Genomic DNA, 57,671 nt, shown 5'->3' with positions numbered 1-57,671 from the left:
GGTATAACCAAACCATAAATCTGCACTGGTATCAAATAAATCTTGAGCCACTTTCGTCTTCAAAGACAACTGAAACTTCAGCTCGGTCTCGCGTATGTCATTCGAAGAGAAAGACTCTGTTTCTTGAGACGGCGTACCTGGGTTTAAGTTGGGATCAAAGGTATAAAATAGCGGCAACACGTAGGTTGGTCGGTACGGTCTGACCGTCCAAGTACCACGTTCGCTGTTTTTATCAAGGTCATAGGCTAAGCTTAGCGGCGTATATTTTTCAATATCGCTTTGCGTGACACCAATGTTTTCTAAGACTTTTGCTTCTTTTTGCGTCAAGCCAACCGTATCTAAACTCTCAGTAGAATCGGATTGATTGGTCAGTAGACCAGTATCTGTCTTGTTGGTCTGTACAATGCTGGTGGTATTCTCTTCAGCAAAGACAACTTGTGGATTGCCTGAAAGGGTTGATTTAAAGGTTTTCGCCAAATCCAGGGATTGTTTGGTGCTGGTGTAGCTTGGCGTTTCACCATCTTCAGCGACCTTATCGAAGCAGGCTAGACGGGCAGCACTGGTCTGTACTTGGGTACATTCAAAAAACAATTCCGCCTGCTTGGCGACGAATTCACTATTTGACAACTTACTGCGATCGAGCGATTTATTAGGCGTTTTTAGACGCTCAGAAACCACTTGCTGAGCATTGTCGTTTTCATAATTGTCACTTTCATACTCAACCGCGGCGTCTGCTACAGGTATCTCATTATAAACTTGACCGTTATTCGCCGCTTGTACTTGCAGAGCCGTACAACTTAAAGCAATGCCCATAGCGATGCTGAGCTGAGTCTTTGACCCTATAACCATGGTGCGCCGAGTATGATGCTGGGGTGTAAGATAGGCAAACATATATGTCCTTTGTCATGGTTGGCATTGATGCCAGCAGATTATCTAATGCAGATGGCATCAATAACAGGTAAGCTAAAGTTGGTAGAAAAAGATATTGATATATTATTGGAAATAATTAGGACGTGTGGCTCACAACCCTTCTTAGTAAAAATTGGTCACAGCGTTATTGCTTCAATATTGTTGCGTTATTGTAATAAAATTATCTTCATTATACTAGCGTTATCAGAACTTAATCTAGTACATGTTCAATTAATAACACCTTAATAACTATAATTATATTTTTGCTGCTACCAAATAATTCACACCATCATTGCTCAGATTATTATTCACCTTGTCCCTATCGGCTCAGGAATACAGCAACGCGCTCTTTGTTCGTGCAAGTGTGCTTTGCTATCCGTTATTTATTCAAGAGAAACACCAATTATTAGTCATAAGAAACCGGATTATAAGCGATAAAAAAGCCAGCCTCCTTCTCAACCGGTTAGGCCGAGAGAGATGCTGGCTTTTCGCTTGTTTTTAGTTATATAGTCAGTGAAAAATAATATCGAACCATCACGCACAACTGATATCCATTTTTTTGCTTGCTGTGCCTGCGCAGACAGAGGCGACAAAAAATGGATATCAGCAGCCGCGTCGCGTTTTTAGGATATTTTGACTAGGGCGTTAGAGTGAGTTGGTATTATTCAACTCCGTTAATGTTTGCTCAAACTCTTGGCGACCGATTTCACCGACTTGCTTATTTACCAATTGACCGTTTTGATAATACAACAGCGTCGGCGGACCAAACAATTGATAACGCGCCAAGATAGCTTTTGAATCATCCGTAGTTTCTGTGATATCTAAGCGCACCAATTGCCAATCTTGCATTTGCATAGGACGATTGTGGAATAGGTTTTTATCCATAATGCGGCACTCAATACACCATTCAGCGGTCACATCGACAATGACTTTGGGATTAGCCGCAGTAATTACATCTAGCTCTGCAAGGGTAGTAATGCGTACATCATTAGCATTACGACTGGCGTTATTCACTCCTGTCGTCTGACTTGTCGTTTGCCCCATCATAGGTGAGCTTAATGAAGCCAAAGGGTGTAGGCTGTCATCATTTCCCAATGCTGCCCCGATAACCAGCGTCGTCGCCCAAATACCCGCAATCAAAGCCAATGCTTGGGTCAGCATACGACCCTTACCCATCCAGCTCCACGCCCATGTCGCCACGACCATAAACCATAACGCCCAAACCAGTAGCATCACTGGTGAGATGAAGACGCGCTCAATCAATAATAGCGCCACAGCGAATAATAATAAGGCAAAACCTAGCTTAACCCAATTCATCCACTCACCAGCTTTTGGCATGATTTTGCCCTGCGTCGCGCCAATTAAGATAAGCGGTGCCGACAGACCAAAGCCCAGCATAAATAACGCAGCGAACCCTAACAGTGGGCTACCGATGGTCGAGACCGCTAGTAACGCCCCAAATAACGGTGCAGACACGCAAGGCGATACCACCAAGGCTGATAAGAAACCAGCCACCAAGCTGCCGCCCGTACTGCCCAACTTACTATCACCGGCTTGGCTCAAGCCTTGCATCTTACTGGTAATGGTGCGCGGTAAACGAATCGTAAAAACGCCGAGCATATATAGCGCCAGCAGGACAAATACAATCGCGAAGCTGATTAAGATAATAGGGTTTTGTAGCCAGCCGATGATACCTAGTGACTCGCCAAAGACGGCAATCACTGCGCCCAAAATACCGTAAGCAATAGACACGCCTATCGCATAACTGGTGGTTAAGATTACACCTTTTTTGACCGTTGGGTTTTTCTGACGAGCGACGATGTTAGCAACAATGGGCAGCATCGGTAATACGCAAGGCGTCAATGCCAAGCCCAACCCTGCTAAAAATAACAAGCCTAATGCCAACCAAGGATGGGTCGACAAACCAAAGGGATCGCTTTCTTCTAAGCCATTGGCAACCACGTTTTTGCTGTCAATATTAGTGACATTGTTATTGTTATTATCGAGCGCTCCATTATTGCTGGCTGCACCTCCTACGGCACTGGTATCCGCGCCAGAGAGGGTGTTACTAGCTGTGATTTCGCTGTCTAAAGTACCTTCATCCATCAAGGCATAGTCAATAACCTCGTCATCTACCAGCGACCGCTCGACTTCAGAGGGTACAGCATTCGCCTTATTTGCCTGAGTTGTTACGGGCAATGTGCTTGCAATGGCATCCTTGCTATTATTTTGGCTGGCTTGATTGTTAGCGTTCTTAGCAGTACCGGCAGCGGACTGTTGTAAGGCCACAATATTAACGGTCGTTTTAATCTTTTCAGGCGGATAACATAGACCGGCTTTAGCACAGCCCTGCCAGCCAATCGTCACAGCGGCGTCACTGATACTCTGACCATTACTGCTGGTTAATATCGTCGTCGCGACCATATTGGCTTGGTCAAAGACAGCTACTTTGCCATAGGTAGGATCGTCAATTGCAACCGGTGATTGGCTAAATTGAAATGGTGCGGCACTCACGCCAGCTGGTAAAGTTAGCTTGATTTGATCTTTATAAACATAATGCTCAGGCGTAATATCAAAGTTAATCGCTAAGCGCGTGCCTGATGTTGTGCCTTTACTGCTGCTAGTGACTTGAAAGGCTTGATCAACCGGCAAAAACTTCGACTGGGCAGCACTTTTATCGCTACTAAAAAGGTCGCTAAGCCCAGCCGCTTGTACCGTCATCGAGGTCGCTGTCATACTAGCAAGCAGCGAGCCACTAGCGATAGCAAATGCCAATAGATGGTTTTTGGCAGCAGACGTTTTGGCGGCAGACGTTGATGATGATTCTGTTATTGACGTCTTTTTAGACATTAAGAACTACCTTTTTATAGCGAATGTTGGGGCAGACTGGCTTTTTGAGTAAGCGGCTTAACTACTCAACTAAGGCGCATCATCAATGAACACATAGACTAATTGACGACACGCCCTAGCGTTAAATGCTATTTACGTGGCGTAGCGATATTAACCGTGGTTTTAATTTTTTCTGGTGGATAGCACAAGCCAGCTTTAGCGCAGCCTTGCCAACCAATAATCACTGGTACATTCTTGGCACCTTTACCGTTATTAGTGGTCAACGTAGTAGTCGCCACTACGTTTTTTTGGGTAAATACAGGTACCTTACCAAAAGTAGGATCATCAATTGAGACGGGCGATTGACTAAAGGTAAATGGTGTCGCGCTCACGCCCTTAGGAAAATTCAAGGTAAGCTTGTCTTTATAGACATAATGACCGGGCGTAATCTCAAAAGCGATCGATAGGCGCGTACCGTTGCTGGTTGCTTTGCCGCTACTGACGACTTGAAAGGCCTGATCGACTGGCAGAAACTTCGACTTCGCAGCACTGTTTTGATTGCCAAATAAATCACTCAAACTAGCCGCTTGCGCCGTCACTGAAGTCGCCATTAGGCCCGTGAATAGCGTACTAGCCGCTAAAACAAAAGACAATAAGTAAGACTTTTTTGCACTGGCTTTGCTTGCTACTACTGTAGTGGCTGGCTTAAAAATGATCATGAGTGGCTACCTTTGATTACAACTGTCGATGTTTGGGGTCTGTTGAACATTCAAATATTAGGACTGCCAGTGCCACATTTGAATGTTCAACAAACCCTAATAGTGTGCTCATTATATGCCAAACACCTAACGCTACGATTAATGCTCTTAAAGCTAAATGTAGAGACGCACCTATATCGAGTGAAAAGTAATATCAATACATCACCCACTACTGACGTCAATATTGCTTGCTGTGCCTGCGCAGACAAAGCCTACAAAAAAATTGATATCAGCAATACCGTCGCGTTTTTAGGATATTTTGACTGTAGAACAAAGCATCTGCTCTATGAATAAAAAATATCAACCAATAACACCTTATTGATTGATATGCAGCACTCATTAATAGCGTCAAATGATTCTATAGCTTGGCATAAATATCCGCATCTTGACCTTCGCCGCCCTGCTGACCGTCTGCCCCTAACGAAAACAAGTCATAAGGGCGACCTTCGTTACCGGGTGCGACATATTGCATCTCGTTTTCCCAACCATCAGTCGGATAGCCACCTTTAATATAGCCACCGTCAGGATAGTTTTTGGCATCTGCAGGCGGGGTGGTAAGGGCATCTAGACCTTGCGCGGTGGTCGGATAGCGCGAGTTATCCACCTTATACATATCCAAAGCATTTGAGACGGTCGCTAATGCGGTCTCAGTGGTTTTAACGCGGGCTTTATCACTTTGCCCGACCACTTTTGGCACCACCAAACCAGCCAAAATCGCCAAGATTACAATGACGACCATGATTTCAATAAGGGTGAACCCTGACTGCTGATACGCCTTTGACGGACGGCGCTGCTCCGACAATGGCGTCTTATCATTAATTGTATCTGAATAATTATTGGCTTGGCTTTTCGCAGGTTGTGGCATTGTCTTTACTTGAATATTGTCAATCATAGTCATCGCTTTTATCATCGCTTTTAGTATCAAGATAGTATAAACCGTAAAATGGTGGTCAAGTCGTATTGATTAATTTTAAGACGATTATCACTATAGACCATGATTTTATTTTTATCCAGCTCTGCAAGTAGATTATCAATATAGACGTTGCTAATTTACCGTAAGAGACAGTGACAAGTTTTAAGCAGTATTAAAAAACAGCGACAAATTTAAGACAAAGTTTAGTCAGCATTAAAAGACATGATATCTGCTTAGATGTGACTTATTAAATATGATTGTTAAATGTCACTTACTATAGTCTAATGTCTAATGTCTAATGTCTAATGTTACAAAAGCAGAGACGGCAGCGCTTCAACAATAGGCAACAGTAAGTAAATCTTAAGAAAGCTGGCGTAAGTTTTAGAAAGATATTAGGGCGTGTCCTCATTTTAAAAATGGTGATAAAAATGAGGTAAATTGCAGTCAAACAAGGAAAATAGTGCAGACAATATCGAGATATTACCTAGCTATTTGACGATGTTTGGCAAGATTTAACAATTTTTAGCCCATTTAGATTACTATCGGTTGAATTGAGGACACGCCCTAGGGTCTGTTGAACATTCAAATGTGGTACTGGCAGTGGCTATTTTTTAGACAATATGCAGTGAAATTTTTGACGCCTAGTCGTTCTAGGTTAGACAATTTCGCCATGTATTGGCAAAAAATAGCCCTGCCCCTGCTTGTATATACTTGGGGCTGATACTAAAATCACCTCAAACGTTGTTGTAAACCTAGCTAAGGTCTCGACATTATCGTCGGTTTACGCCTGATTTGATAAAAGGTTTGGGACGATTTTAGCAATCAGCAGTCCTAATATTTGAATGTTCAATAGACCCTAGCTAGCCCGCCAAATCATTCATATTCACAATCGGTAGCATGACTGCCATCACAATAATCATCACTATCACGCCCATGAAAACTAACATCAAAGGCTCAAGTAATGATAGCAAGGTACTGATAAAGTTGGTGGCTTCCGCTTCTTGCATGTTGGCTGCACGGCTGAGCATATTTTCAAGCTCGCCTGAGTTCTCGCCACTTTTGATCATCTGTACCATCATCGGCGGAAAGTATGAGGATTTTTCTAATTGACTGGATAAGCTTGAGCCTTCCGTCACCCTATCGGCAGCAGTGATAATGGTTTTTTGAATATGTAAGTTGGTGGCAACAGCTGCGCCAATATGTAGCGCCTCAATCAGTGGTACGCCTGAGCGCACCAATATCGCAAGGGTACTGGCAAAGCGCGCGGCATTAAGCCCCTTCGATAGCCGCGCCAATATCGGCAATTTAAGTACAATACTATCTATCGTCAGCTTACCTGCTTGCGTCTGGGCAAAGCGATAAAATAAGAAAGCCGTTCCTGATAATACTAGCAGCATGAGCCACCACCACTGGGTAATGAGGTTCGATAGGCTAAGTACAATTTGGGTAATCAGCGGTAGCGCCTGCTCTGACTGCTCAAATACTTTGACAATTTTAGGCACGACGAAGCTCATCAAGCCCATGATGACCCCGACCGCCATGACCATCAGTACAATCGGATAGACCATCGCCCCTTGGATTTTCTTTTGTAGCGCAAAGCGGTTTTCGGTGTAATCAGCCAACTGATTCAGGATCAAATCTAAGTGACCTGACTTCTCCCCCGCTGCAATGGTAGCAATATATAGCGGTGGAAAACTGGCCGCTTGTTGCAAGGCACGCGCGAGGCTTAGACCCTCTAACACGTGTGAGCGCACGGCGAGCATCAAGGATTTGATATGGGTTTTTGGGGATTGTTTAGCAACAGCAGCCAGCGTTTCCTCTAAAGGAATACCAGCCGCGAGTAATACTGATAGTTGACGGGTCAGCAATGCCAACTCATAAGCCGACGGTTTTTTATAACGGCTTTTATGTTGGCTTTGTCTGTCATTGACCGCACTGACCTCAACGGGTGTCCACTGCTTATCACGCAGCTGCTGACGTACTTGCCGTGCAGAATCGCCTTCGAGTAAGCCTTTTTGGACACCGCCGTGGTCGTCGAGCGCTTTATAATGATAAGCGGGCATAGCAGCGGATATCCTAAGGTAGTCAAAAAAAGGGTTGAATCAGTGCTTAAACAATAAATTTCTTAGATAATGGCTTGCTTCGATAACGGATTACTTAGATAACGGACTACTTAGATGAAAAGTAACTTAAAAGAGTGGCGTCGAGTCATTACTATCAGGCATCAGCCCTTGCAATAATAAAACATCGAGATGCTGTTGCTGCAATTTTTTATCAAAATCATTCACTTCAGCGATCAACATTCTCTCGATACGTTTGTCACTGGCAAAAACACTGAGCCGCGCGCAAATAACTGCCAATTGATAAATGCGCTTTTTACAATAACCGTCTAAGCCTTGTAGCAGACGCACCATATGCGGGGTCTCAAGACTGGCATAATCATAATCGGCAACGACCTCTTGCCCGAGCGCTGTCACGCTATAGCTAATAGACAGATGCGCGCAAAAATAACAACTGAATAAATAGCCGACCACATGGCCAATATAGTAACTGCGATCATAGGTAAAACTACTGACCCCAAAGTGACCAAGAACGTAACTATTGAGACTGGCTTGATCTAAGATAGGCTTGTCATGTTTAAGCTTACCAACCGTCGCGAGACGTAGCGGATTATGACCATCCTGAGTGGTCAGTTGCCAACCCGCTGGCTGCTGAGCCGGCATATGACGCACGATATCCGCGATAATATCGTCGACCACATGCAGCTGCTGCCAAAGGCGCTCAATGGCATCAGTATCCATTAGACCGCGCTTATCAAGCTGCTGGGCAAGCAGATATTGTTGATATTCGGCGAATTGTGCTTTTAGCGTTTGTACTAGATAAGTGGGACGCGTGGCGGTAGAAGCCATATATAGTAGTCGTGTGCGCTCGTGCTGGGCGCGATAGAGTGCCACACGCTGCGCAGCAGTATTGGTTTCGCTAGCAGCCTTTTTTTCGGTCTCTGCGCTTTCTGTCCTTGTGCTTTCAGTCTCTGGATTTTCAATTGCTATATTGTCGTTCCTAACCTCTTCTGAAGCGGGTAAGGTAAATAACGCGAGCAGCGCCGCTTTATCAGGCAAAGTCTCTTCACTATTTTTTGGCTTATCTTCTGACAGAGGCTGATTGTTTTCGACATCGTCTTTATTAATACTGCTATTATTTTCGATAGACGTAGAGATGCCTTGTTGGCTATTGGATTTTGTCGTTGGTTTTGCGGTCGGTTCAGTCATAACACACCATCAGCTTCAAAAATAAACATCGCTTGGCGCGCCACATATCAATGCCAAACAGTAAAATATAACGCGCTAAAAACAAGTGGTCGCACTTAGGCAACTCATGACTCCATAGTACCTGAACCTAAACACATTGTCAGCTGTACCGCAGCAAAATAGCCTCAATCAAATAACGCCATTTAAGTTTGCTTGTTGAACAACAATACTGAATAACCAAGTAGGCATAAGACAAAAAAAACGTTAAGGTCGAATCGTTAACCTTAACGCTTTGTCTTAACAATCAACACATTGCAAGATACTAAGCCAATAGCTGTCTTTGGTACTGCTGACGATAGGCTTTTGGAGATACCCCATAGACGCGCTTAAAAGCTTGGCTAAAGGTCGAGTCCGACGCATAACCGACCAGCTCACTAATACGGCTGATACTGTTTTGCTGCAAGCGCAAATAACGGGCTGCTAGGCGCAAGCGATAATCGATTAGATAGGTCAATGGTGGCATACCAATGGTGTCTTTAAAACGCTGCGCAAAGCTGGAACGCGACATTCCAGCGACTTCCGCAAGCGTCAAAATCGTCCAGTTTTTGCTCGGTTCATCGTGCATCGCTGCTAGCGCTTTGGTCAAAAACGGATCTTTCATTGCCTTTAGCCAATTGTCTGTGACCTCGGGGATGCTTTCGATATAAACGCGCAAACACTCAATCATCATAATACTCGCCCAATGGTTGATCACCGCCGTTTTGCCCATACGCTCATGCTTAGACTCTAAGGTTAACAGCTTAATCTCTACATCAATAACCTCAAATCGCCCATCGGTGTCATTATTAATCTCAGGCAATATCGGTGGCAATACCGATAATAAAGGACGAACCATCTCTTTGTCGTATTTGCACTCAATCAGTATCAAAGACGACTTCGCATCGCCATTGCTGGTGAGATCAAGCGTATTATCTTTGCAGTTAGTGAGCAGCTCATCCAATGGCTTGGCATCATCACCATGATGATTCAGCGCATAACTGACGTGTTGATAGGCATTGGGAACCATGATGATGTCGCCAGCATGTGCCTCTCGTAAGCCGTTGCCCACATCGATACAAAAGCTGCCTGACATCACCAAATAAAACAGAATAGTGTCTTTTCTGGTAAGCGAATACGACCAGTTACCAGCACCATTTAAACGATAGTATTTTGTCTCAAACAAATGCACATTTTGTAGCAATACACTCAGTGCGTCCATCAATAACTTCCTCAATAATCTATGGCAGTTGAACCTAACCCTGCAAAATAAACCACCTAAGAGATATTACACAAGAAAAATCACTTATTGTGGACTGCGATTAAAGTTATACGTACGCTAAACACATATCGAACGCTAATTTTTAACAATACGATTTTTTATAGCCTCTGTAAAGAACGCTAATATTGGCAATATTGACAGCGCTTAATGACTATAAATAACTCTAAATGAGCCAAATCCTCGTAATGACCCCCACATTATCATGCGAAACTCTTAATTAACGATTTATATTTACTTAATAATTGGTACTTTACCCTAAAAGCAGTAGGGAGTTATAACTAAATAAAAGTTAAGCTCTAATCAAAACTAACTGTACTCATAAAATATCCTAAAAACGCGACGCTATTGCTGATATCAACTTTTTGTAATCTTTGTCTGCGCAGGCACAGCAAGCAAGCAAGCAAGCAAAATAGATATCAGCAGTGCGTAATGGTTTGATATTATTTTTCACTCACTGTAGCGCTCATAAAACACTGGTAAGAAATTTAGCGCCTAACAAGTCCGTTGGCAACTAAAGAAGCCAACAGTGCGTGCGTAAAAAACAAGGAACAAAATAAGATTGTCTAACCGGCAAAAAACAGTCAGAGCAGTGGAAAAAATTGAAGAGATAGAAGGAATAAAATGCAAAGGTAGAAAGTACAGAGATAGGAAGTTCAGATATAAAAAGCACAAATATAAAAAACGCAGACGAAAAAAAAATGCCAACGAGGGCAATTAGTGGGTATAAAAGTTATGTAGAAAATTATACTAAATAAAATGGGGCGACTGATGGGACTCGAACCCACGACAACCGAGATCACAACCCGGGGCTCTACCAACTGAGCTACAACCGCCATAACTATTGCCAAGGAAGGCAAGATTTGCAGGCTAAATGGTGCGCCTGGCAGGATTCGAACCTGCGGCCACCTCCTTAGAAGGGAGATGCTCTATCCAGCTGAGCTACAGGCGCTCTTAGAGGACTTTTATACATCTTGATCTGTTTATAATAGCAAAAACTTATAGCATCAAAACAATATCATTATACATAAAAAAAAGCCTGTAAGGCTCTTAAAATAGATGGTCGGAGTGATAGGATTCGAACCTACGACCCTCTGGTCCCAAACCAGATGCGCTACCAAACTGCGCCACACTCCGAAATTTTCTATTATCACGATAGTTAAGTTGATTAATTGGTTATTGGCAATGCCGCTAACTGCTTAATGTTCCTCGCTATCGAGGTGCACATATTAAGGGGAAAAGACGAGTGTGTCAACACCTATTTTCGAATATTTTATAAATTAGCCAAATTATATTAAAATTATCTTGGAGAGCCATTTTTCGGTGGGAATGTTTGCTTATGAACCGAAGTAATTACAGCGTCTATAACTCTTGTGGTAGTTCACCATTCAGCGTGCCACTCAGCACATCAAAAGGCATAAGCCACAGCTTTGCAGAAGCTGAGTTATGACTATCGGCGTCACCACTTCCATGAATCTGTTGTCTGAGCGCGACAGGTTGTCTGACGTTGCCTTGCACAGGATAGACCAACCACACCTGCCCTGCTTGGTACGCTTGCGCATAACTGGTCAACTGATAGGCATCACTGGCACTGAGCGCACCTGAATGGCTCAGATACTTCCACTTTATATCGATTACATGGCTGTAGTTACGTGTCTCTTTTGCGCTAGCCGTGCTTTGATTATTGTCGTAGGGATGTTTTCTAGCATTTTTCTCCTCACGAATATCATCATTTGGGGTCTGATAAATAAGTAAATCCGGACGGATAGACAGGCACGCCTGTCCTTCTGCATCATTTAGCCACACGCTTTGTGCTTGATGCAGTGCCTGATAATTTTTATTTAGTTGCTCAAACATCGAGGCGATACGTAGGCTTGCCCATTGCTCAAAAGCTTGATTCATATCAATCAAGAGACACAAGCGTGGTCGCGATAGAGGTTGAGAGGATAGGCTGGCAGCGATACCGTTGCCGGTTTGTATATCTGAGCGCTGCAATAGCCAGTAAGCCAACTCTAACAATTGCTGCGCGGCCTGTGCTTGTAGCTGACTCAACGGTTGTAGTGCTAGCTGGCGCTTTGCTTGCTGATATACCGACTCTAGGCGCTGCCGCTCATGGTAATTAAGCGCCCGCACTTGTTGCCAGAGCTGTATGGACTTGGGTGGCATGGCTGTTTGCAGGAGCGGTGCCAGCCATACCAGCGCGCTTTTAATCAAACGATTGCTCAGCATGTCTTGACTGAGCACGCTGCGCTCACAGACAAACTTATGCGGTTGTACACTATTGCGGCGCAGTTGCTCTTTGATAAGTAGCCGACCTTGTAGCGTTGCTTGATTGTCAATCTGAGCTTGGTAATGCTGGGTCGGTTGATAATGCGCCAAGCGCTGTAAAAACTGGCGAGCGAGCCAATCTGATAGCGATGGTGCAGCTAACGGCAGCGGTGTTACCTGCGAGTTAAATTGACCCAAGCTTTTTGTATTGGCTGATTTACCGTTACGTTGATTACTGCTATTGATCAAATCAGACAGCATGTTTTGTACCCATTGACGGATTTGTCCAATATCGCTATCGCTGTTTTGATGGGGCTCAAAGGACTGCTGCTGCGGGCGACTGGTAGATGCTGAGGCAATTAATTTGGGTAATATCTCAAGCGTCATACCGCTCGGTAACAATACGATACCGATATAATGCCCGACCTTGAGTTGCCATTGCCCCTGTTTGCGTTTAATAGTAAATACAGCAAACTCTTGCGCCATCAACCAATGAAAGTCAGACGCTTGCAAGAAATCGTGCGCCATTAAGCGTTGATGCTCAAATACCGTCATAATATTAGCATCGAGCGCTTTTATTCTGGCGCTATTAGCAATATCGATACTGTTAGCGTTGCTACCTATCGCTTTACTCTCAGACTGTATTACTCTACTCGTCACTCGCTAGCAACCTTATCAATATAAACGCTGGTAGACGGATAGAGTGGCGAACTCGCCTGTTCTTTCGATAAGATCAGCATTAATCCGATAGCTACCAGTGTTAATCGATTGTCCTAAAAAGGCATTATGACCGTTAAATAATGGATTGGGTCGCACGTCATTCGTTTGATGATTTATCTCGTCATCCACATGATCACTAATCTGCGCTTGGCTATCTTGAATAAACTGCGCCTTCATCGGCTGCGGCTCATCTCTAAACACATACTGCAAGATAGCGACTTGCCCGCCAGCCGCTTGTGCCAATTGCGGAATAATTTGCTCCGCCAATACAGTTTGTAGCTGCGCCAAATGCTGTACGTTGAACAAAAACGCATGACCCAATTGCGCCTCTGCTCCCAACGCCTGAGTAATTCGCTTGTTTAAACCCGTTAGCAACTTAGCCAAATCTATGGTTTCTGATGTTTGCCTATCTTCTAGGCTTTGCTTAGCGTTGCCAACAGCGGTGATAATGGGTAACAATTCGGGCTTTGGCGGACAAGCAATGAAGCGAAAGCGCCGACGCAAGGCCATGTCTAGTGGCGCTAAAGAATGGTCTTGGGTATTCATCGTCGCGTAGATATCGACATTGGCTGGTACGCTAAGGGCACGTCCAGAATAGGCCAAATTCACGCTCATAGCGTTTGCCATACCAGCGCGCTTATCAGCTTCAATCAGGCTAAGCAGCTCACCAAATACCCGTGAGACGTTGGCTCGGTTAATCTCATCAATCAGCATGGCATAGCGCCGCTTAGGGTCACGCGCAGCACGCTGACAAAGTTTAAGGAACGCCCCATCTTGAATGGCGTAACTCATCTGTGCTTGGCTATTGCCCGTCTCATGGTTCTTACTTAAATGGTGACCGTTATGACCAGAGGCTGCCATGACAGGTCGAATACCTTCGACAAACTCTTCATAACCGTAGGCTTGGTGAAAACTGACCATACTAAAACGCTGCTCGCTAAAAGCTTGATGCTGGCTTGCGGTATTGTCACGCTGCGCTTGCTGAAACTCTGCCAATTGCTGCGCTAAGTTGCTTAATAAATCCATACTTTCGGGTAGCAAGTACCAAGCGCCGCTATGGTCTTTATCAAAGTAAGCTTGGCTAGCACGGTTTTTATACGTCACGGTTTTTGAGCTGCTAGGACTGTGCATTTGCAGCACCGACCATGCCGTATTACTTAAGTTCTTCTCACGCGCATTTTGGGCAGCTTTGGCAACAAAGAATTCATGACTGACAATTTCGGGTACTTTTATAAGGTCTTGTTTTTCAGAGTGAAAATCTAAAAATATCAAACATACCACATCACGCCAGCTTAACGTTTGTAATAGCTGTGCCAGCAAATCAGCATCGTTCGCTCTCGGCAAGTAGTCGGTATATTGCTGAGCAATTTGGAGCAATTGGTAGGTTTTACCAGTACCAGCGACGCCGGTATAAATGATATTGGTTGGCTCATGAATAGACATCTCAGGCATAACTTCTTCCGGCAATCACAATGGAAATAAAAAATGATAAATAACGCGTGCTAAAATACCACTATCAAGTCATGGTTATTTTGCACTCAACATCGCTAGCCACTTAATCTAGCAAATAACTTCGTCTAAAAATATCTTATGATCTCTCATAACGCCCAATCAATGCTAATGCTATGGTTACGTTACTGCCATTTAATAAGCGCAGCAGTTCATGCTAATAATAGTAGCCACATCTAGGTTGAGGTACCATAGTCGCCATAGCGGCTACGATAACATGCACTACATTTGCCACTATAATGAACAATGTATCATGCTAGAAATTTTACTTAACCCATCTAAAGAAGGATTTTTGTATGTCAGGATTATTAAAAAAACTCCCTAGCAAGCTGAGCAATAAATTGCCAGCCACCGTATCTGACAGCACAAAATCGCCAGTCGAAAAGCCCAAGAGCACCCTAAAGCCTGTGAACAATCAATTTACCAAACTCTTATCAGTAACAAAATATTTACCCGCTGGTGCACGCTCTACTATTTTATCCAAAGCGTTTGGCAAGGTTGTACCTTATGTCGGCACGACGGGCGTCTATTATGAAACAGTTGACCCCAACCAAGTCGTGGTCAGCTTAAATAATAGCAAAGCGGTGCAAAACCATATCGGCTCTATCCACGCCGTTGCCATTACCCTACTGGCTGAAACCGCGACTGGCTTTATTTTAGGTCTAAACCTACCTTCTGACCGCGTATTATTGATTAAATCGTATTCGGTGAATTTCTATCGCCCAATCAAAAAAGGTCAAGTGGCTGCAGTGGCGACCTTGTCTGATGAGCAACGCTTGGACATTTTGAACACGCCAAAAGGTGAAATGGTTATTCCTTGCGTGATTCATGACCGCGAGTCTGATAGTGAGCGTGACCCTATCGTCGTTGAAATGCTCTGGGCTTGGGTGCCAAAATCAGAGTTAGAAGCACGCCGTCAAGGACAAAATAATAAGTCCACATCAGAAAATCAGCCCAATCATAAGTCTGAGTCTGAACAAGCTATTGACTCTGCTGCTAACACTACAATAGACAGCGCTAAAATCGAAAGCGATGACAAAGTTGCAAGCGATGATAAAATCGAAAGCAAATGATAACGTAATAACAGACATAACAACGACTGCGCTATTAACGACTCTTTTTATAGCGCACTTTTAATCCATAAACTTATACCATTCACAAAAATGAGGTAGCGAATAAAACGGCTGAAAGTACTACTTACCGTAGACTAAACGCGTTTGACAAGGCTAATCATAATTTTTAGGTTTGGCATTATAATAAGGAGACAGCGATGTCCACATATACTCATAAACTTACTGCCAATTTATCCAAGGCGCTCTTAGTGGCTGCCTGCTCATTAGGATTTGCCGTTAGCGCCAATGCAGTACCCGCAACCAATAACTCAAGCATGACTAAATCTAGCCCTGTCTTTTTGGGTGATGGCGGCAACTATCCATTTTCAGAAGCGGTACGCGTCGACGACACTTTATACATGTCAGGGCAAATCGGTTTTAAAGATGGCAAATTGGTCAAAGGCGGTATCAAAGCCGAAACCAAACAAGCCTTAGATAATATCAATGAAACCTTGTTAAAATACGGCTATCAAAAGTCAGACATCGTCAAATGTATGGCGATGCTGACCGACATGGACGATTTTGATGATTTTAATAAAGTCTATAAAGCTGAATTGGCTAAGCCCTACCCTGTACGCTCCGCCTTTGGTGTTGCAGAGTTAGCGGCGGGTGCTAGCGTTGAAGTTGAATGCACTGCTGCAAAATAGTAGCGCTATTAAAAGTAAGCCAAACTGGCTTTTTTCGTTACACGGTTATTGAGTCAATTGACCTGACGTTGACTCAATAACCGTTCTGCTTTATACAATCACGCTTTATACAATCACGCTTTATACAATCATATCATCAGTGAGTGCGCTCTCTTTGGTCACTCGCAATACTTCTTCCAATGTTGTCCTTCCTGCGATGACTTTACGCAACCCATCAGCACGTATCGATGGTGTCTGTTGGCGCGCATATTCTTCTAGCTCGTACTCCGCTGTATTGCTATGAATCATCCGCCGCAAAGTATCATCAACGGGAACGACTTCATATATCGCGGTACGCCCTTTAAAGCCTGAATTATTACATTTATCACAGCCAACGGGTTTGGGTAAGTTAATCGTCTGCGCTATTAAACTTTCAGCATGTAACCCTATACCAATTTCAGTAAATAATTTGGCTTGTTCGCTATCAGCAGGCTGCCACGTATGGCAATGCGTGCATAGCGTACGTACCAAACGCTGGGCGACCACACCGATGAGCGATGAGGATAATAAAAATGGCTCTACACCCATATCTTGCAAGCGCGTCACCGCACCGATGGCAGTATTGGTGTGCAAGGTTGATAATACCAAATGTCCTGTTAACGACGCTTGTACCGCAATCTCAGCGGTCTCTAAATCGCGAATCTCACCGACCATCACCACGTCTGGATCCTGACGCAACATCGCGCGCAAACTCTTGGCAAAGGTCATATCGACCTTATTATTGACTTGCGTCTGCCCAATACCATCGAGCTGAAACTCAATCGGATCTTCGGCGGTCAAGATATTACGAGTTTGGTCATTGAGATCCGTCAATGCTGAGTATAGCGTGGTGGTTTTACCCGAACCTGTCGGTCCTGTCACCAAAATAATGCCATGCGGACGATGAATCAAACGCTTTAGCTCGGTGTAGTCGTTATCAGAAAGCCCCAAATAGGTCATGTTGAGGCGACCCGCTTGCTTGTCTAATAAACGCATGACCACGCGCTCACCAAAGCTCGATGGTAAGGTCGATACCCGCACATCTACTTCTCGCCCTGCTAAGCGCAAGCTGATACGCCCATCTTGCGGTACGCGCTTCTCCGCGATATCAAGCTTGGCCATGACTTTAATACGTGAGACCAATAATGGTGCCAACTGGCGTTTTGGGGTAATAATTTCTTTTAACTCGCCATCGACGCGAAAGCGCACGACCAGACGTTTTTCAAAGGTTTCAATATGGATATCTGAAGCGCTAAGGCGAATCGCTTCGGACAACAGCGCATTAATCAGCCGAATAATTGGCGCATCGTCTTGCTGATCCATCAAGTCTTCAGTCTCAGGCACGCTATCTGCTAAACTATCGAGATCGGGATGATCTTCAAGCCCAGCGGCGATGTGCTGTGATTCGCCCGTATTGCCTGCATAAGCGGCGTTCATACGTCTTTCAAAGTCATCGGCACTGATGCTCTCGTAAGTCGGCACACCGCGTATGCCTTGCTGCTGTAAAAAGCGCACCGCCTCATTAATCGCTGATAACGGCGTGGCTTTGGTCAGCACTAAAGTCGCTGGCAGCTCAGGATCAATAGCAAGAATGGCCAAGAGTTGATGGCGTTTGGCAAAACTGTACGGCAGTTGCATCATATAGACGACCTGATAAATAGATATAACGGCAGAAATAAAAGCCTTTTCATGCCTCAAAAAGGCATGGCGCACTTCATTGACTAAACCCAAAAAGACTGCAAGTAAGCGCGCATGAGTTTGTTATAATAGCATTTTGTTTTGGGCGAGTAGCATTTTATGTGGCTGGCGTATTTGCTAACCGCTTTAGACTCAATAAGACTATCATGTGATTTCTTATTTTGCTGACAATGCGTTACTATTAGTCAGTCAGTTAGTAATTACCAGTAGTCAGTAATTACCAGCGATGAGTTAACGGCTAATCAATAACTAGTGATTAACGCTCGCTGCTTTACCGCTCACATCGTTACCGTTAATTTTTCTGTCAACCTTGCACGCTCGCTATTAGGATTTTCAGTTATGTCACAGGCTCCCACTACTACCAACCCTACGCTACTCTCCCAAGATACCTTTACTGTCGGTAGTCGAACGTTTTCGTCGCGGCTGTTGGTCGGTACCGGCAAATATAAAGACATGACCGAGACAGGGGCTGCCATTGGTGCCTCAGAAGCAGAAATTGTCACGGTCGCCATTCGTCGCACCAATATCGGTCAGAATAGCGACGAGCCCAACTTGCTTGATGTCATTTCCCCTGACAAATACACTATCTTACCCAATACCGCTGGCTGTTTTGATGCCGAAACTGCGGTACGGACTTGCAAGCTGGCTCGCGAGTTACTGGGTGGACATAATCTGGTTAAGCTGGAAGTCTTGGGTGATGAAAAAACCCTTTATCCCAATATTATGGAAACCTTAAAAGCAGCAAAAGTGCTGATTGATGATGGTTTTGAAGTCATGGTGTATACTTCAGACGACCCAATTGTCGCGCAAGAGCTTGAAAGCATGGGCTGCGTGGCAATCATGCCGCTTGGTAGCTTGATTGGCTCAGGTCTTGGTTTGCTCAATCGCCACACCCTTAGCCTCATTGTTGAAAATGCCAAAGTGCCAGTGCTAGTTGATGCTGGTGTCGGTACGGCTTCTGATGCCGCGATTGCCATGGAGCTGGGCTGCGATGGCGTATTGATGAACTCAGCGATTGCCAATGCCAAAGACCCCGTGATCATGGCTCATGCGATGAAACATGCTGTCTGGGCAGGACGTCAGGCTTTCTTAGCTGGTCGTATGCCGATGCGCAAAATGGCGACTGCCAGCTCGCCACAAACGGGCTATTTTTTCCAGTAGCTATTGACTGGCTGCCATCATTTTTTAATATATATTTTTGATGAAAAGCCAGTTATAAAATAATAAGATAGAGGCAATGTAATGTAATGCTACTCGGTGCGATGACACTGGAGCTATGATACTTTAAAAGCATTGTTTTAGTCGTCAGCCAAATAGCCACTTATTAATGACGGTCAGCCCACAGTAAAGGTCGATACAAAAAAACCAAGTGCAAGCGATACCCTCGTATGGTTTGCACTTGATAAACGCTGTAGCAGCTTTATAGTGGGTAGACTCCATAATTTTTACTGATAACTTATCGCCATAAAAGGATTTATCATGCGACTTCTCACCGCTGTTGACCAGTTATTCTTACTTCTTGAGTCGCGTAAACAGCCAATGCACGTGGGGGGCTTGTTCTTATTTGAATTACCACAGGATGGGCAGAATGCAAATGGTGACTTTGTCTATCATCTGGTGCAGCAAATGCAAAATGCCACGGTACCACCAAGCTTTCCCTTCAATCAGGTACTCGAAAGACTGCTGTTTTGGAAGGAAGACGACCAATTCGATGTCGAACATCACTTTCGCCATGTAGCGCTGCCCAACCCCGGACGTGTCCGTGAGCTGTTGATGTACATCTCCAAAGAGCATAGCCGATTGCTAGACCGCGCCATGCCATTGTGGGAATGTCACGTGATAGAGGGTATCTTGCCTGAGTCCGAGGGTAGCCCTGAACGTTTTGCGTTGTATTTCAAAATCCATCATTCGTTGGTCGATGGTGTTGCTGCCATGCGTCTGGTCGAAAAGTCCTTGTCGCAATCGCCGACTGAACCTGTCAGTTTGCCCATATGGTCGCTGATAGCGCGTCACCGTAAGTCAGTGGATAAGTTATTACCCGCTGGACGCTCAGTGCGCAGTATCGTAAAAGAGCAACTGTCTACCATCAAGCCGGTCTTTACCGAGCTGATCGATAACTTTAAGCATAACGGTGATGAAGATTACGTCGGCACCTTTGATGCGCCAATGAGTATTCTTAATCAGCGTATCTCAGCCTCGCGGCGCATTGCCGCTCAATCTTATGACATTCAGCGCTTTCGTACTATCGCTGATGCGTTTGAGGTTAACGTCAATGATGTGGTGCTCGCTGTTTGTTCGGGGGCATTACGTCGCTACTTGCTCTCTATGAATGCCCTGCCGACCAAGCCGTTAATTGCCTTCGTGCCCATGTCATTACGCTGTGATGAGAGCGCCTCAGGCAATCAAATCTCATTTTTGATGGCCAATTTGGGCACGCACTTAGACGACCCAGCCAAGCGTTTACAATTGATTTATAAGAGTGTGAATAGTGGTAAGCGTCGTTTTAGACGGATGAATAAAGCGCAAGTTATCAACTACAGCGCCATTGCCTATGCATGGGAAGGCATCAATGTGCTGACAGGTTTATTCCCAAGGAAGCAGGCATTTAACCTTATTATCTCTAATGTGCCGGGCTCCAAAAAGCCGCTATATTGGAATGGTGCACCGCTAAAAGCGCTATACCCAGCCTCAATCATCGTCGATGGTCAAGCGCTGAATATCACGCTTTCTAGCTATCAAGATAAAATTGAATTTTGTATCACTGCTTGTAGCAAACTGCTACCGCATCTGCAAGATATGCTAGGGTTGCTCGAAGATGAGCTGAGTTTATTAGAAGGTATTAGTGACGCCAAGACTGTAGCGGCCAGTTAATAAAGCGTTTAAGTAGTAAAACGTTTAAGCAGTAAAACATGACGCAATAAAAAAGCTGGCACCATTATAATACCAGCTTTTTTATTGCTAAAAACTCGAAGACTAGCCCTAGAACATGCACTAGCAAAACAGTATTAATTACTCATCATTTGACCAATCTCATGCCATCACTAGCTTGTCGTTAACTGACTAGACTGCGTCGCCCCATGTTGGGACAACCACCTGCATCAACGGCTTTAATAATTTGATGTTACAAGCAAAGATAGAGCCTGAGGTCATTGAGTTGTGCGCGCCTGTATGATCGACGACCACACCACGTGCTTCGGTCACGATAAGCTCACCGGCCGCAATATCCCAAGGCTTGATAGACATTTCAAAGTAGCCATCAAAACGACCAGCCGCTACATAACACAAATCAAGCGCAGCAGAGCCTAAACGGCGAATCTGGCCACCAGACTCAGAGATTTTTAGCAGGCTTTCAAAATGCTCTTTGGCATAAGAAACAACTTCACCATTGCGTTTGCGCTCAAGCGGATGACCAGTAGTAAATAAACCACCATCAATCGTTTTGCGCTCGCTCACTTGCATACGGCGATTGTTCAAGCGTGCGCCTTTACCACGGCTAGCAGAGAACATCTCATCACGGACAGGATCATAGACAACGCCATGTTGAGTCACGCCTTTATGCTGTACCGCGATAGACACACAAAACTGCGGCACGCCATGAACGAAGTTTTTGGTGCCATCTAGCGGATCGATAATCCAGCACCAGTCAGCATCTTCGCCGCGACCTTCTTGCATACCAAACTCTTCACCCAGGTACGAGTGATTTGGATAGCTGGCTTTTAGGGTTTCAATGGTCAGCTCTTCGCTAAAGCGATCAATACGCGTGACCAATCCATCAAGCCCTTTCGACTCGATATCTAATTCAATTTTGTGGCGGTTTTGATGCGCATATAAAATCTCTTTACCAACTTTTTCAGCAGTACGCGCTGCGATGACGACCATGGGTTCCATAAATAACCTATTTGCTTGATGAATGAATAAAACATTTACTTGATGAATAACTGTCAAAAATAATACTAAATCTGTGCTCACAACATGCCAATCAGCCGCCGCATCACACGACTGCTATGCGATCAAAAAGACGTCGTTTTTAAAAATCCAGCCTTTAAAAACAATAACCGCATTATACTAAAATTGTTCGATAGAGACGAAAAAACCTTCACGCTCACTAAGCCAACCACTATTTTAATGGTCGTCACAAACTGCGCAAGTTGTAAAAAAGTCAGCACCCACGGCTAAGCAGGCGTTATATCTGTTGGTTATATGATTATCTTTTTTCGATCTTTATAATTAAAACCATAACTATTAAAGCTTTTTATAAATGCATTTCCACGGTATAAAGTTACGACAATAACGTTTGTAGTTGACTGACCACACCATCAACGTCCAAACCACAGTCAGTCCATTGCTCGACTTGGGAGCCGTGGGCGATAAAGCGATCAGAGATGCCAATATTAGAGACAGCTGGACGATTGGCTTTAAAAGCAGCAGATTCGTTCAGCAAATACTCATTGACCGCACTACCCGCGCCGCCCATTATCATATGCTCTTCTAGGGTGGCAATATGGGTAATACCTTGCTCAATTAAGGTTTCGAGCAATTTAGTATCTAACGGTTTTACCCAGCGCATATTGACGAGCTGTATCTGACAGTCTGATTCTATATTATCATTAATCAGACGTTCTGCCGCTTGCTGAGCCGTCGCAACCATCGTGCCAAATGCCAATAACGCCAGTTTTTTAGGGGCACTGTTGTTACCTAATACTGACTCTACCACTGCCTTGCCGATGTTATAAGTTTGCGCTGGCTGAGTAATAACAGCTCCAGTACCGACGCCGCGTGGATAGCGTACGGCTGTACAGCCTTGGTACTCATAACAGGTATTGAGCAAATGGTAGCATTCATTCTCATCTTTTGGCGCCGCAATCAACATATTGGGCACGCAGCGTAAAAAGGCAAAATCAAACACGCCAGCATGAGTAGCCCCATCTTCACCAACCAGACCAGCGCGATCGATAGCAAACGTCACGTCGAGGTCTTGCAAAGCGACATCATGAATGAGCTGATCGTAACCACGCTGCAAGAACGTCGAATAAATCGCGACAATAGGTTTAACGCCCTGAGTCGCCATACCAGCAGCAAGCGTCACCGCGTGTTGCTCAGCGATAGCGACATCGAAAAAGCGCTCGGGGAAATGACGAGCAAAGTCGATCATCCCCGAGCCTTCTTCCATTGCTGGAGTAATTGCCAGCAACTTATCGTCTGCCGCTGCTTTGTCACATAGAAACTGACCAAATACTTGTGAGTACTTTAAGGCAGGCCTAGTTTTTGGACGGTTAGTTTCTGGAATATCAGCTTTTTGAGTATGGATTGCTGCAGTTTTATGTTCTGTAGGTTTCACTTCATCAGGCAATTTACTGATAGCATGGTAGCCGACTGGATCTAATTCTGCTGGCGCAAAGCCCTTACCTTTAGTGGTATAAATATGGACTAAGACCGGACCTGTTACTTGCTTGGCAAGCGACAATACTCGTAACAGCTCAGGGATATTATGACCATCAAAGGGGCCAAAATAGGTAAAGCCAATCGCTTTGAATAAGTTGTCTTCTAACTGCGGTACATCGCGCATCTCTTTATGGCGTTTGCGGCGGTCAAAGGCCTGCATATCAGGGCGATGACACAGCACAGGCTCGCCAGTATCAGAGATATCAACTTGATAGCCTGACTCCCACAACATCGCTAAATGCCGGGAAAAGCCACCGATAGAGCAGGATATCGACATGTCGTTGTCATTTAAAATAACGAGCAGATCGGCATCTTGTTGTACGGCGTCATTCATGGCTTCAAACGCCATGCCGCCGGTCATAGCACCATCACCAATAATACAAGCCACGGTTTGCGCGCGACCTTGGTAACGCAGCGCTAGACTCATGCCAAGACCAGCTGAGATAGAGGTCGATGAATGCCCAACACCAAAGGTATCGTAAGTCGACTCAGCACGCTCAGGGAAAGCCGTCAAACCGTCTTTGGAGCGAATCGTTCCGAGCTTATCGCGGCGACCTGTCAGAACTTTGTGCGCATAGGCTTGGTGACCGACGTCCCAAACAATCTGATCTTGCGGCGCATCTAAGAGATAATGCAGCGCAATCGTCAGCTCAACCACCCCTAAATTGGCACCAAAATGTCCACCACTCTGACCGGCTGAATACAGCAAAAAAAGCCGCAGTTCATCAGCCAAGGTTATCAGCTGCGCGGTAGTGAGTGCTTTTAGGTCAGTAGGCGTATTGATCGCATCAAGTAGCGGCGTTTGGGGACGCGCACGCGGAATCACTGCATACGTCTGTTGCAGACTGGATAGCTTAGCAGCAGACTCAATGGCTGACGCGGATACTGACTGAGACTGTGGGGAATGAGGTGACTGCTGCATAAACCGTACGATACCTACCAATCTGCTGACAAGGGTCTATTTAAAATATTACTATGACTATAAATAACTGAGTGACGTTAATAATAGTAATAATCACGACACCATTATGGATGTCATTGACTATATTGATATCGTTAACTATAAAATTACTGCTAGCAACTATATAATCACGCATAGCAATAAATACGCCGCCATAATAGACGACGATAGTCTTAACGCTGTGACATCAACCGTTGCTATTATGCCTTATTGCCTGGCATCAATATCAGCCGTTAGTGACGACATAGTAATGTAAGGGCAAAGACTTGTCACTGTATCCGTTAAAATAGTATGGCATAATAGCATTTTTTTTTAATTGTCGCTTTAATCATCGTGCGTCGTCTGTGAACTTTGTGTGTTTTTATAATAAGCACAATAAACACACTGCCTTCACGAACCGGTTATACTGATAACACCTTAACCATAATAATATGGCTATGTCAGAATCCGCTACCGCCTCGATGATCGGCTCATGTAGGACATTAATGTCATATCAATTTATCACCAGTGCCACATTACCGACTCGTCACGGCGAGTTTGATATTCATATCTTTGAAAATGATGATGGACAAGAGCATGTGATGCTGACCGTCGGTCTTTCTGTGGTCAATCAACAGACAGAGGCCGCGGGCTTGCAGCAAAAGGATGACGCGCTAGCAGAACGACCTATTCCCTTAGTGCGCATCCACTCTGAATGCTTGACAGGCGATGCTTTTAGCTCACTAAAATGCGACTGTGGCCCTCAGCTCAATACCGCGATGCAAGCGATACAAGAGACTGGGTGCGGCGCTATTTTATACCTGCGCCAAGAGGGTCGCGGCATTGGGCTGACCAACAAGATTCGTGCCTATGCCCTGCAAGATCAAGGGCATGATACCCTAGATGCCAATCTGATGTTAGGCTTGCCTGCTGACGCGCGCGTTTATGATATGTGCAGCCCGATGCTCGCCCATGTGGGCGTTGATGCGGTGAGACTCATTACCAACAACCCAGACAAGGTCGCTTACTTGACTGGCCATGGTATCAACGTCGTGGAGCGCGTACCATTAGTCGTTGGCGTCAACGACATGAATGCAGACTATCTAGCCACCAAGCGTGATCGCATGGGTCATCTACTCGATAAAGAGTTCAATACCGCCATACACCTGAATAAATAGATATTTTTATGAGTACTCCAAATAGTGATAATTCTCCAAATCTGTCAGCAGCAGATTCAACGACGCCAACCAAAAATGACATCATGCGTGTGCGTGAATTTTTGGTCGATTTACAAGCGCGTATCTGTCAAGCCTTAGAAGCGCAAGAACGCGATGGCGGCGGCAATGCGACGTTTGTCCCTGATAACTGGGAACGCCCTGAAGGCGGCGGTGGGCGTTCATGCGTGCTGGCAGATGGTAAAGTGATTGAAAAAGCAGGGGTTATGTTTAGCCATATCCATGTCCATAATTTGCCTGCCTCAGCTACCGCGCGTCACCCTGATATTGCAGGTCGTAAAGCGCAAGCAATGGGTGTGTCACTGGTCGTCCATCCTAGAAACCCTAACGTCCCAACTAGCCATGCCAATGTGCGTTTATTCGTCGCCGAGGCTGAAGGCGAAGACCCTATTTGGTGGTTTGGTGGCGGTTTTGATTTGACACCGTTCTACCCAGTGCTTGCTGATTGCGTCCATTGGCATCAAGTCTGTCATGATCTCTGTGCACCTTTTGGCGACAGCGTCTATCCTGACTTTAAGCAATGGTGTGACGAGTATTTTCATTTGCGTCATCGTGATGAGCAACGCGGTATCGGCGGACTATTTTATGATGATGTTAATACTGAGAGTCGCGGCTGGGACTTTGACACCTGCTTTAACTTTATGAAGGCGGTCGGCAACGGTTATCTTGATGGCATACTGCCCATTTTTGAGGCACGTAAAGAGACGCCCTATACCGAAGCACAGCGTGAATTTCAGCTCTATCGCCGTGGTCGCTACGTTGAATACAACCTTGTTTATGATCGCGGCACGCTATTTGGGCTTCAGAGCAATGGGCGTATCGAGTCCATCCTAGTCAGTATGCCGCCGCTTGCCAGCTGGCACTACCGCTTTGAACCTGCCGCAGGAACGCCTGAGTTTGAGCTGACAGATTTTTATCTCAAGCCACGTGATTGGCTGTCGCTATAACTATATAGTCAAGGAATTTTAAAATCGCTACAAGGCGACCGACCGCAGATAGTACACTAAGTACATCTAGGGCGGGTAACACCGTAGCGGTTTAAAAGTGCTCCGACTATAGTTGTGCTACGAGCGTCGTTTGCACTGAAGCTCAATGATAACAACTCTTAGTCATAATAAACCTCAGTTATAAAACCACTGTGGTAGCTCGTTGTACAATATATAGTCAAAATATTCTAAAAACGCTACGGTATTGCTGATATCAATTTTTCTTGCTTGCTGTGCCTGCGCAGACAGAGGCTACAAAAAATTAATATCAGCACGTGATGTATCGATATTACTTTTCGCTGACTATACAATCTATGTTGTGCAGTCAAATTTTACGATGTGATAACAACTATTGTAACGGTCATTACTTAGATAACCGTTACAATAGAATGTATTTTTCGCAAAAACCCTTTAGAAGCGACTGCGTTTCTAAAGGGCGAGAGTCAGTTTTATAATAATATTTTTATTTAGGGCTAGCATTTGCAAGCGCGCCTACTATTAGCCAGATTAAAGGAGTAACTTTCATGGCACAGGTTCATAATAACAAATCATTAAAATCAATTTTTGGCATCACATTAATGGCAGCAGCTTTAGGTATAACCGCTTGTAGCACGCCAGCTGACCCTGATGTTAAAGCGCGTCAAGACAGCATGAAAAGCTGGGGCGATGCGACAGGTATCATGGGTGATATGGTTAAAGCCCCAGATACTTTTGATGCTGAGGTCTTCAAAGAACAAGCTGCTTTCTTAGCAGAAGATGCGAGTAAGCCTTGGAGTCATTTTGAAAACCAAGAAGCCGTTGGTAATGCCACTGACGCTGTCTGGAGCAATGTTGAGGAGTTCCGCGCTGAAGCAGATAACTTCCAAAAAGTCACTGCTGATCTAAATACAGTCGCGCAGACAGCCACGACAGTGGAAGATGTACAACCAGCCTTTAAAGAAGTTGGCGCCAGCTGTAAGTCATGCCACACTGATTTTAGAGCCAAAAAAGACTAAACCACTGGTTATGACGTTATAAGCAGACTGCTAAAAAGCCGCCCTATGATAGGGCGGCTTTTTATTAAGTTGGCTCAGTATTACAGACCGTACCTCTTATTGATTGACACGTTCCTGCTCATTGAGTTTATTTACAATCGCTTTTACAGAAGGATCACTCAAATCGATCGTACGTATGGGGAAAGGAATATTCACCCCTGCCGCATCCAATGCATTCTTAATCTCTACGATAACTTGATGGATTGAGGCAACTTTATTAGCTTGGGTGCCATCTTCGATGAACCAACGCACCATTAAATCGATTGAGGAGCCACCAAAACCTGTCGCAATCACGCTTGGATTGGCTTTAGTAGAGACACTATCCACTTTATCCAGCGCCCGTAAAATCTCAGCCTTTGCTGCTTCGATATCATCTTCGTAACCAATACCAACGGCGACTTGTAGACGGCGCTGCTTATAGGCGGTATTAACAGTCAATGCTGAAGTATACAAATCCGAGTTTGGAATGACCACTTGTCGACCATCATAGGTCTTGATGGTCGTCGCACGGATTTTGATATCTTCAACCGTCCCTTCATACTCCCCTGAGACAATCTGATCGCCAATACGAAATGGCTCTGAGATAAGTAGCAAAATACCAGATAGCAAGTTTTGAAAAATATCCTTAAAAGCAAAACCAATGGCGACCGAACCAATACCGAGCGCACCAATAAGCTTGGCAGGTGTAAATCCTGGTACGGCAATGACCATGGCAATCATAAAACCAATGAAAATAATCAGTGCACCGCCTACCCGCTGAAACACTTTAACTAAGTTTTGATGACGACTGCGGCTACCTAATAATTTATAAACGATTTTTTTGAAGACAATCGATAAAAACCAAAAAATCAGGATAACGATGAGCGAAGCCACAAAATGCGGTATACGCTCGACAAAGCCAATCAGGATGCCATTCGCCGAATCGATGATGCTTTGATATGTCAACGCATCTGTCGTTGTCGATTCAGCAACTGTCTCACTACTTACTGCGGTTTCTGCCTCAGAGGTAGGCATTCAGGGGTCACTCCTTTGATATGTGAACTTTTTAAGTCAATGATACGCCATCGTTGTTGATTGTCAGGTCCTAAAAACTAGCCCATCAAATCGGCTTGTACGATTTCAATCCAATAGCCGTCAACGTCTTTAATAAAAGCGATATTTTTCATACTGCCATCTTCGGGACGTTTCTTAAATTCGACATCATTTTTATCAAACCAAGCCACCGCTTCATCTAGGTTCGGGACGCTAAAGCAGATATGTCCAAAACCTTGTGGCTCACTATTACCATCATGATAGCTAAAGTCAGATTTAGTCTCGGTACCATAATTATGGGTCAACTCTAAAATACCGCGCTGACGGAAGGCAAAGATTTCTAAATCTTCACCGGCGGGTAAATTCTCACGCTCGCTATCGGTCAGCTTGGCTAAGAAATATAAATCAAATTCCATCTCAGGGAACTTTTTTACTGCCAGTAGCGTCATACCGAGCACGCCAGTATAAAACTCCAATGATTTAACAGGGTCTTTTACCCGTAGCATGGTGTGGTTAAAGGTAAAGCCTGAAGTCTGTGCAGCAATCGACTGCACACCATCGGCCTTTATACTGCTTGCAGGCTGCGCTATCGTTGCTTCATTATTATTGGTTGAATTGGACGCTGACGTAGACATAGTTATCCTAATAGTTGACAAGTTATGGAAGTTAAAAATCAGCAAATCACGCTATTTGTGATTTGCTTAACTCTCTCATCATAATAAAAAATGGCAGGACTAATGATAGGATTTTGTAAGAACTTATAATCTATACAGTCAATCTATATGGATAGTTATATTCAATTATTAAACACAAGCGCGCTAGCCTCACCCAAAATAAAGGTAAGGCTAGCGCTATTTTATTGATAATATTGACAATAGAATAGCCATTAACTTTATAACGACTAACTATCTAAAAACCGTACCTTCCCTGTTTCTAAATCATACTCTGCGCCAACGACCAATAACTGACCACTGTTGGTCAAGTCTTCTAGCGCCCGCGAACCATGCTTAAGCTGGCTGACCGACATGCGCACGTTGGCACTTATTGAGCGATTGACCAATTCATCAGCATCGACATCTTGCCCATTGGCAGTAGCAAGCTCATGTAAGTTATAAACGCTTGGGCGGATACGATCGACGATTGACTGTAAATTGGGCGAGTAATTTTGCTCAGGGTTGATCAGTGCATCGACACAAGCAGTGACGGCGCCGCAATGCGAATGTCCCAAGACCACGACCAACTTTGTACCGAACTTTTCGGCGGCAAATTCTACTGAACCGATTTGCGAAGGCGCAACCACGTTACCTGCTACCCGAATCACAAACAAATCACCCAAGCCTTGATCAAATACAATTTCGACCGGTACTCGGGCATCGGAGCAACCCAAAATGATGGCTAACGGGTCTTGATTACTCACCAGTTCTGGTCGTCTTTGCATCATTGGATCAGTGTTGGTGAGGCTATCCATGTAGCGCGTATTGCCTTCTTTTAGCAGTTCGAGCGCTTCTTGACCTGTTTTTGGGCGGATATCAGTAGGCATAAGGGTTCCTTGATTATAAAATGATTAGAATAATAAATCTCTTTTTTTGACCATGGCTTGGCTAAGCGTTTTGCCCGACATATCAGGCTTCCTGTATTTCTTAACCACAAAATTATTGTATAGGAATAAAGGGAGAAAAATCATAAAAAAATTGCTTTTAATCTCGTTATTTAAAGATGGTCATGGCTGGTAAAGCGGCAGTCAGTCACATTAAAATAACCAATAATAAGCCTGTGACACTAGGGTCTGTTGAACATTCAAATGTGGCACTGGCAGCGTCTATTTTTTAGACAATACGCAGTGAAATTTTTGACGCCTAGTCATTCTAGGTTAGATAATTTCGCCATGTATTGGCAAAAAATAGTCCTGCCCTGAAAGGCTAATACTAAAATCACCCCAAACGTTGTTGTAAACCTAGCTAAGGTCTCGACATTATCGTCGGCTTACGCCTGATTTGATAAAAGGTTTGGGGCGATTTTAGCAATCAGCAGTCCTAATATTTGAATGTTCAACAGACCCTAAGAATGCTAAGAAGAAAGCAAAGGTTATCAGAACGAATTTTTGGCCCATAATAAAATGGTATGGCGAACTTATAACGAACTTGCACTGATTTATATCAAGGGTTTGTTATAATACGCAGCAACCAGACCACGCTTACGCTCAGGCCAGTCATCGAAATTGCAGCGATTTTATTTGGTCGCGGCCCCAGTCTATCGAGCGCTTAGGAAACTATATTATGAATGACTCATCTATGAACACACATAGAACTTCTATGCCGCCGAACGCCGATAAGGTGCTGCTACAACTGACTGGTCTAAAAAAAACCTACGATCAAACCGAAGTGCTAAAGGACATCAATCTCGATATCAAGCATGGTGAGTTTTTGACACTGCTTGGGCCATCAGGCTGTGGCAAAACGACGTTGCTGCGCTTGATTGCAGGTTTTGAGCAACCAAACGCTGGGGCGATTTATCTAGATGGTGTACAGATGGCAGGCTTGTCAGCCGATAAGCGTCCGGTCAATACCGTGTTTCAACAGTACGCCTTATTTCCGCATATGACCGTTGCGCAAAATGTTGCTTATGGTCTTAAACTTAAAAAAATTCCTAAAGACGAGATTCAAACGCGGGTGCGTGAGATGCTGGCCATGGTGCAGTTAGAGCATTTGGCCAATCGCAAACCGCAAGATTTATCCGGTGGTCAGCAGCAGCGTGTGGCGATCGCACGGGCGGTGATTAATCGTCCTAAACTATTATTACTTGATGAACCGCTGTCGGCGCTCGACCACAAGCTGCGTTTGCAAATGCAGTCTGAGCTCAAACGCTTGCAGCGCGAACTGGGCATCACCTTTGTCTTCGTCACTCATGACCAAGAAGAAGCGCTGTCAATGTCAGACCGTATCGCGGTGATGAAAGATGGCAGATTCCAGCAGATTGGCACGCCTATTGAGATTTATGAAACCCCCGCCAATTTATTTACCGCCAAATTCATCGGTGAGACCAATTTATTCAGAGCAGAAGTCAAAGGCGTCTACGCTGACCAGCCAGATCGTGATGGACAAGTCAGCAATGGGCGTATCGAAGTCGAAGTATGTGAATCGCAAGCGCAAGACGGACCGACGACATTACGTAATTTGCGTCGTCCGGACTTTGCTAATGATGTGCAAGTGGGCGATATCGTAAACTTACTGCTGCGCCCTGAAGATTTACGGATTTATGATCCCAATGATAACGCCCACGCTGGATTACTGGGCCGCGTCATCGAGAGTAATTATAAAGGTAGCACCTTAGACTCGATTATTGAACTCGCAAACGGTCATATTATTAAAGCCTCTGAATTCTTTGATGAAGATGACCCAAGTTTTGATTACAAGTTAAATGAAGCGGTCAAGGTCTCATGGGTGGATGGCTGGGAATGGGTGCTACCAGATGACGATTCAATCGACCAGTCAACCGCCAATTCGAGCGAACATCAAGGCATGTCTGTGCAAAAGGATGTCAGCTAATGGCAGCTAATAGCCGTTTCAATTTGGGCAACAAAAGTCCTTTTCGGACCGCAACGCTATGGCTGATCTGGGGCTGGTTGCTTATTTTTGCGTTATTGCCAAATATATTGGTCATCGCTGTCAGCTTTCTGACTCGCGATAGCAGCGCTTTTATTAGCTTGCCTGTCAGTATCGACAGCTATGTACGCATGATTGATCCGCTGTATTTTGAGGTATTTGTCCATTCGTTATGGATGGCAGGCATTACCACGGTCATCTGCTTGTTACTTGGTTACCCTTTTGCATGGCTGATATCCAAAGCAAAAGTGCGTTGGCAGCCGCTGCTGATGATGCTATTAATATTACCGTTTTGGACCAACTCTTTAGTACGGACTTATGCGCTGAAATTACTATTTGCCAATAATGGTTTGATTAATAAAACCCTACTAGCGATAGGCGTCATCGATGCCCCTATTGATATTTTATACACCCAAGGCGCGGTGATAGCCGGCTTAACGTATTTGTTATTCCCGTTTATGGTATTACCGTTATATGCGGTATTTACCGATTTGCGTAATGATATGCTACTCGCTTCGCAGGATTTGGGCGCTTCAAAAACGCAGACCTTTTGGCACGTGGTGCTACCATTGACCACGCCTGGGATTATCTCAGGGGTGCTATTAGTGTTATTGCCAGCGATGGGTATGTTCTATGTGGCAGATATTTTGGGTGGCTCGCGCAATTTATTGGTTGGTAATATCATCAAAAATCAATTTTTGGATGCGCGTGATTGGCCATTCGGTGCAGCAGCCAGCGTATTATTGACCCTTGCGATGGCCGTACTATTACTCGCCTATCGTGCCAGTAGCCGCCGTATTGGCAAGACCGACTTTAATGAGGTGGCTTAATGTCTAATAACTCATTAAAGAACTCACCCGTGAAGAACAAGCGTCACATCAAGAAACCTAGCATCGGCAGCATAGCGGCTAAAGGCTATCTCGGACTGATTTATGCTTTGCTATATCTGCCCATTATTGTCCTAGTGGTGATGTCATTTAACAAGTCAAAAATTGGCTATAACTGGGGCGGGTTTAGCTTAAAGTGGTATGAATCGCTATTTAATAACCAAGCGATGCTCGATGCTTTTTGGCATTCTATCGTTTTGGGTTTGGTCGCTGCCACCGTCTCAACCTTGATCGGTACATTGACTGCTCTTGCCTTACATCGCTACAACTTTCGTGGCAAAGGCTTACTAAATGGGCTGTTGTTTGTACTGATGATGTCGCCTGAGATTGTATTGGCTATCTCATTACTCGCATTATTTTTATTGATTGGTCTACAGTTGGGCTTTGTATCGCTGCTATTAGCTCATATTACCTTTTGCCTGCCGTTTGTGGTTATTACTGTGTTTGCACGTTTAAGCAGCTTGGATGAGCGCTTGATGGAAGCCGCCCGCGACTTGGGTGCTAACGAATCAACGATGGTGCGTACGGTACTGATTCCCGTCATTCTGCCAGCGGTAATGGCAGGTTGGTTGCTCGCATTTACCCTATCTTTAGATGACGTGGTGGTCTCAACCTTTGTCACTGGCCCAAGCTATGAGATTTTACCGCTACGTATTTATTCAATGGTACGCGTAGGATTGAAGCCAGAAGTCAATGCCATTGGTACGCTACTACTGGCCGCCTCTTTGATATTGGTCATCATTTCGCAGTTGCTACTACGTCGGCGCTAATGAGTCATTAACGACTGATGTTAAGAGTGGCTGCTATTAAGCTTTGCATGATTTATACTAATTTTTGAATAAAAATCACTATAAAACGGTTATAATGAATTTTATTCACATTCGACTTTCTTTTACTTTTTCTTAAAATCAGTGGTTAGGTTACTTTATGCTCGAGCTTCGTCATCTGAATACCTTAACCGCGCTACGAGCGCATGGTTCACTTGCTGCGGCTGCCGATGAGCTGCATGTGACAGCTTCTGCGGTCTCACATCAGCTAAAAGAGCTAGAGAATTATTACGATATTAGCTTGGTCAACCGTCGCACGCGTCCGCTGACTTTTACACCAGCGGGCAAGACTGTGCTGGCATTGGCAGATAGCATCATGCCGCAAGTTACCCGTACCAAATCCAATCTAAAGCGCTTAGCGCATGGTCAGGCAGGCAGATTGCGTCTGGCTTCTGAATGTCATAGCTGCTTTGATTGGCTGATGCCGATACTCAATCATTATCGCCGTGAGTGGTCAGATGTCGAGCTAGACTTTGCCACAGGGTTTGAGCCTGAGCCGCATCATCTACTCATGGAAGGTGATATTGACTTATTGATTACCACCAGTGATTTACCGATAGACGGTATCAGCTATCAGCCATTGTTTGAGTATGAGAGTCGCTTGGTACTGTCGCCCACGCATGATTTGGCAGCACAAGAATTTATTGAACCCAGTGATTTGACTGAAGAAACCTTAATTGCTTATCCAGTAGAGGCCAAGCGTCTCGATATTATCGCCAACTTTATGACGCCTGCACAGGTGAGCTTTGAGAATGTTCGTACTACAGAGCTGACAGCGATGCTTATTCAGCTGGTCGCTAGTGAGCGCGGAGTTGCTGCATTGCCTGATTGGGTTGTGGCGGAATATGAGAAAAAAGGCTGGGTCGTCTCGCGGAAGTTAGGTGCAGGTGTGCATTGTCAGTTGTATGCAGCAACGCGCACATCTAGCCAAGATACAGCGTATATGCAAGGGTTCGCAAATTTACTAGAAGGGATAGTGAAGCCGTTGTAGGTTCATTACTGATTACTTTCTTATAGTTATAAAATATTAGTCACTTTTTCATATCATAACGAATGTTATGGTAAATGAGTTTAATATGGCTCAAAGCCATTACTCGAAAACTATTCTATTGTGTGATCAGCATCGTTGATCTTATTAAATTCGGTTTTAGTAACAATCTGTCTATGCGCTTTAAAAAACTCTATGACTCGCTCATTATTATCGACAAAACCTTGAATAATCTTGGGGTGATCTAGCACTCGACCATCAGCTGCTATGACATCTTTAAACGCTTGCGCAAATTGCGTATCGTAACCGCTCAGATTAAATCTTTGGTTGTAGTCATCATTCATTATTCTAATTCGATACTTTAATAAAAAATCATCATCCAGTATGGTGTACAAGTCATAATAATTATGAAAAGAGCTAAGTTTTTCATTAGGGTACTTCATAAACATGAGTTTTAATGGACTGGTCTGATTGGGCATATCATCTATTACTAGCATTTCTTGACTAGAGTCGGCATAAAATCGCTCAATGTTTAACGTTTTTTCTATTAGCGACTCTGGGGGGAAAGTATTATAAAAATAGTCTTTACCCCTAACTACTTTTTCAACGATTTCACCATCAGTTTTATTTGAATCAATCAATCTGTAAAGTGGTCTCAAGTCTGTATAAAAAACCATACCTAGTTTTTCTGAAGGGCAGTGATAACTATTCGAGGGGTTACCTGAGAATGTTTTCGCTTGAAATTTTAGTCTCAAATGTTTTGTCGAAAACTCATTAAAGTCACCAGCATCATTATTATTACAACGTGGAAAAGTGGCGACAAATACCTTATCTGATATTTCTGCTGGTATATAAGCGGTAACTAGCTCATTTGGGTTTTTTGGCTCTGTACATCCGGTTACTAAGATTCCTATAGCACTTAGAATGAAAGTACCTATGAATTTCAATGTCGTCATAATCATCTTATTTCGTACAGTTAAGTCTCGTTAAATCCTGATTTGAGTATACCCCAAGGGAATCAGTTATTTTGCCCTTTAAACCTATTAATAAACCACTTAAAATAGACTGCTATCATGGAACTACTTATAACAGACCACTAAACGATTAATATCTATCAACGGCTACAAAACCAACTTAAAGAAATAGAATCCCAGCGCGGTTGCTAGCAATGTGAGTCCCACATGTAAACCGATAAGCGCCAATCCTGCCAGCAAACGGCCATCATTGACGAAGGTAAAGACCTCCGCGCTAAAAGTGCTAAACGTCGTCAGTCCGCCCAAAAATCCAGTGATGACGAATAGTCTCACGTTATCAGATAAGCCAGTACCCATCCGCCCGAACCATACTAGAGCTAGCCCTATCAGCAGTCCACCCAAGACATTCGCACCCAATGTACCTAGCGGTATCCAATGGTGCAATGGATTAAAGCGCGCCAGCCACCCTCGCAAACACGCTCCAAATGCGGCGCCCAAACCAATCGCAATCCACTGCATAGCTCATCCTTACTTTAGATAATTTTCATGAGCATCAACATGGGCATGACGCCCAATCAACATCACCTTTATACTGCAGGCAACTCTGTCATCGGCCAACGTGGCACACAGCTAACGGCCAAATCATCCGACTGCCCTGCTTGCAAGCGCTCGTAACCGGCATAAGCAATCATCGCACCATTGTCCGTACATAACGCTGGCGGTGCATAATGGACGGTGGCGTTTATTTTTGCCAGCTCAGCTTCTAACGTTTCACGCAGATGACTATTAGCACTCACACCGCCAGCGATGACTAAGCGGCTCATCTCTACTTGCTTAAGTGCTTTGACGCATTTTTTCACCAGCGTATCAACCATGGCATGTTGAAAACTGGCAGCAATATCGGCACGAACTTGTGGATCACCGTCAGGGCCACTTTCCGAATGAGGGGTATCTTTGATAAGGTTATGCACCGCTGTTTTCATACCGCTAAAAGAAAAATCTAAACCGCGATGTAACATCGGTCTTGGTAGACTGTAAGCGTTTTGATCGCCTGTTTCAGCCAATTTAGCAATATTAGGACCACCAGGATAAGGCAAGCCTAGCATCTTGGCGGCTTTATCAAAGCACTCGCCAGCGGCATCATCGATTGATTCACCCAATATCTCGTATTGACCAACGCCATGAGCAGCAATAAGCAAGGTATGCCCACCAGACACTAGTAACGACACAAACGGAAAGGCGGGAGGATTTGCGCCCATCAGCGGTGCTAGCAGGTGTCCTTCCATATGATGGATACCGATCGCCGGAATATCTAAGCCATACGCCAAGCTGCGCCCAAATAATGCACCGGTCATCAGCGCGCCAATCAATCCAGGCCCTTTGGTATAGGCAATGGCATCAATCTCGCTTTTCTTGATATCGCACTGCTCTAGTAGCTCGTTGAGTAAAGGTACCAGCTTACGAATATGATCGCGGCTGGCAAGCTCAGGCACGACGCCGCCATAGAGTGCGTGCAGCTCTATTTGTGAATACAGCACTTGCCCAAGCAAACCTTGATTGTCAGTGTCTATCAGCTCACTATCAAAAATCGCCAGTCCCGTCTCATCACAAGACGTCTCTAAACCCAATACTTTCATACTCTTGCCTTCATATCGTCTTTTGCAGCGTTTTCGTCTTATGCCATTAACAACGTGCATAAAAAAACCGCCATTGTCAGTCACAATGACGGTCAGTTTAACAAATTTCAATAGCGAATATATGGCAATACGCCCCATCAGCTCACAGACGCCAACATATAATCAACCGCAGCATGCACTTGTGCCTCAGTGACGCCATTGATCGCTTGCGCGGGCATCTTATTAAAACCTTTAGCAGAATGGCTATACAGCGTCTCTTTGTCTTTAGTAATGCGCGCACTCCACGCAGCGGTATCGCCATATTTTGGCGCTTCTAACAGCCCTTGTGCATGACACATCTTGCACTGCGCCTCATAAAGCTTGGCCCCAGCGTCCGCAGCCAGTACTTCAGGTTCGGCTTCGGCTACTGGCTCTTCTATCGCTTCACTGACCTCGCTCTCTACGGCAGGCTCGGGCGTCACCACTTCAGGCTCAGCGACCGGCGGTGCTGGCTCGACAGCGACGGCGTCAGCTGATTCGCTGACCGCAGCTGGTTCTTCAGCCGTTGTATTGTCACCACTACACGCACTAAGCGCCAGTAACGCGCTAATACTGAACACCGACAATGTCCATTTACCAAAACTCATACGCGGTTGCTTATTACTCATGATCATACCTCTATATAAGGGTTCATCTTAGCGGCTGTCATTACAGCGCATAAAATCCGTCACGGCCTTGCACATTGAGCGCTATTAATTGGCAGTTGCTTCAGCGTCAGTCGTTGCGGTATCCGCTACGGGCGTGGCGGCATTAGTATCAGTAGCTGCTGTATCCGTACTAGTACTAGTACTAGTCGCATCGGCACTGTCAGCCATATCCGTATCAGCACCTGCTTCAGTAGTGGTAGCGCCGTCAACTGCCGTACCGTCCGCTGCCATATCTGTCGCTGGCATCGGTGCGGTTTCTGGAAAATCCATCTCTTCAGCTTCAGGTCCATTGGCAAGAGCAAGCTTGGCGGCCTCATCTACCCGATCAACGGCTTTTACTTCATGCGACCCACCTTCTTTATCACTGCTACAAGCACTCACGCTAAATCCAAGAGCGACCAACAATGCGGTGCTTAAAGCCGTATTTAGTACTGTTTTCTTCATTCCAACATCCTCAATAAAATGCCCAAAAATCATTAGTGTGTCACTGACTATATAGAAATTATCATAGCATAAAGACAAGACAAACCGTTATAGACAGTAGGGATTTTTTGTTGGATTATCTGTGACGGATTTAACCAGATATAAACAAGATAAGTAAACCCAAAAACTTCCTAATAGGTTGTAAAAAATGCGCTAGCCCAAATATTTTCCAATTACTCATACTGAGAGATAAATGCATGAAAACCATTGACTTTATTCGCATTTATTATTAAAATACTCGCCCTTGTGCTATAGTACAAGATTATCCTAGTTTGAGTTGATGCCTGTAATCTTGAGATATTACGGCTAAATACTAATACACAACCAAACTAATGCCTTTATATCTCATCCTCATAAGGAGTCTTCATGCCTGCAGTTAAGGTTAAAGAAAACGAACCAGTTGATATCGCAATCCGCCGCTTTAAGCGCGCTTGTGAAAAAGCCGGTGTATTATCTGACGTGCGTAAACGTGAATTTTATGAAAAACCAACGCAAGAGCGCAAGCGCAAAAAAGCAGCTGCGGTAAAGCGTTATAAGAAAAAATTACAACGCGAAACTATTCGTACCACTCGTATGTACTAATCGATAATACGATTAGTTAAGTACAAGCGCTACATTAACGCCACTGTTATCAATCGATATCAGTGGCGTTTTTTATGCTACAATTTTTATTATTGCGGTCGATACTGCCAGTAATAGCGTCTTTCATTAAAAAGACCGCTTTCGCAGACGGCGCATCAACAAACTTACCTTATAAGGATAATAATAGTGAGCGACCTTAAACAAACCCTGTCAGACAATATCAAAACCTCTATGAAAGCCCGTGAGCTTGAACGCGTAAAGGTATTGCGTAACGTGCATTCCGTTATCAAGCAAATTGAAATTGATCGTCAAATAGAGCTTGATGATGCAGGGGTGTTAGAAATCCTACAAAAACAGCTGAAACAACGTCAAGAATCACTTGGTATTTTTACCGAAAATGGCCGTGACGACTTGGCAACCAAAGAGCAGTTCGAAATTGATATCATCAATGAGTTCATGCCCAAGCAAATGGATGATGATGAGCTGGCTGCTATGGTAAATGCCGAGATTGCAACGCAAGGCGCCACTTCTATGCGCGATATGGGCAGTGTGATGGGCGTGTTAAAAAATAAAACCGCAGGTCGTGCTGATCCGGCGCTCATCTCTAAACTGGTAAAAGAAGCCTTGCAAGGTTGATAGCTTTGTAATAAACACCATTGTTTAATATCAATGCCTAGGGCGTGTGCTAATTTTAAAAATGGTGATTCAAAGATACACATAACCGCCTAAGGCTTAAAGTCTTTGGCGGTTTTTACGTCTTTAATTTCTGCATTTATGCTCGCTAATAGCGGACGTGCACTACTTGCTTGCCCCGTCGTTTGCATACGTTCAGCCAACTGTTTGGCCTGTGTTAAGGAAGTAAGTGCACGCTCGTAACGTCCATTCCAGAGCTGGTCATGGCTGCGATAACGTAGCGCATTAATGGTAGCAATATTTTTAAGTTGCGCAGAATCAGTGGTTTTAGCGATTTTTTCATTGGCCAGTTGTAGGCTTTGCCAAGCATAGCGATCGGCTGGCTGCTGCTGGGTCAGAGGTTTTAACAAAGCTTGTGCCTTGGTCGGCTCATTACTATTGGTCAACGCCTCAGCCAAATACAACCGCAAATCACGGCGCTCAGGATACAGACGCTGCTGACGCTCTAATACCTCGGCGGCTTGCTGCCACTTGCCTTGCTCGCTCAGAATTTGGCTGTGGGTAATCGACAACAAGGGCTCTAACACCTGCCGCCGCGCCACTGGTAACGCAACAAGTTCCGCCAATATCTCATTGGCGTCAGTAAAGCGTTGTTGCTCGCTATACCAAGTCATCAGTGACAGTTTGGCCCCTAAGCTGTTTTTGGCGGCTGCCGTCAAGGTGGTCTCAGACGCATGCTTACCGGTACTTTGTACACGCCAATAAAGCAAATCGAACAGCGCTTGATGACGCTGTTGCTGGCTTAATGACATGGTTGGATACTGCTGCGCACGACTTTGCGATTCACTCAAGCGCTCATTGCTCAAGGGATGTGAACGTACAAAACTGGGTAAAAACCGATTGGCTGTCTGATTCAGCTGGCTTTGTTGATTCATCGTCGCAAAAAAGCTGGGCATCGCCCGTGGGTCATATCCAGCTTGGGTCATGATTTGCATCCCTACCCGATCAGCCTCACGCTCATTGTTGCGACTAAACGCCATGCTGCTATTCATCGTCGCCGTTTGGCTGCCCATCATCACTGCCGCTGCCGCATCACCATCGACCGCTGATGCGGCAATCGCGGCCAGCATGCCACCTATTTGCATCAGCATGGCTTTTTTACGTTCATCAACGCCGCTTTCGTAATGGCGTTGGCTAATATGCGCGACTTCATGAGCGACGACGCTGGCCAGCTCATCCATACTACTCGCAGCCAGTATCGTCCCTGTATTGATGCCGATGACGCCGCCTGGCGCGGCAAACGCATTGATACTGGGATTGTCGATAATGACCACGCCCAAGGGTGCTTGCTGACGCGCTTGCGCATTGAGCCGCCACGTCATCTCCTTGACCGTTTCTTGCACCCAAGGATCGTGCTCCATTTTGACACGACCATTGATATTTTGTAGCGACCATTCGCCAAGTAGCTTATTTTGATATTGCTCCGCAAAGCTCAGCCCTTGCCCGCGTAAGTTAGGTAAATCGAGCGCTTCTGAAGCTGGGCCTTGCCACGAGTCATAGGCAAATGGCGCAGCGGTACTTTCGCTACTATTGGCGCCAGTTGCCATTGTCAATAAGGCAGCTGATACGACAATTTTTATGGCATGGGGCATGAGCAAACGAGCCGTTTTTTGCTTGGGTGTAGACGATATCATGTCTTGTGCATCCTTAACGATGAAACACGCATTCGAGACATTGACGTCTGGTTTACCACATAGCGACTGTCTATTAGAGTGATACAAATGCGCATCCTATCCGATTGATAACAACGTAATTTTGACTATACGAGCTTGTTTATATAAGGTCAATTCTAGTCTGCATTTAACTACCAATAACTTGGCTGCGCGTCACTATTGTGCAACATAACCATGTAATTATTAGAGCTGAATTTCAGCCTGTTTATTGCTAGCAATCTGCACAGATCACCATGAAAAGACACCTTGCTTAGTTATTCTAGTGAGCCAAACATTACGATGACTATATTCAACTGCAACTACATAGCGGCAATTTGCTATAATGATGCACGGTAGAGAGACTTTGCCATTATTGTTTTTTAATTAATGGCTCAAATCTATTGATAAGTTAATATTAATAATAATAGGCTATTGAATTCTCTATAGTTGTAAACGCCAGTTTTAATGTTTTAAGGGTAGGTTTTATGTCCGCTGACAGTCAGTTAATCACCGTAACAGGCTCTTATTCTGTCTGTTTGCCAGCCAGTTTGTCTGATACGCAGCAGCATGTTATTCGCCAATTATTAGATTTATTGTCTGCCTCTTATGAGGGTGATACTGAGTTGAGTGCTACGATCGACTCAAAGCAGCTACCCCTTATTATAAAGAACTTGGTAGACGGACGTGGACTTGCCTGCCCGATGCCATTGTTAAAAACCAAAGTGGCATTACGTGAGGTGGCAGCGGGCGAGTCGTTATATGTGGTGGCCACTGACCCTAACTCGCAAGCGGATATCACCGCTTTTTGTCAACAAAGCCAACAGGCTGGAACGACTCCCAGCTTAAAATTGATGGTTAACGAAGTCACCAATAAAGACATTAAGCCAGTTATCAACGAAGCGCTGGCTGATGGCATATCATCCCAGCATTGCGATACAATATATCACTTCATCATTACCAAAACTGATAGCAACTAAGCGTCGCTATCCTTTACAATTACAACAATAAAGATTTTTATCTGACTGTTTGTTTATCTATTTAACCAAGGTCAAGAATATGGCTACTACTGCTAATGATGCTGCGAAAACACGTAAAAAAGATGGCGCAGCGCCTGAAAAAAACGAAGCGCGCGATGCAGCTCTAAAAGCTGCTGCTGCGCGTCCACCTTATGATGCGAGTGCATTTGAAGATACGAGTACGCGTGACTTAGTGCCAGCGATGCCGACGCATCTATCAGCGCCTGGGGTCAATCTGGGCGCGTATATCAATACAGTGCACCAAATCCCTATTTTAACCCCAACGCAAGAGCAAGAGCTTGCCCATCGCTATTATGATGAAGGCGACGTGGAAGCCGCACGCTTACTCGTTATGTCGCATTTGCGCTTTGTGATTCACATCGCACGCAGTTACTCAGGCTACGGTTTACCACAAGCGGATCTCATCCAAGAAGGTAACTTGGGGTTAATGAAAGCCGTCAAGCGTTTTGATCCGAATAAAGGCGTGCGTTTGGTCTCTTTTGCAGTGCATTGGATTAAAGCGGAAATTCACGAATTTGTGATTCGTAACTGGCGCATTGTCAAAGTCGCGACCACCAAGGCGCATCGTAAGTTGTTCTTTAACTTACGCAGTCTCAAAAAGACCAATAATCAGCTAACATTAGAAGAAGCAGATGCCATTGCCAATGACTTAAATGTCACTCGTAAGCAAGTGCTTGAGATGGAATCGCGTCTCACCTCTTATGATGCTTCGTTTGAAGCGCAATCTAGCGATGATGATGACGGTCGTTATGCGCCGCAGCTGTTTTTAGAAGATGGTATCGATCCTGCTGAGATGGTAGAAGAATCGGATTGGGAAGAGAACAACTCATCAGCACTGATTGCGGCGATGGATACCCTCGATGATCGTTCACGCGATATCGTTGAGCAGCGCTGGCTGTCTGAGCAAAAATCTACCTTGCACGAATTGGCAGCGGTTTACTCTATCTCAGCTGAGCGTGTACGCCAAATCGAAAAAAATGCTATGGATAAAATTCGTGATGCTATGACCATCGATAGTGTCATTTTGCCCGATGACATTCAATAAGGCGGGCGCAAACATTCTATTCTGCACTATTGATAGGCTTGGCTAATGATAAGAGTTTGGGCATGGTAAATTGGATAGCTATTGCAGCGATTAATATGGCCGTCGCCGTTGCTTTAGGCGCGTTTGGGGCTCATGGTCTCAAAAGCATGGTTAATACTCAGCAGCTTGAATGGTGGCACACGGCAACGCTCTATTGGTTTGTCCATGCCCTTGGTTTGTTGCTCGTTGGCATCCTTATTCGCCTGAACTATACGACTCAGACGAGCGCATGGTTGCTACAGGTTGGCGTGATTATATTTGCTGGTAGCTTGTATGCAATGACCTTGGGCGCGCCGCGTTGGTTTGGCGCAATCACGCCTATTGGAGGCGTCTTAATGATTGCAGGTTGGCTATGGCTGGCTGTTTCGGCGTTTCGCTTGAGCAAGGTAGTTGTTTGACGTACACAGTTATTAACAGCCGCGAAAAAGATAGATAACAATGATGTCACTGAACGATATGGCGAAAAAAGGAATTTCAACCAATTAAGGAGTACATTTTATGAGTACCATTAGTGTTAATGGTAAACACCTACAGACCACCCATCAAACCGTGCAATTGGTCATCAATGAGCTAGGACTTAGCGAAGGTCGCTATGCAGTCGAGGTTGATGGAGATCTGATCCCAAAGAGCGAACTTGGTCAACTACGTATCGTAGAAGGGATGAATATTGAGGTGGTACAAGCAGTTGGTGGCGGCTAGCGGTTGATTCATTAGTCGTTTTAATATAGTCACTTGAAGATAGTCACTTGAAGATAGCCACTTGAAGATAGTCACCTCGAAAAAACTAGTAGTTAAGACAAACTGAACCTTATTAATTACACCATCTTTTGCGTTAAAGAATGACGATATGATAGCCAATAAAAAGACCTCAACGTTACATACGTTTGAGGTCTTTTTTATTGCTTATTACGTCATTACTCAATCGATGGGCTATTTATATTATTTATTCATATAGTCGATTCAATTTAAAAGTAGTACAAGGCAACCGAGTGTAGATGTATATGTGATACTTCAAGCGAGGTTAACGCTGTAATACTTTTATAGTGGAATGACTATACTATTTATGGGTTTATTAGCCACTATATATTGAGCGTCAATCATAATAAAACTAAACGGCTGGCGCTACATCAGCGGTAGTAAGGTCTTCATAGCGTCCATCACGCCCTGCACCCTGAGTTTTTTTACGCTCTTGACGGGTTTTGTATTTACGCACTTGTCTATCAAGCTTGTCTGCCATCTCATTAATGGCTTTATACATATCATCCTCAAGTGCTTGGACAAACATTTCTTGACCTGAGACTCGCATAATCGCTTCGGCTTTATGGCTTTTTTTACCACCATCACTTGCGCCGCTATTGTCTAGCGATAAGATCACTTTAATACTTTGTATCTGATCGAAGTGACGCTCTACTTTTTCAAGTTTTTCGCGAACTGCTTTGTCCATCGCATCGGTAACACTGATATGGTGACCACTGATAGAAACATTCATATTATTGTCCTTTTATTTATGACTTACAATCAACAGATGAGATAGCATTCCTGCCTTTATCATCTTGCCTTACCAACGACCGCTACAAAATTTTCGGTAAAAACTGACGTATTATTGTATTGCCAATTTAGTATCGCCAATTTTTTACCAAAATAAAAATCTGCTTCGTTTTGATCCTTGGTATGACTCTAATTTGTCATGAAAGCAGGTTAGTAGCAAGACAGTAAATTGTAATTAAATGTAATAAAAACTGTTGTTTCTTTCAGGTTTCTATATAATCAAAAAATTTTATTTTTTATATTTATAATCAGGTATATTGAAGGTTGCCTGACTTTAATGATAAGTCATTGAGTTACGACAGTTAATATTTTTGCTTGCGCTGGGTAGATGAGCCAATATTCATCGCTTCACGATATTTGGCCACCGTTCGGCGAGCAATATCGATGCCTTCTGAAAGCAAATGGTCTTTTATGCGACTGTCAGACAGCGGTTTCTTAGGGTCTTCATCCCCTATTAACTGCTTAATCATCGCGCTAATGGCTGTTGATGAGATGTCGCCGTCGCTACTACTGACATGCGAGGAGAAGAAATGCTTAAGCGAAAACAAGCCTTGCGGTGTCAAGATGCTTTTGCTGGTGGTCAACCGCGAGACGGTCGATTCGTGCAAATCAACTTCCTCAGCGATGACCTTTAGAATTAATGGTTGCATGGCAGTCGCCCCATACTGCAAAAAATCTTGCTGATAGCGCACGATACTGGTCGCTACCTTTAATAAGTTTTGATTGCGCTCTTCAATACTACGAATAAATAGCCGCGCATCGGTGAGGTTTTCACGCAAGTATTGATTGTCTGGGCTGTCATCGCCGCGCTTGACCAAATTGGCATATTCTTGATTGACCCGTAGTTTTGGTAAGGTGTCAGGATTCAGGCGTACCTGCCAGCCATCGACTTGCGCAGTCGCATCGGCTCTGTTGCCATTACTGATGTTCTGAGTATGGTGGCGACGGATAGGCGTAACCAGCACATCAGGGATATCATAGCTGGCAGGTGGTTGCGCGTAGTCTGGCTGATAGCTTTGAAACAGTAGACCTGGCGAAGGATTTAAGCTGCGCAATAGAGTAAGCGCCGGGGTAATCTGCGCAGGCGCCAACCCTGTGCGCTCAGTCAGCGCCTTGATATTATTACTGACCAGATGCTCACTGGCGGACAATAGCGCTTGCGCTTCTTTTAGATAGCGAGTATCAGCATCGAGCTTGGCCAGCTGAATCGCTAAGCATTCACTCAGATTGCGCGCACCAACGCCCAATGGATCACACGATTGAATAACACGCAGTACCGCCATGACTTCATCGTGCTCAACGCGCTCTTCCCATTGATAGAAGCTTGCCATGGTCTCAAAGCTTTGTAGTAACTCGTCAATATCGAGGCGCACAAAGCCCATATCATCCATCGAGTCCATCAGATATTCTGCAATCAGCGTGTCCGTTTCGGAGAGACGCTTAAAGTTAAGCTGCCAACGTACATGGTCTTGAATCGTCGCGCAGGTGCCACCTTGATAGCTATCAAACTCATCATAATCTGGTCGTGCTAGTGCACTGGAGGCACTGCCCGCACTGAAATGACTGGCATCAAAACTGTCCGTATCAAAGCGCCCATAGTCATCGTTATCCAGCGCTTGATAATCTATCGCGCCATCATCGACACCAGACTGTTGCAGCTTATCGAAGCTATCCATGGAGCCATCACTATAGTCGTTCGTACTGTCATCATCATAAGTGGCAGTGCTCGATGACGCGGCGAATGAATCAGCGCTAGCACCTTGGTTCCAAGTATCGAGGGTTAATGGCTCACTAAACTCCTCCCTCATCGCATCATTAATGCTCTCGTACTCGTCTTCCTCCTCCTCGATACGTTCGAGCAGCGGATTACTATCCAGCTTGGCCTGAACCTCTTGCGCAAGCTCAAGACTAGAGAGCTGCAGCAATTTGATGGCTTGCTGCATTTGCGGGGTGAGCTTCTGTGACGTGCTTAGCGTGGTCGCCAATCCGAACGACATACTCATGGGTAGCTTATTACACTCCAATCGTGGTGGTATAGTCGACCCGATATAAATCAGATACGTTATCAGGCTTGCTTAGTCTACTAGTGGCCGTAGTGTCACGCACATGCCTTTGCCTTTCTGGTGTCTCAATTATATCAAATCGACTATGTGTTATGCTGATTCAGGCGGTGACTTTATGATATCAGGTCATGACGATAGCATTTTTTGCCACAATTTTGCTATGATAATTTATACCCTATGCGCATGAGTTTTTGACTTCTATCTCACAAAGCCGCTTAGTCACCAGCATGATGGGCTGAATAAATAGAGTCCTACGTGTATATAATCTATTAATAATGACAAGCCTCTTATGATAACAAAGGTGAGATAAGCGCCTTGTCAGCTTAAAGATAACTGAGAAACAAACGATGAATAAACCTATAAATAATGCGCAATTTACCATTGCCGCTATCCAAATGAACAGCCAGCAAAACATTGACAATAACTTAGCGGACATAAAAGCCGCCATCATTGATGCTCGCGCCCAAGGTGCTCAGCTGGTTGTGTTACCAGAAAACTGCTGTAGCATGGGTGAGCAATTTGCTACTGCTGAGCAATTTGATGCCCTGTCAGCGTCGTTGGCAGACTACGCCCGCACCTATGGCATTTATGTGCTGGTCGGCTCCCTACCCTGCGCTTATCGCCCAGATGGGTTGGTCGTACCTGATGGTAGATTGCGCCAAGTCAGCCAGTTATTTGCCCCTGATGGCAAAAGGGTTGCACGCTATGACAAAATTCATTTATTTACAGCGACGGTAGCAGATAAGCAAGGCAGCTATAATGAAGCCGCCACGTTTGAGCCGGGCACGCAGACAGTGGTTGTACCGATTGAGGTAAATGATGCTGTTTATCAATTGGGCATGATGGTCTGCTTTGACTTACGTTTCCCTGCTTTGGCGCAGCGTTTGCGCCAAGCAGGTGCTGACGTATTGAGCGCGCCATCCGCCTTTACTTATTTGACGGGACAAGCACACTGGTCGCTGTTGCTGCGTGCACGTGCGCTAGACAGTCAATGTATGGTGATTGGCGCGGCACAAGGTGGCGATCATGTCTATAAAAATGGGAGTACGCGACAGACGTGGGGACATACTACCATTACCACTTATGATGGCACCATTATAAATAGCTATGATAATAGTGAACTAAATAGTCAAGCGGTGACTGAAAAACAGAAAAATTATGAAGTCATATTGGCAACTTTTGATAAAGAAGCTCAAGCCCAAGGGCGGCAAAAGATGCCTATCTTTGACTGTCATCGTTTGGCTTAAGGGTCGATCTGGTCTATTTTAAAATAAAGCTTTTAGAAGAAAGCTTTTAGAGCTTTAAATTTTAGAACGTTAGCCTTTAGAAAATTCATATTCTACGTTGAATCTTTGTCATTCTGCGCATGCGTGGCACGCGGATGTGCGCGATCATAGACTTGTGTCAATTTAGCAAAATCTACATGGGTATAGATTTGCGTCGTGCTAATATCGCTATGCCCAAGCATCTCTTGTACCGCCCGCAGATCACCGCTGCCAGATAGCATGTGCGAGGCAAAGCAATGGCGTAATAGATGCGGATACATATTTTGCGCAATGCCTGCCCGCGTTGCCGCGACTTTTAGACGTTGCTGCACTGCCCGCGTTGACAAGCGTGTGCCCAATTTTTCACTGATAAATAGCGCCGTGTCCATCTGCTCCACCCACAGGTTACGATGCGGTAGATAACGGCTAATTGCTTCTGCGGCTTTTACACCTAACGGTACTATGCGCGTCTTATTGCCTTTACCAGTTACTCGTACTCGCAATTCGGACAAATCCATATCTGCCATATCTAGGGCGACCAATTCGCCGACCCGTAGACCGCTGCTATAAAGCAGTTCAAACATCGCTTTATCACGCAACCATAAGCGTGCTTGTTCTGGCGTATCAGGGATTTCTTGATCTAGCAATTGCGTCAGTAAATCCACGTCGGCGATCGACGGTAGCGGCCTAGGACTGCGTTTAAGCTGATAGCCGGTCGTTGGATTGATACGCGCCAAATCCTCCTCGATTAGCCAGCCGTAAAAGTGGCGGATGGCGGACAGCTCTTGCTGGACGCTAGCAAGCGCAAGTTTGTCCTCATCGAGTCGTTGGCTAATATGCTGCGCCAGTTGGCGTTTATCGCAGCGTGTCCACGTCAGGCGCTTGCCGCGTAAAAACAGCGCCAACTGGTTTAGTCCAGCAAAATAAGCGGTCAATGTATGTGCTGAATGATTGCGCACTGACAAAGTGTTTAGCCAACGATGTACTGGTGCCAATAATTCTCGTAGCACAGCGTCTGGCTCTATCGTGGCTGCCAGCTCAGCGGATAGCCATGATTTTGACTTAGAGTCTACTGTAGGCGCTGTCGTCATTGTCTATTAGCCTTCTGGATTGGGCTTGATGCCCGCTTGCGCCATTAAGCCATCTGGGCTAAATACGCCCTCATAAACAAAGGCGGTCGGCCCCGTCATCATGACCGAATAGCCCGGCTGCCATTTAATAATCATGCTACCGCCATAAAGTTGCGCGCGCACATCTTCGCCTTCATCAAGCCAGCCTTCACGGACACCGATAGCCACTGCTGCACAGGCACCCGTCCCACAGGCTTGGGTCTCACCGACGCCGCGTTCATAGACACGTAGGCGAATATGGCGCTGGTTCATCACTTGCATAAAGCCGACATTGACACGGTCGGGAAAGGCCGGATGCGATTCAATCGCTTTGCCCAAGGTTTCAACGTCAGCATCAAGTACATCGTCAACCTTGATCACCGCATGTGGGTTGCCCATATTGGCAACATAAAGCTGCACAGGCGTCCCATTAACGTCTAAATGAAAAGCGTTTTGGATTTTGGTGGTGGCTCGCGGGGTAAATGGAATCTCGCTTGGCTCAAATTTCGGCTTGCCCATATCGACCTCTACCCAACCGTAGCGATCAGTCGTCAACGAAATAATACCACTCGCCGTCTCAACACGCAGACGCTGCTTAAATGACAGCTTACGCGCTTGGACAAAACGGGCAAAACAGCGGGCGCCATTGCCGCACTGCTCAACCTCGGTGCCATCGGTATTAAAAATACGATAACTAAAATCAACGTCAGGGCGCATGGGTGGCTCAACCACGAGCAATTGGTCAAAGCCAATGCCCAGATGACGATCACCCAATAATTGCACCAAGTCCTTGGTCAAGTCTAAGCGCTGAGTCACCAAATCGATGACCATGAAATCATTGCCCAGACCATGCATTTTTGTAAATTCTATGAGCATATCCTTGAGTCCTATCCTATTTTTATGTATGCGTTATATTAGCACGCTGTCAGATACAATGATAATTATCAGCGCTATCAAATACTAAGTTATATTTCTCCCTTAAAACCAACACCTTGATAAATTTCTACCATAAAAAAACCCACTATCAGCACGATAGTGGGTTTTTTAATATTCAAATATCGCGGAAATAATATTAATCAGCTTGCCACAATGTCTCATCTGCATATAGCGCTTCAATGGTTTCACGTTTGCGAATCAATTGATGAAGATTTCCGGACACCATTACTTCACTGGCACGCGGACGCGAATTATAATTGCTACTCATGGCAAAGCCATAAGCACCGGCACCCGTTATCGCTAAAACATCATCTGTAGCGAGCGACAATAAACGGTCTTTTGCTAAAAAGTCCCCTGTCTCGCAAATCGCACCAACGATATCCCACGGCTGCGTACCATCAGTATCCAAGCCTTTATTCGGTAACGTTTCAGGAATCACCGCCATTTCAGCTTGGTACAAAGCCGGACGAATTAAATCGTTCATCGCCGCATCAACAATGGCAAAATTCTTGTGCTCAGTTGGCTTTAATACGTCAACTGTGGTCAATAAGATACCAGCATTGGCCACAATACTACGACCGGGCTCAAAGAATACCGTCAGGCCAAGTGCGCTTAATTTAGGCAATAACGCCTCGGCAAACTCATCGATAGAGACAGGCGTTTCATCAATATAACGTACCCCTAAGCCGCCGCCCAAATCGATATGACGTAGCTCGATACCTTTGTCACGCAGGCTATGCACCAGTTCAATAACCTTATCGAGTGCGGCAACAAATGGTGCAACCTCAGTCAATTGCGAGCCAATATGACAATCAATCCCGACGATATCGATATGCGATAATTCTGCTGCTTGTTGATAGACCGCGACCGCATCTTCATGGGCGATGCCGAATTTGTTGTCTTTTAAGCCAGTTGAGATATAAGGATGGGTGTTGGCGTCGACGTCTGGATTGACCCGTAGTGAGATTGGTGCAGCTTTATCTAACTGCTGAGCGACCTCATTGATTAAGGTCAGCTCACTAATGGACTCGACATTAAAGCAGCCAATACCTTGGGTCAGAGCATATTCGATATCACTTTTGGTTTTACCCACGCCTGAAAAAACGACCTTGCTAGCGTGTCCACCTGCCGCCAGTACTCGCATGAGCTCACCACGCGATACAATATCAAACCCTGCACCCGCCTGCGCTAATATACCGAGCACAGCTAGGTTAGAGTTGGCCTTTACCGCATAACAAACCTGATGCGTTAGACTGGCGAAGCTATCAGTATAGGCTTGATAGACATCTAATATCGCCTGCTTTGAATACACATAACAGGGCGTACCATAATGCTTGGCCAATGCTGCAACACTCACCTGCTCCATATATAAAGCGTCGTCGCGATAGTGCAGTGCTGGTAAATGGGCGGTCAAGGCTTGAGGATCGACATACAATCCTTGCTCAGTTTGGGTCGTGACTGACTCACCAAGGGTGGAATCGGTGATGCCGGTTTGTTGCTCAGAATGACTCATATAAACTTCTCTAATTTCATCAGGTTATCAAGGGTAAAGGTTATCGATTGAATAGAGGACGTGTCCTAATAGTCGTTAGGATCGGTACTCGGCTCGGGCAGTATTTGCTGCTGCTCTAGGTAGCGCTCTTTTTGATAGTTATCGTCATCGACACCAGCGAAGGCAGCGTCTTGCGGATTGCTGGTACTATTGAGTCTATCGGTACTTTCTTGCACGGTTTGGCTACTGGAATCTACTAAATATAAATCGCCTTTTTGCCCGCAGCCTGACACGCCAAGCATCATGGTACTGCCAATAAGAAAAGTATAGAAGGCTCGGCGACTACCGCTAACCAATACGTCAGCAGATTTAGGCTTCAAAAAATGGTGTTTAATAAACATAGCGTAGAGAACCTTTAACGTTGCAATGCTGTGGAGGCGCTAAAATAAGCCGTATAAGTAAAAAACCAAATGAAAATTGGATCACCAAAACAGGGACGACACAACAAGGTTTAATCATAGCATTATTCCATAAAGCTGTGCGCATAGTGACTATAAACCATGTAGTAGCAATCATACTAGCATTGACACTAGCGCTCAGAAATCTATCGATTAGTATCACCCGAAAATCCATCAAGAATTGATAGTCATATTAGAGGCTGTTGAACATTCAAATATTAGGTCTGCTGATATCCATTTTTCTTACTTGCTGTGCCTGCGCAGACAGAGGCTGCAAAAAATTGATATCAGCAATACCGTCGCATTTTTAGGGTATTTTGACTATAACTGCAACCGTGTCTCTAAAAGTAATGTCAGATAACCGATTTTTTCAGCAAATAGCGAGATGAAAGTTCTTCGACAAACTTTCTTACAATTTATATTGCGAATGGGTTTAGTGCTTTAGCCGCTATTAAACACCAGTGATACTCGGTGTACAGTTGTATCAATTACACCCTCAGTACTGAATTTAAACCTTATCGTGGTCGTGGTATACGCACAAAAATATGTTACATTATAGTCAAACCTTGCAGCTGTGACGAGGCGCTCGCCAGCGACTCATCGACACTTATCAAGTATGGCAGTGCGAGAATGACCAAAATCAGCACTATTCTTGTTTGACCTATGTCAGCGTGAATACGGCTGGTTTTTGTTTATTTAACCCGTGTTAATCTATAATGATTCACCACTTATAAAATATAATCTAAGGATAGAGTATGAGCGCCGGCGTAACCACCACTTTTGACGATAAAAATTCTGACACATCAACCCTAACCAATCCTACCCTAGTACTTAACTGCGGTTCTTCTTCTATCAAATACGCGCTTATTAGCGATGACGAAACGACTCGTATCACTGGTCTGGCTGAAAACTTAGGCCTCGATACTGCCCGCATCAAACACACCACCTTAAACGGCGAAAAACTCGAAATCTCTATTCCCGGTGGTCGTCATAAGCTAGCACTACAAAAAATCCTTGAACTCCTTGAGCAGTATCACTTCATTGCGGTTGGTCATCGCGTGGTACATGGTGGCCGTGAATACTCTGAAGCCGTACGCGTGGACGATCACGTTCTGGAAGAGGTAAAGCGTCTAAAAGTATTGGCACCGCTACACAACCCTGCCAACGCCTTGGGTATCGAAGCGGTACAAGCTATTTATCCTGATATTCCACAAGTGGTCGTGTTTGATACCGCCTTCCATCAAACCATGCCACCGGTGGCCTTTCGTTATCCGCTGCCAAAAGCCCTTTACGAAGAGCATAAAATTCGCCGTTATGGATTCCATGGCACGTCTCATGCGTATGTGTCAGAACGCGCCAGCGAAATTACGAGCGCGAAAGGTCCACATGGTTGGCTCACCGCGCATTTGGGTAATGGTTGCTCAGCGACTGCTGTCTATGATGGCAAAAGTCTTGATACCAGCATGGGGCTGACGCCGCTTGAAGGTCTAATGATGGGCACGCGCAGCGGTGATGTAGACCCAAGCTTACATATCCACCTGAAGCGTCAACTGGGCATGAGCCTAGAAGAAATTGATAAAATGCTCAATAGCGACAGTGGTCTGCTCGGTATTTCAGGCTTATCAAATGATTTGCGTACCATTGAGCAAGCGGCTAACGAAGGTCATACAGATGCCAAGCTCGCTATCGAGATGTTCTGCTATCGTGTCGCTAAATATCTTGCCAGCTTAAGCTGTGCCCTACCTAATTTTACGGGCATTGTCTTTACTGGCGGTATCGGTGAAAACTCTCTCACCACGCGCACGCGCATTTTGGAGATGATGCCGCATTTTGGTATCAAAGTAGATGCCGATAAGAATGCTCATTTGGTTGGTGGTAGCGAAGGCAGTTTCCACGGTGATGGTAGCACCATTGAGCTGTGGGTTGTACCGACCGATGAAGAGCTCCGTATCGCCCAAGAAACCTGTCATGCTTTGGGTTTAAAATAAGTCTGATGGCTTTATGAACATTTAGACGTTTTTCTCATGCCATCAAGGATGGATTGAGCTTTAAAAATATAATAAACAGTAGGATACACTATGCAAACCATTTTACTTGTTCCTATCAGTCGCGGTATCGGGGTGACGTCAGCCGCGCTTGGTCTGATTCGCGCCTTTGACTATAACGGTATCAAAGCCGGATTTATGAAGCCGTTTTTGCAAGATGACACGCTGGATAAACAACACAGCTTGGACAGCTCAAGTGCGTTGACCATGCATGCTTTTGGCCTCAACCCACCTCAGTCTATCAGCCGTCAGCACGTCGAACGCATGATTGGGGATGACAACCTTGATGACTTGATGGAAGAGGTCGTCGGCAATTATCATACGCTTGGGGATGATTATGATGTGGTCATCTGCGAAGGCTTGGTATCAACCACCGAGACCTCTTATGCCTCACAAATCAACCGCGCGATTGCTCATGCGTTAGATGCCAAAATTATATTTGTCAGCACCGCTGATACTGGCAAGCCTGCCTACTTAGCCGATAAGTTAGATGTACACGCCCGCGAATTTGGCGGTATGGCAAGCAGTCGTACCTTGGGCTGCATCTTAATGCGCGTCCACGATGTACCCAATACTTTTGAGACCCAGCCGGTTGCTCCGGGTGAAGCGATAATCAGCTTGGACAGCACGTTCATACAAGAAGTGCAGCGGCTGTCACCGTTTTTTAATACCGAACAATTTCACTTAATCGGTGTGGTGCCATTTAGCGACTCACTATCCGTGCCACGTACTTGGGATATCGCCACCGAGCTTGACGCTACTTGGCTCAATGTCGGTGAGGCAAAAACACGTCGTATCAATCGTATCAGCTTAACCGCACGCTCAGTGGCACGCATCGACGAAGTCTTCAAACGTGGCACCCTGATCGTCGTCCCCGGTGATCGTGATGATTTGTTATTGGCTGCAGGGCTAGCCTGTATCAACGGTATCCCATTGGCAGGGTTGGTATTGACCGGTGGCGTCGTGCCAAGCCCGACAGTGGCTGAGCTTTGGCAATCAGCGCTCAAAACTGGCATTCCTGTCATGAGTGTCGAAAGCGACAGCTTTGAGACGGTACAGAGCCTCATGCACATGAGCTCTGAGATTCCAAGCGATGATGTGGCACGCGCGGAAGAAGTGGCTCGTTATGTGGCAGCACACTTGGATCTGAGCTGGATTAAAGCATACTTTAGCCAAAATCATGAGCCGCGCTTGTCTCCTTCGGCATTCCGCCATCAAGTGGTTAAAAAAGCCCAAAATGCCAAAAAACGCATCGTGCTACCAGAAGGCTCTGAGCCTCGTACTGTAGAAGCGGCCTGTATTTGTCAAAGCCGTGGTATCGCCAATTGCGTGCTGCTTGCCAAGCGCGCAGACGTTGAGCAAGTGGCTAAAAACCGTGACTTAACCCTGCCAGAAGGTCTAGAGATTCTCGACCCTGACACCCTCGATATGAGCAAATATATCGCTGCGGTCGTTGAACGTCGTAAAGGCAAAACTGGCGCAGACGTCGCTGCTGAATACCTGAAAGATACCGTGTACTTGGGTACCATCATGCTACAGATGGACGAAGTCGATGGCTTGGTTTCGGGTGCGATTCATACCACTGCCAACACCGTCCGCCCAGCATTCCAGTTGATTAAGACCGCGCCGCAGTACTCTTTGGTATCGTCTGTGTTCTTTATGCTATTGCCTGAGCAAGTGGTCGTCTATGGTGACTGCGCCATCAACCCAGATCCCAATGCGGAAGAGCTGGCAGAGATTGCCATCCAATCGGCACAGTCTGCAGCAGCCTTTGGCATCGATCCAAAAGTCGCGATGATTAGCTACTCAACTGGCTCATCTGGAACCGGTGCTGATGTCGAAAAAGTCACCCGCGCCACCCAAATCGTCCGCGAGCGCGCACCGAATCTAAAAGTCGATGGGCCGTTACAGTATGATGCGGCATCGGTCATGAGTGTGGGCAAGCAAAAAGCGCCAGATTCGCCTGTTGCTGGACAGGCCAATGTCTTTATCTTCCCAGACCTCAATACGGGTAACACCACTTATAAAGCGGTACAACGTAGCGCCAATGTCGTCAGTGTTGGGCCGATGCTACAAGGTTTGAATAAACCCGTGAACGATCTGTCACGTGGTGCCTTAGTCGATGATATCGTCTATACCATCGCCCTAACCGCCATCCAAGCGCATAGCGATCTTATTTAATCATTGCATGCTTTGGCTTAAAATCATGAGGCAATTGAGCCGATTATCACTATGATAGTCGGCTTTTTTAATAGGAATAAACCCTAGTCACAATTATTCTTAATCATTGGTTTCTTAGCAAGTTATTATCAGCTAATGACAACGGCGCGCCTGCCCTCTACAATGCAAGACTGGCTCATTTGCGTCGCTTATTTTCTTCTTAACCATTTATTTTTAACAACTCTATTATTTTTAACAATCCATTTAATTTTAATAATCCTATGTCAGATATAGTCCTTCAGCAGAAAAAAGAAAATCAAAACACGACTGCACCCGCCATTCGTGCCTATTTGGGTGGCTCATTTGATCCTGTACATAACGGTCATTTGCAAATGGCGATGTACGTCTATCAGCACTTATTCCCGATAGCCAAGCAACAACAGCGCGCGCTGCAGGTGTCATTATTGCCCAATGCCCGCTCGCCCTTTAAGGATAAAAGCACCAATCCGGAGCACCGCCTAGCGATGCTAAAGCTAGCGACGCAAGAGTCGCCACTACAGATTAGTGAGCTTGAGCTGTGGCAGAAGCCGCCCGTCTATACAATCGATAGTGTGCGCACGTTAAGACGACGCTACCCAAACGACAGCTTGATATTTATCATGGGCATGGACAGCGCGCGCAGCTTAGATAAATGGAAAGATGGACTTAGGCTGACAGAGGATGTCAATCTCTGGATTTTTAATCGCGAGGAAAATGCTGAGTTTTATAAAAATCTCCCTGAGACCACGTTACCAACCCCATTAAAATCGCAACTTCCTATGCCGCTGCCATCCTTAATTGTTGATTCAGT

The 57,671-nt window shown here is 45.1% G+C and carries 48 protein-coding genes and 3 tRNA genes (2 of these 51 cut by a window edge); 21 read left to right on the top strand and 30 right to left on the bottom strand.

Annotated features, from left to right (window positions below; genetic code table 11):
• From ACSUPM_RS01715 to ACSUPM_RS01660, 12 genes are all read right to left on the bottom strand, one after another.
• Positions 1-891, bottom strand: partial view of a phospholipase A gene (locus ACSUPM_RS01715; protein WP_436880125.1) — the 5' portion only. Its footprint begins 555 nt before the window's first position; the window shows 891 of its 1,446 coding nt (coding positions 1-891); its start codon is at positions 889-891; the stop codon falls past the left edge of the window.
• Positions 892-1,554: 663 nt separating this feature from the next.
• Positions 1,555-3,759: a cytochrome c biogenesis protein CcdA gene (locus ACSUPM_RS01710; RefSeq protein WP_436880124.1), complete on the bottom strand. Its 2,205-nt coding sequence runs from the start codon at positions 3,757-3,759 to the stop codon at positions 1,555-1,557.
• Positions 3,760-3,887: 128 nt separating this feature from the next.
• Positions 3,888-4,457 carry a protein-disulfide reductase DsbD N-terminal domain-containing protein gene (locus ACSUPM_RS01705; protein WP_025651738.1) on the bottom strand — a complete coding sequence of 190 codons (570 nt, stop codon included), beginning with the start codon at positions 4,455-4,457 and terminating at the stop codon, positions 3,888-3,890.
• A 397-nt stretch (positions 4,458-4,854) separates the two neighbouring features.
• Positions 4,855-5,235, bottom strand: coding sequence for a type II secretion system major pseudopilin GspG (gspG, locus tag ACSUPM_RS01700; protein WP_051395109.1), 381 nt, complete (start codon positions 5,233-5,235; stop codon positions 4,855-4,857).
• Positions 5,236-6,269: 1,034 nt separating this feature from the next.
• A complete protein-coding gene (gspF, locus tag ACSUPM_RS01695) occupies positions 6,270-7,472 on the bottom strand; it encodes a type II secretion system inner membrane protein GspF (protein WP_201608133.1) in 1,203 nt (400 codons plus the stop codon).
• 126 nt (positions 7,473-7,598) lie between these two features.
• Complete coding sequence (locus ACSUPM_RS01690; RefSeq protein WP_025651741.1) at positions 7,599-8,678, bottom strand: hypothetical protein; 1,080 nt, start codon at positions 8,676-8,678, stop codon at positions 7,599-7,601.
• Between the two features lie 301 nt (positions 8,679-8,979).
• Entirely contained in the window at positions 8,980-9,915 is a 936-nt protein-coding gene (locus ACSUPM_RS01685; RefSeq protein WP_101210755.1) for a helix-turn-helix domain-containing protein, read from the bottom strand.
• A gap of 817 nt (positions 9,916-10,732) precedes the next feature.
• A tRNA-His gene (locus ACSUPM_RS01680) sits at positions 10,733-10,808 on the bottom strand.
• 39 nt (positions 10,809-10,847) lie between these two features.
• Positions 10,848-10,924, bottom strand: a tRNA-Arg gene (locus ACSUPM_RS01675).
• Between the two features lie 108 nt (positions 10,925-11,032).
• Positions 11,033-11,109: transfer RNA gene (locus ACSUPM_RS01670), tRNA-Pro, on the bottom strand.
• Positions 11,110-11,334: 225 nt separating this feature from the next.
• Positions 11,335-12,900: an McrC family protein gene (locus tag ACSUPM_RS01665; RefSeq protein ID WP_436880123.1), complete on the bottom strand. Its 1,566-nt coding sequence runs from the start codon at positions 12,898-12,900 to the stop codon at positions 11,335-11,337.
• Between the two features lie 15 nt (positions 12,901-12,915).
• On the bottom strand, positions 12,916-14,412 hold the full coding sequence (locus ACSUPM_RS01660; protein ID WP_436880122.1) for an McrB family protein: 1,497 nt from the start codon (positions 14,410-14,412) through the stop codon (positions 12,916-12,918).
• Positions 14,413-14,765: 353 nt separating this feature from the next.
• Here ACSUPM_RS01660 and ACSUPM_RS01655 point away from each other — a divergent pair, with 353 nt between their 5' ends.
• Positions 14,766-15,542 carry a DUF4442 domain-containing protein gene (locus ACSUPM_RS01655; protein ID WP_201566105.1) on the top strand — a complete coding sequence of 259 codons (777 nt, stop codon included), beginning with the start codon at positions 14,766-14,768 and terminating at the stop codon, positions 15,540-15,542.
• A gap of 197 nt (positions 15,543-15,739) precedes the next feature.
• Positions 15,740-16,228, top strand: coding sequence for a RidA family protein (locus ACSUPM_RS01650; RefSeq protein WP_201566104.1), 489 nt, complete (start codon positions 15,740-15,742; stop codon positions 16,226-16,228).
• Positions 16,229-16,348: 120 nt separating this feature from the next.
• On the opposite strand, the gene gspE is transcribed toward ACSUPM_RS01650, so the two are convergent.
• Complete coding sequence (gene gspE / locus ACSUPM_RS01645; protein ID WP_037025520.1) at positions 16,349-17,887, bottom strand: type II secretion system ATPase GspE; 1,539 nt, start codon at positions 17,885-17,887, stop codon at positions 16,349-16,351.
• A 396-nt stretch (positions 17,888-18,283) separates the two neighbouring features.
• On the opposite strand from gspE, the gene ACSUPM_RS01640 reads away from it, so the two are divergent.
• Both ACSUPM_RS01640 and ACSUPM_RS01635 read left to right on the top strand, forming a co-directional pair.
• A complete protein-coding gene (locus tag ACSUPM_RS01640; RefSeq protein ID WP_201582440.1) occupies positions 18,284-19,105 on the top strand; it encodes a thiazole synthase in 822 nt (273 codons plus the stop codon).
• 318 nt (positions 19,106-19,423) lie between these two features.
• Positions 19,424-20,815 carry a WS/DGAT/MGAT family O-acyltransferase gene (locus ACSUPM_RS01635; protein WP_201582441.1) on the top strand — a complete coding sequence of 464 codons (1,392 nt, stop codon included), beginning with the start codon at positions 19,424-19,426 and terminating at the stop codon, positions 20,813-20,815.
• Positions 20,816-21,004: 189 nt separating this feature from the next.
• Here the strand turns inward: ACSUPM_RS01635 and ACSUPM_RS01630 are convergent, their stop codons facing one another.
• Together ACSUPM_RS01630 and dxs are read right to left on the bottom strand one after the other, a co-directional pair.
• Positions 21,005-21,832 (bottom strand): inositol monophosphatase family protein, encoded by an 828-nt coding sequence (locus ACSUPM_RS01630; RefSeq protein WP_025651750.1) that lies wholly within the window; start codon positions 21,830-21,832, stop codon positions 21,005-21,007.
• A gap of 391 nt (positions 21,833-22,223) precedes the next feature.
• Positions 22,224-24,308 carry a 1-deoxy-D-xylulose-5-phosphate synthase gene (gene dxs, locus ACSUPM_RS01625; RefSeq protein ID WP_227692907.1) on the bottom strand — a complete coding sequence of 695 codons (2,085 nt, stop codon included), beginning with the start codon at positions 24,306-24,308 and terminating at the stop codon, positions 22,224-22,226.
• A gap of 524 nt (positions 24,309-24,832) precedes the next feature.
• Between dxs and ribA the strand changes: the two genes are divergently transcribed.
• The 3 genes from ribA to ACSUPM_RS01610 all read left to right on the top strand — a co-directional run bounded on the left by ribA (position 24,833) and on the right by ACSUPM_RS01610 (position 27,542).
• Entirely contained in the window at positions 24,833-25,504 is a 672-nt protein-coding gene (gene ribA, locus ACSUPM_RS01620) for a GTP cyclohydrolase II (RefSeq protein WP_436880121.1), read from the top strand.
• 8 nt (positions 25,505-25,512) lie between these two features.
• Complete coding sequence (gene hemF / locus ACSUPM_RS01615) at positions 25,513-26,508, top strand: oxygen-dependent coproporphyrinogen oxidase (RefSeq protein ID WP_436880120.1); 996 nt, start codon at positions 25,513-25,515, stop codon at positions 26,506-26,508.
• Positions 26,509-27,071: 563 nt separating this feature from the next.
• On the top strand, positions 27,072-27,542 hold the full coding sequence (locus tag ACSUPM_RS01610; protein ID WP_201631771.1) for a c-type cytochrome: 471 nt from the start codon (positions 27,072-27,074) through the stop codon (positions 27,540-27,542).
• Positions 27,543-27,638: 96 nt separating this feature from the next.
• On the opposite strand, the gene ACSUPM_RS01605 is transcribed toward ACSUPM_RS01610, so the two are convergent.
• The 3 genes from ACSUPM_RS01605 to ACSUPM_RS01595 all read right to left on the bottom strand — a co-directional run bounded on the left by ACSUPM_RS01605 (position 27,639) and on the right by ACSUPM_RS01595 (position 30,153).
• Positions 27,639-28,595: a mechanosensitive ion channel family protein gene (locus ACSUPM_RS01605; protein WP_352286907.1), complete on the bottom strand. Its 957-nt coding sequence runs from the start codon at positions 28,593-28,595 to the stop codon at positions 27,639-27,641.
• A 77-nt stretch (positions 28,596-28,672) separates the two neighbouring features.
• Positions 28,673-29,248, bottom strand: coding sequence for a lactoylglutathione lyase (gene gloA, locus ACSUPM_RS01600; RefSeq protein WP_352286909.1), 576 nt, complete (start codon positions 29,246-29,248; stop codon positions 28,673-28,675).
• 266 nt (positions 29,249-29,514) lie between these two features.
• The gene (locus ACSUPM_RS01595) at positions 29,515-30,153 is read right to left on the bottom strand and encodes a carbonic anhydrase (RefSeq protein ID WP_025651940.1); all 639 of its coding nucleotides are present in this window, start codon (positions 30,151-30,153) and stop codon (positions 29,515-29,517) included.
• A 736-nt stretch (positions 30,154-30,889) separates the two neighbouring features.
• On the opposite strand from ACSUPM_RS01595, the gene potA reads away from it, so the two are divergent.
• The 4 genes from potA to ACSUPM_RS01575 all read left to right on the top strand — a co-directional run bounded on the left by potA (position 30,890) and on the right by ACSUPM_RS01575 (position 34,920).
• Positions 30,890-32,158 carry a spermidine/putrescine ABC transporter ATP-binding protein PotA gene (gene potA / locus ACSUPM_RS01590; RefSeq protein ID WP_051395110.1) on the top strand — a complete coding sequence of 423 codons (1,269 nt, stop codon included), beginning with the start codon at positions 30,890-30,892 and terminating at the stop codon, positions 32,156-32,158.
• Complete coding sequence (potB, locus tag ACSUPM_RS01585; protein WP_201617528.1) at positions 32,158-33,045, top strand: spermidine/putrescine ABC transporter permease PotB; 888 nt, start codon at positions 32,158-32,160, stop codon at positions 33,043-33,045. Before potA ends, potB begins: the two co-directional genes overlap by 1 nt.
• Positions 33,045-33,872: a spermidine/putrescine ABC transporter permease PotC gene (gene potC, locus ACSUPM_RS01580; RefSeq protein WP_201566098.1), complete on the top strand. Its 828-nt coding sequence runs from the start codon at positions 33,045-33,047 to the stop codon at positions 33,870-33,872. Before potB ends, potC begins: the two co-directional genes overlap by 1 nt.
• A 157-nt stretch (positions 33,873-34,029) precedes the next feature.
• Positions 34,030-34,920 carry a LysR family transcriptional regulator gene (locus ACSUPM_RS01575; RefSeq protein WP_025651936.1) on the top strand — a complete coding sequence of 297 codons (891 nt, stop codon included), beginning with the start codon at positions 34,030-34,032 and terminating at the stop codon, positions 34,918-34,920.
• Between the two features lie 110 nt (positions 34,921-35,030).
• Here the strand turns inward: ACSUPM_RS01575 and ACSUPM_RS01570 are convergent, their stop codons facing one another.
• The 5 genes from ACSUPM_RS01570 to ACSUPM_RS01550 all read right to left on the bottom strand — a co-directional run bounded on the left by ACSUPM_RS01570 (position 35,031) and on the right by ACSUPM_RS01550 (position 38,658).
• Positions 35,031-35,873 (bottom strand): hypothetical protein, encoded by an 843-nt coding sequence (locus ACSUPM_RS01570; protein WP_156915627.1) that lies wholly within the window; start codon positions 35,871-35,873, stop codon positions 35,031-35,033.
• 165 nt (positions 35,874-36,038) lie between these two features.
• On the bottom strand, positions 36,039-36,410 hold the full coding sequence (locus tag ACSUPM_RS01565) for a CrcB family protein (RefSeq protein ID WP_025651934.1): 372 nt from the start codon (positions 36,408-36,410) through the stop codon (positions 36,039-36,041).
• A 68-nt stretch (positions 36,411-36,478) separates the two neighbouring features.
• A complete protein-coding gene (tsaD, locus tag ACSUPM_RS01560) occupies positions 36,479-37,528 on the bottom strand; it encodes a tRNA (adenosine(37)-N6)-threonylcarbamoyltransferase complex transferase subunit TsaD (protein ID WP_201578399.1) in 1,050 nt (349 codons plus the stop codon).
• A 137-nt stretch (positions 37,529-37,665) separates the two neighbouring features.
• Entirely contained in the window at positions 37,666-38,175 is a 510-nt protein-coding gene (locus ACSUPM_RS01555) for a c-type cytochrome (RefSeq protein WP_025651932.1), read from the bottom strand.
• A gap of 84 nt (positions 38,176-38,259) precedes the next feature.
• Positions 38,260-38,658, bottom strand: a complete 399-nt coding sequence (locus tag ACSUPM_RS01550) for a hypothetical protein (RefSeq protein ID WP_201582448.1) — start codon at positions 38,656-38,658, stop codon at positions 38,260-38,262.
• A 405-nt stretch (positions 38,659-39,063) separates the two neighbouring features.
• On the opposite strand from ACSUPM_RS01550, the gene rpsU reads away from it, so the two are divergent.
• Entirely contained in the window at positions 39,064-39,279 is a 216-nt protein-coding gene (rpsU, locus tag ACSUPM_RS01545; RefSeq protein ID WP_025651930.1) for a 30S ribosomal protein S21, read from the top strand.
• 186 nt (positions 39,280-39,465) lie between these two features.
• Positions 39,466-39,915: a GatB/YqeY domain-containing protein gene (locus ACSUPM_RS01540; RefSeq protein WP_201566092.1), complete on the top strand. Its 450-nt coding sequence runs from the start codon at positions 39,466-39,468 to the stop codon at positions 39,913-39,915.
• Positions 39,916-40,004: 89 nt separating this feature from the next.
• Here ACSUPM_RS01540 and ACSUPM_RS01535 read toward each other — a convergent pair whose 3' ends face one another.
• The gene (locus tag ACSUPM_RS01535; protein WP_227688882.1) at positions 40,005-41,693 is read right to left on the bottom strand and encodes a M48 family metalloprotease; all 1,689 of its coding nucleotides are present in this window, start codon (positions 41,691-41,693) and stop codon (positions 40,005-40,007) included.
• 416 nt (positions 41,694-42,109) lie between these two features.
• Here ACSUPM_RS01535 and ACSUPM_RS01530 point away from each other — a divergent pair, with 416 nt between their 5' ends.
• From ACSUPM_RS01530 to thiS, 4 genes are all read left to right on the top strand, one after another.
• On the top strand, positions 42,110-42,601 hold the full coding sequence (locus ACSUPM_RS01530) for a sulfurtransferase TusA family protein (RefSeq protein ID WP_025651927.1): 492 nt from the start codon (positions 42,110-42,112) through the stop codon (positions 42,599-42,601).
• Between the two features lie 241 nt (positions 42,602-42,842).
• Positions 42,843-43,706 (top strand): RNA polymerase sigma factor RpoH, encoded by an 864-nt coding sequence (gene rpoH, locus ACSUPM_RS01525; protein WP_198015432.1) that lies wholly within the window; start codon positions 42,843-42,845, stop codon positions 43,704-43,706.
• A gap of 62 nt (positions 43,707-43,768) precedes the next feature.
• Entirely contained in the window at positions 43,769-44,143 is a 375-nt protein-coding gene (locus ACSUPM_RS01520) for a DUF423 domain-containing protein (RefSeq protein WP_025651925.1), read from the top strand.
• A 100-nt stretch (positions 44,144-44,243) separates the two neighbouring features.
• Positions 44,244-44,444 carry a sulfur carrier protein ThiS gene (gene thiS, locus ACSUPM_RS01515; RefSeq protein WP_025651924.1) on the top strand — a complete coding sequence of 67 codons (201 nt, stop codon included), beginning with the start codon at positions 44,244-44,246 and terminating at the stop codon, positions 44,442-44,444.
• Between the two features lie 409 nt (positions 44,445-44,853).
• Here the strand turns inward: thiS and hpf are convergent, their stop codons facing one another.
• Together hpf and rpoN are read right to left on the bottom strand one after the other, a co-directional pair.
• Entirely contained in the window at positions 44,854-45,234 is a 381-nt protein-coding gene (hpf, locus tag ACSUPM_RS01510; protein ID WP_025651923.1) for a ribosome hibernation-promoting factor, HPF/YfiA family, read from the bottom strand.
• Between the two features lie 361 nt (positions 45,235-45,595).
• A complete protein-coding gene (gene rpoN, locus ACSUPM_RS01505; RefSeq protein WP_201566091.1) occupies positions 45,596-47,296 on the bottom strand; it encodes an RNA polymerase factor sigma-54 in 1,701 nt (566 codons plus the stop codon).
• 407 nt (positions 47,297-47,703) lie between these two features.
• Here rpoN and ACSUPM_RS01500 point away from each other — a divergent pair, with 407 nt between their 5' ends.
• Entirely contained in the window at positions 47,704-48,603 is a 900-nt protein-coding gene (locus ACSUPM_RS01500; RefSeq protein WP_201566090.1) for a carbon-nitrogen hydrolase family protein, read from the top strand.
• Between the two features lie 92 nt (positions 48,604-48,695).
• On the opposite strand, the gene ACSUPM_RS01495 is transcribed toward ACSUPM_RS01500, so the two are convergent.
• From ACSUPM_RS01495 to lptM, 4 genes are all read right to left on the bottom strand, one after another.
• Positions 48,696-49,712, bottom strand: a complete 1,017-nt coding sequence (locus tag ACSUPM_RS01495) for a tyrosine recombinase XerC (protein ID WP_173239266.1) — start codon at positions 49,710-49,712, stop codon at positions 48,696-48,698.
• Positions 49,713-49,718: 6 nt separating this feature from the next.
• Positions 49,719-50,606, bottom strand: coding sequence for a diaminopimelate epimerase (gene dapF, locus ACSUPM_RS01490; protein ID WP_025651919.1), 888 nt, complete (start codon positions 50,604-50,606; stop codon positions 49,719-49,721).
• Positions 50,607-50,802: 196 nt separating this feature from the next.
• The gene (lysA, locus tag ACSUPM_RS01485; RefSeq protein ID WP_201566145.1) at positions 50,803-52,032 is read right to left on the bottom strand and encodes a diaminopimelate decarboxylase; all 1,230 of its coding nucleotides are present in this window, start codon (positions 52,030-52,032) and stop codon (positions 50,803-50,805) included.
• Positions 52,033-52,244: 212 nt separating this feature from the next.
• A complete protein-coding gene (gene lptM, locus ACSUPM_RS01480; RefSeq protein ID WP_101211639.1) occupies positions 52,245-52,559 on the bottom strand; it encodes an LPS translocon maturation chaperone LptM in 315 nt (104 codons plus the stop codon).
• Positions 52,560-53,371: 812 nt separating this feature from the next.
• Here lptM and ACSUPM_RS01475 point away from each other — a divergent pair.
• From ACSUPM_RS01475 to nadD, 3 genes are all read left to right on the top strand, one after another.
• Positions 53,372-54,604 carry an acetate/propionate family kinase gene (locus ACSUPM_RS01475; protein ID WP_025651915.1) on the top strand — a complete coding sequence of 411 codons (1,233 nt, stop codon included), beginning with the start codon at positions 53,372-53,374 and terminating at the stop codon, positions 54,602-54,604.
• A gap of 90 nt (positions 54,605-54,694) precedes the next feature.
• Entirely contained in the window at positions 54,695-56,842 is a 2,148-nt protein-coding gene (gene pta, locus ACSUPM_RS01470) for a phosphate acetyltransferase (protein ID WP_025651914.1), read from the top strand.
• A gap of 260 nt (positions 56,843-57,102) precedes the next feature.
• Positions 57,103-57,671, top strand: the 5' portion of a protein-coding gene (nadD, locus tag ACSUPM_RS01465; RefSeq protein ID WP_101211641.1) for a nicotinate (nicotinamide) nucleotide adenylyltransferase. 313 nt of this gene lie beyond the right edge of the window; the window shows 569 of its 882 coding nt (coding positions 1-569); its start codon is at positions 57,103-57,105; the stop codon falls past the right edge of the window.

This window comes from Psychrobacter okhotskensis (assembly GCF_965638355.1).
In the GTDB taxonomy this organism is placed as follows: Bacteria; Pseudomonadota; Gammaproteobacteria; order Pseudomonadales; family Moraxellaceae; genus Psychrobacter; species Psychrobacter okhotskensis.
Note: the sequence above shows the minus strand (reverse complement) of the source record. Positions and strands in the feature narration are given on the sequence as shown.

Coding starts and splice junctions, on each gene's coding strand:
- lysA (WP_201566145.1), bottom strand. CDS start 52,032: ATGGAGCAGGTGAGTGTTGCAGCATTGGCCAAGCATTATGGTACGCCC.
- ACSUPM_RS01705 (WP_025651738.1), bottom strand. CDS start 4,457: ATGATCATTTTTAAGCCAGCCACTACAGTAGTAGCAAGCAAAGCCAGT.
- dapF (WP_025651919.1), bottom strand. CDS start 50,606: ATGCTCATAGAATTTACAAAAATGCATGGTCTGGGCAATGATTTCATG.
- thiS (WP_025651924.1), top strand. CDS start 44,244: ATGAGTACCATTAGTGTTAATGGTAAACACCTACAGACCACCCATCAA.
- ACSUPM_RS01555 (WP_025651932.1), bottom strand. CDS start 38,175: ATGAGTAATAAGCAACCGCGTATGAGTTTTGGTAAATGGACATTGTCG.
- ACSUPM_RS01605 (WP_352286907.1), bottom strand. CDS start 28,595: ATGCCTACCTCTGAGGCAGAAACCGCAGTAAGTAGTGAGACAGTTGCT.
- ACSUPM_RS01595 (WP_025651940.1), bottom strand. CDS start 30,153: ATGCCTACTGATATCCGCCCAAAAACAGGTCAAGAAGCGCTCGAACTG.
- ACSUPM_RS01565 (WP_025651934.1), bottom strand. CDS start 36,410: ATGCAGTGGATTGCGATTGGTTTGGGCGCCGCATTTGGAGCGTGTTTG.
- ACSUPM_RS01475 (WP_025651915.1), top strand. CDS start 53,372: ATGAGCGCCGGCGTAACCACCACTTTTGACGATAAAAATTCTGACACA.
- potB (WP_201617528.1), top strand. CDS start 32,158: ATGGCAGCTAATAGCCGTTTCAATTTGGGCAACAAAAGTCCTTTTCGG.
- hpf (WP_025651923.1), bottom strand. CDS start 45,234: ATGAATGTTTCTATCAGTGGTCACCATATCAGTGTTACCGATGCGATG.
- ACSUPM_RS01630 (WP_025651750.1), bottom strand. CDS start 21,832: ATGGAACCCATGGTCGTCATCGCAGCGCGTACTGCTGAAAAAGTTGGT.
- ACSUPM_RS01550 (WP_201582448.1), bottom strand. CDS start 38,658: ATGAAGAAAACAGTACTAAATACGGCTTTAAGCACCGCATTGTTGGTC.
- ACSUPM_RS01635 (WP_201582441.1), top strand. CDS start 19,424: ATGCGACTTCTCACCGCTGTTGACCAGTTATTCTTACTTCTTGAGTCG.
- rpoN (WP_201566091.1), bottom strand. CDS start 47,296: ATGAGTATGTCGTTCGGATTGGCGACCACGCTAAGCACGTCACAGAAG.
- gspF (WP_201608133.1), bottom strand. CDS start 7,472: ATGCCCGCTTATCATTATAAAGCGCTCGACGACCACGGCGGTGTCCAA.
- potA (WP_051395110.1), top strand. CDS start 30,890: ATGAATGACTCATCTATGAACACACATAGAACTTCTATGCCGCCGAAC.
- ACSUPM_RS01655 (WP_201566105.1), top strand. CDS start 14,766: ATGTCAGGATTATTAAAAAAACTCCCTAGCAAGCTGAGCAATAAATTG.
- hemF (WP_436880120.1), top strand. CDS start 25,513: ATGAGTACTCCAAATAGTGATAATTCTCCAAATCTGTCAGCAGCAGAT.
- potC (WP_201566098.1), top strand. CDS start 33,045: ATGTCTAATAACTCATTAAAGAACTCACCCGTGAAGAACAAGCGTCAC.
- ACSUPM_RS01495 (WP_173239266.1), bottom strand. CDS start 49,712: ATGACGACAGCGCCTACAGTAGACTCTAAGTCAAAATCATGGCTATCC.
- ACSUPM_RS01710 (WP_436880124.1), bottom strand. CDS start 3,759: ATGTCTAAAAAGACGTCAATAACAGAATCATCATCAACGTCTGCCGCC.
- ACSUPM_RS01520 (WP_025651925.1), top strand. CDS start 43,769: ATGGTAAATTGGATAGCTATTGCAGCGATTAATATGGCCGTCGCCGTT.
- gspE (WP_037025520.1), bottom strand. CDS start 17,887: ATGATGCAACTGCCGTACAGTTTTGCCAAACGCCATCAACTCTTGGCC.
- ACSUPM_RS01570 (WP_156915627.1), bottom strand. CDS start 35,873: ATGACGACATTGAAATTCATAGGTACTTTCATTCTAAGTGCTATAGGA.
- ACSUPM_RS01500 (WP_201566090.1), top strand. CDS start 47,704: ATGAATAAACCTATAAATAATGCGCAATTTACCATTGCCGCTATCCAA.
- ACSUPM_RS01660 (WP_436880122.1), bottom strand. CDS start 14,412: ATGCCTGAGATGTCTATTCATGAGCCAACCAATATCATTTATACCGGC.
- gloA (WP_352286909.1), bottom strand. CDS start 29,248: ATGTCTACGTCAGCGTCCAATTCAACCAATAATAATGAAGCAACGATA.
- dxs (WP_227692907.1), bottom strand. CDS start 24,308: ATGCAGCAGTCACCTCATTCCCCACAGTCTCAGTCAGTATCCGCGTCA.
- ACSUPM_RS01610 (WP_201631771.1), top strand. CDS start 27,072: ATGGCACAGGTTCATAATAACAAATCATTAAAATCAATTTTTGGCATC.
- ACSUPM_RS01650 (WP_201566104.1), top strand. CDS start 15,740: ATGTCCACATATACTCATAAACTTACTGCCAATTTATCCAAGGCGCTC.
- ACSUPM_RS01690 (WP_025651741.1), bottom strand. CDS start 8,678: ATGACTGAACCGACCGCAAAACCAACGACAAAATCCAATAGCCAACAA.
- rpsU (WP_025651930.1), top strand. CDS start 39,064: ATGCCTGCAGTTAAGGTTAAAGAAAACGAACCAGTTGATATCGCAATC.
- ribA (WP_436880121.1), top strand. CDS start 24,833: ATGTCATATCAATTTATCACCAGTGCCACATTACCGACTCGTCACGGC.
- pta (WP_025651914.1), top strand. CDS start 54,695: ATGCAAACCATTTTACTTGTTCCTATCAGTCGCGGTATCGGGGTGACG.
- tsaD (WP_201578399.1), bottom strand. CDS start 37,528: ATGAAAGTATTGGGTTTAGAGACGTCTTGTGATGAGACGGGACTGGCG.
- ACSUPM_RS01530 (WP_025651927.1), top strand. CDS start 42,110: ATGTCCGCTGACAGTCAGTTAATCACCGTAACAGGCTCTTATTCTGTC.
- lptM (WP_101211639.1), bottom strand. CDS start 52,559: ATGTTTATTAAACACCATTTTTTGAAGCCTAAATCTGCTGACGTATTG.
- ACSUPM_RS01575 (WP_025651936.1), top strand. CDS start 34,030: ATGCTCGAGCTTCGTCATCTGAATACCTTAACCGCGCTACGAGCGCAT.
- ACSUPM_RS01640 (WP_201582440.1), top strand. CDS start 18,284: ATGTCACAGGCTCCCACTACTACCAACCCTACGCTACTCTCCCAAGAT.
- rpoH (WP_198015432.1), top strand. CDS start 42,843: ATGCCGACGCATCTATCAGCGCCTGGGGTCAATCTGGGCGCGTATATC.
- gspG (WP_051395109.1), bottom strand. CDS start 5,235: ATGGTCGTCATTGTAATCTTGGCGATTTTGGCTGGTTTGGTGGTGCCA.
- ACSUPM_RS01685 (WP_101210755.1), bottom strand. CDS start 9,915: ATGGACGCACTGAGTGTATTGCTACAAAATGTGCATTTGTTTGAGACA.